The organism is Achromobacter sp. 1012554356, assembly GCF_059760815.1.
The window spans coordinates 56209-110813 of the sequence record NZ_JCBANC010000003.1; the positions used below are offsets into that span (position 1 = coordinate 56209).

The window sequence follows — 54605 nt, forward strand, 5'->3', positions numbered from 1 at the left end:
CTTCGTCATCCAGCTGGTGGGACAGATTGGTGGCGCCGCTCGGGTCAATCGGACTCTCTTCGACCGGGTTGAGACGATTCGCCTCGATTGCTTCCGCGTGAATGTCCCGATAGTCGATTTCAGAGCCGTCCGTGGTGTAAAGGTGGCCGGTATTGATCCATTTCTGGAAGCGCTCGGCCATCCGACGGTTATCGGTGTCGTTTGCAGTATCTTCCGGCACCCAGAACCGGGGCGCGACGCAGTAGTAGTGCCGCTTTCCGCCGATATCGCGATAGAACAGCCGCGCCATGCTGTTCATGTCCAGCTTGCGCGCCAGGTCGAACCCCAGAAAGGCACTTTGCCCCTCAAATTGCTCGAGGGTTAGTGTTTCGTCCTTGCAAGCTTCCCACTTCTGGATGTTGAAGTACCCGGCCTTGGCCGTCACCCAAAGGTTCAGGTGCTTGGTCTTGAACGTGTTGGTAAAGCGCGCCTGCTTTATCGCTCGCTGCTGCTGACTGATGAGGTAATCCGCATAGACGGACACGCCCATGTTCGGATTGGCCTTTGCCAACACCGCCGGGTCTGTCCAGTCATCACCTTCATCGATGGTCCAGATCCAGCCGAATAGCTCATCGTCCGGGACCAGCCCCTCCAGCATCTCAATGACCTCACGCCGCTTGTCGTAGCAAGGCCCTTCGATGTTCGCGCCGGCCGTCGTGATGATGAACATCAGGGGATGGCGACGCGCGCCCATGCCGGTAAGCATGGTTTCGTACAGAGCGGCCGAATCGTGCTCGTGGTACTCGTCGACAATTGAGCAGGACGGCGATGCGCCGTCGCCCGGATTGCCAATGATGGGCTCGAAGCGGCTCCCGTCCTCTGGGCGCGCGAGCGCTTGGGCGTTTACCTCGATGCCCATGTGTTCGACCAGCATGGGCGAGCGCTGAACCATGAGACGCGCGGGCCGGAACACCTCCCAAGCCTGCTTTTCCGTGGTCGCACCGGAATAGACTTCTGCGCCGAACTCGTCATCCGCCACAAACATAGAGATACCGACGCCCGCGGCGATGACGCTCTTACCGTTCTTGCGCGGAACCTCCCAATAGGATTCACGAAAGCGGCGCAAACCGCCTTTTTTCTTCACCCAGCCGAACGTGACGGCTAGGCCGAATTTTTGCCACGGCTCCAGCGTCACCAACTGCCGTTTAAACGCCCATTCCCCCTTCGTGTGGGGCATCAGCTCGATGAGCGTGAGCTTTTTCTCCGCTTCGGCGGCGTTGAATCGGTAGGGGTACTTCGCCGACTTGCTGGCGGCAAGGTCATCTAGGTGGCGCTGGCATGCCAGCACGACGTAGCGGCAGGCCGGCACCTTGCCTTTCACCACGTCTTTTGCAAATTTCAGCGCCTGCGCCACCCGTGGGTACTGGGGCGCCGCCATTCATCAGCCTCCGCCCAGCAGCGCGGCAAAAGGATTGCCTTTGCCGGGCTTCTTTGGCCCCTGCATGCGCTGGCGGCTGGACGGATCCAGGCCCAGGAATGAGCCGTAGGTCGCCATCTGCTTCAAAGCTTCGTTGGCGACGGTCGCCGCGGGATTTTTCAGAGGTCCGCCCTGCGACCCGGCCACCACGATTCCATGTTCCTGGATTTTCTCTTCGGCCAGGCGGAACCGGCCATAAGCGGCGCAGTAGGCTTCCAGGTTCTGAATATCAGTCGCCTGCAGGATCTTCTCCCGGCACAGCAGCGGCGCCAGGTGCTCCCACAAGTCGCGCCCGTGACCTTGCAGCCATTCCGGCGCAAAGACGTTGGTGATTTCGCCGTACGAAGGCGTGTCCTTGTTGATTGTGCGCTTCCCGGGATTGCCGGCGGCCAGCTTCTTTTCCGCTGGTTTCGGCTTGCGCCCGGAGCGCCCAGCTACTCCAGCCATAGCCTCTCCGTTGCTCAAAAACTGCGCAAAACGCGCTGATCGCTAAATTTCATTTTTCGCGGGCGTAAAAAAAAGACGGAACGGGCCGTCCTATGTGCATTTGGGCCAAGGATTGACCCACCCCCTCCCCTTCCCGGGGGGGTGCCGGGACCTCACGGGGGGTCAGGGGCGCGCCAAGGCGGCCGCCACCGGCCGACCACGAGCGCAGCGCGGGCATCTATGCCTTTGCCTTAGCGCGCGCCCTGGCGCTTTCCTTGGCGGTCTTCTTCCTATGACAATCGGAGTTGATCGCGGACAGGTTGGCCGGATCGTCGCTGCCGCCTTCCGCCTTCGAAATACGGTGATCGACCTCCGTCGCCGGAAGCACGCGGCCCGTGCGCCTGCACTCTTCGCACTGGCAAAGGTAGCGGTCGCGCTTCAGTATCAGCAGACGCAGCCGATCCCACTCCGTGCCGTAGCCGCGCTGGTGGCGGTTGCCGCGCTGGTGATCTCGCTTCCATCCAACAGCATCCCCGGCGTGCGCAGCGCAGTAGCCGGGGACGCGAATCAGCGCGGCACACCCTCGATGGCGGCACGGGAGTAAAGGTCGTCTTGCCATGCCATCCTCAAAAATCTTGCCGGGAGCTATCTACTGCACACCGCCCGGCGGCGATGACCGAATCCCCGCACGCCATGCCCAGCGTGCAGACCCTTGATAGCGAAAGGGCGGAGACAAACAAATGTTGTGTATTCTTGTGTAGTGTGTATAATTACACACATGAACAGCGCAGACCTAATCAAGCAACTGAGAACCGACGGCTGGTATCACGTTCATACCGTGGGCTCACACCACCAGTTCAAGCACCCCACCAAGCCCGGCAAGGTCACGGTGCCACACCCCAAGAAGGATCTACCGACACCGACAGTGCGCAGCATCCTTAAGCAAGCCGGCCTGCGCTAAGAAGGCCTTCAGAAAGGAGAAAGAATTGCTTTATCCCATCCACGTACACAAGGAGGAAGGCAGCGCCTATGGCGCGTCTTTCCCCGACTTTCCCGGTTGCTTTGCAGCTGCGGACGATCTGCAAGATCTTCCCCGTGCGGCACAAGAGGCAGTCGAAGCCCATTTCTATGGCGAGACTGATCGCATCCCGGATCCCACCGCGCCCGAATCATGGGCAGCCGAGGAGGACTTCCAGGGCGGCTACTGGATGATGGTCGATATCGACCTATCCAAGGTCAATGCGAAAGCCGTGAGGCTCAACATCAGCCTGCCCGAAAACCTCGTCCACCGCATTGATGAAGAGGCGAAGGCACGCCGCCTATCCCGCTCAGCGTTTCTGGCGATGGCCGCTGAACATGAAATGGCTGGAGCTTGATCCTACTCACTCGATAGCCTCGATGCGTCCGCCATGCGCTGTTTCGCAATTTCAGCGTACGCATGCTCTCGCTCGATACCGATAAACCGCCGGCCAGCCTGAATTGCTGCAACGCCAGTTGTCCCGCTTCCTGCGAACGGATCGACAATGAGGCCGCCAGGCAACACGGGGCGTAGCAACTCGCGCATAAGCCCCGTGGGTTTCCCAGTCATGTGGAACTTGTCGGCTTGCTTGACAGTAGATTGGTAGCAACCGTCAAACGGCCCATCATGCTCTAGCCGTATTGCTGGCCCCTTAGTGCCCCAGACGACGTATTCGCACTGATGCCTAAAATATCCTTTGTGAGGCGCTCTCGCTCCCCGACCTTTGTCCCATGCGATAAGTCCCCGCCAAACGATGCCGCCCGCTTGGACGGCGTCCGTCATTACGGGTAGCTGCCGCCAGTCCGTGAAGACCATGAAGTAGCCACCGGGTTTGAGAATTCGCACGCACTCGGCAATCCACAGAGAACACCACGCCAAGTAGCTGCGCTGGTCGCGAGAATCACCTGAAAACGTCGGATAGACGCGTTTCGTGCCTCCATTTACATACTTGTTCTCTGGCGCTTGAGCCTTGTCATCCCGACTGAAACCGCCAGATGAATAGGGAGGATCGGTAATGACGGCATCTACGCTATTTGGCTCCACTGAATAAAGGAGGGGCAAGCACTCGCCCTCGAGTACCTGCCAATCGGGCGCTTTACCGTGCATACCGTACGTGACAGCCGCATTCTCTTTCATCATGCTCCAAGGTCCCTGTTTCGGATGCTCGGCGGCATGCTGAATTGTGGCTCTCGGCGCTCGTGGCGCTCTGGGCCATCGAAAACGAGTTCACGGTTTTGCAGCGTGAACACTTGATGTTGAGCCGGACGTATCCGGTCGATTCTGCGAGCTTGCGCGCGCAATTGGTGCAGCGTAGTTCATCCATGAGCGCAGTTCATTGTGTGATACCGTAGGCCCCGCCTGTACAGGTGGGACGGCCTTGGGTCGATCACGGCTCACTCCGTGTTTCGGCTGTCAACGAGGGAACTCGCGATTCCCTCGTTGTCGCCGTCTTCTATAGCTGAAATGCAAAAGCCCCGACCGGAGATTCCGTATCGGGGCTTTCGTTTGTCTGGAGCGGACTGCGGGGCTCGAACCCGCGTAAGCGGCTTGGAATGCCACGACCTGACCACTCGGCCAAGCCCGCAGAAATGCAAAAAGCCCGCTGCTTTTGCTGGCGGGCTTTCTTCGTACGCACTTATTCAAAGTGACTAAACATGGCGAACTTTAGCAGAGAAAATTCAACCTTGCAAGAGTCAGTCGCAGAGCCCTTTTGCAGACAACAGATCGGCGGCGTACTCCATTGCAAGCGCTTCGACGCCCTTCTGCCCGGCGCCGCGCTCGCCCCCCTTCTGCTTCGTTGTCCGCGTGCCATACAGCCAGAGTTTGATCTTGCCGTTGTGATTGGTAGCCGTCGCCGCGCTGACGTTCGCGCGTTCCGCCGCCTCGGACAGTTTTACGTCCTTGCCGAAGTAGCGCGCCACGATAGCGTCCCGCAGGACTCGCGGCGTAGGGTGCGCGGACAACGCATCGCACGCCGCCGCGTCGGATATCTCGCGCACCGCAGCGAGCCAGTCATGCCGGTCTACGCTGCCCTGGCAGCACTTGCAGCGATCGGACCGGGGCGCGAAGCGCGCGACGAGAATTGCACGGTAGAGGCGGGGCAGCTTCTCCAGAGCACTGAAGATGTATGCCGCCTGTCCCGCACCGTCGGTGCCGCCCAACCCTTTACCCGACGCGCCCGCCAGCGTCTCGGCCATACGCGTCATCATGGGTTTGTCGTACACCTGGTCGGTATGGTTGTAGGCGAAGGTCAGCGCGGCATGCGCAGTTTTGAACAGCCGGCTCGACTGCTCTTCAACGATAGGCGTGGAAGGCACGCGGGACAGTGTCAAGGTAGTCATCAGATAATCCCCGGGGAATAAGTCACTTTCGGAATCAGGTAATCGAGAAGCACGGAGCGCGCCTCGTCAAAGCTTCGGCACACCTCGACGCGGTATCCCGCCCCCTGGAGGTAGTCGATCCAATCTTTCTGGTTCTTGCTGACCCTGCCGTCAGCGGTCTTCATTTCGATCCACAACCCCGGGCATCCGAAGCGCGGTACGGGCAAGCAAAGATCGGGCACGCCAGACTTGACGCCCTGCCCCTTCAGCTTGGCCGCCACCGCAGCGTGGCGCTGGCCACCGTTTGGCACATGGAACAGGCGCGACAGTTCGGGATAGACGCCAGCCTGAAGGGTTGCCCACCGGACAACCTGGGCCTGTATGGTGTCCTCGCTGAGACCGGCAAGAATCGCTGCGCCCCCGCCTGCGCGAGACGAACGCCTGGCGGGAGTATTGGGCCATCGCTTCATGCCTGCGCCCCGTGGTCCGTGCCCAGGCGCAGCGCATTGCGCGCCATGGCGACAATCCCGGGCGAGTAGCGTTTGCCCTTCGGGTTTTCGGTTTCTGCAATCACGCGCTTCCAGCCCCGCAGCGGATCGCGCCCCGACTGGTCCATGATTCTCGAAGCGCCAATCTTGCGCATTTGCTCTTCGGCCTGGCTGCGGCTTGCTGCCGTCACCGGCGGCGCGGGCAACGCCTTAACCACGGCGGGCACGGGCTTCCATTCTCCACGGGCCAGCACGTCATTCAATGCCCGCTCCCAACGCGCCTTCATCGTGGCGTATGAGCAATGCTGCAGGTCATGCGCCCCCGTCTCGACCGCCGCCCAAAAGATTGCCGGGTGCGGCCAGTTGCCCTGCTCGCCGTTGTGGCGTGCGGCCATACCCGCGACCGCCGTGTAAAACGCCACCTCCGGTTGCAACGCTGGACGGCAAGCGCGGATGAACTCACCCACAGCGGGCGGCCAGTCGGGATTCATGCGACGGCATGTCCGCAAGCCTTCGGCCACTTCCTGCGGAGTCACGCGTTCATCGTCCAGCGCCTCCGCCCACGCAGCTTTCCAGTTCTCGATGCTCTGCATGTCCGGAAAGTCCTTCAGCCAGCGCCCCCCGTACGTGCCAGAGAGGCGATTCCACAGGTGGTCGATCAGGGAAATGCCCTCCAGCTTCGCCAGCGGCACGGACCAGCCGCAGCGCTCATTCGTCGATTGTGCGACCGTCGTCATAGTCGGGGCCTCCATGGGTGCGATTGCGGTTTACGTAGTCGGTCGGGTTGAACTTGCCGGGACGCTGGGCGCCCCCGGATGCGGCAGCGTTGGGAGCAAACAGGCCCTGCCAGCTTTTGCCAATGGCGTTTTCGATGACAGCGGCCGGCGTGTGGCCCTGCTGGCGGAATGTCGCCAGGTCCTTGACCTGTTGCCGTGCGGCCTCCTCGGTCAGCGGCTTGCGAATCTGCACACGGTGGCGCACCCAGCGCCCCCACAGTTCCGCATCCAACCAGACAGGCAACTCCACGCGCATCGGATCGAACCCCGACGAGCGCTTGCGCGCGGGTGACGGTTCTTGATGGTTCTTCTTTTGGTTCTTGATGGTTATATGCGGGTGCAGCCTGTTGCACCCTTTCTCGTCGCCGCTTGCACCCTTTACGTCGCCAGTTGCACCCTTTGTGTCGCAATCTGCACCCTTTCCATCGCCTTCAAAGGGTGCAGGATTTGCGTCGTTCTTTTTGGGTGCAGAATCTGCGCCCTTTTCTTGCAGCTCGGCGTCGGATTTAAGGGATGCAAAATCTGCACCCTTAATCCACGCGGGCGAAATGCGGTACTCGGTGGCGCGGCTGCGACCACCGTTGCCCGCGTTGACCGTGATGAGCCAACCAGCCTCTTTCATGCTGGCGAGGTGGTTCTGCACCGACCGCACGGACTGGCGCGCCTTCTTCGCCAGCGTCTCGACGTACGGAAAGATGTGCGTCCCGTCGTCGTGTGCGTGGTCCGCGAGTGCCAAAGCAAGGGAGAACTCATTGCCCCCCGCCGGGTATCGGTCGAAGACCATGCCCGTCATCTTTGCGCTCATTGCGCACCTCCATACAAACTTTGGTACCCGATCTCTGCTTCCAGAGCCCAAAGGCCCAGGACGATTAGGGACAAGCGGGTTTCTTGAAATCCAGCCTCCCACAGCGCGACCTTCTGCTCGTAAGTCGCGCCCGTGGTGTTCTGGTCGATGTAGGCGTGGCAAGCCACGCAGCCCCACGCGGCGGCCCAGTCATGCGCCTTGAGCCAGCCGGCTTTACCGTGGCGAGATTGATTGGAGTGGCACGCCACCACCGTCCGCGGATCGCCACAGCACACGCCAGGCACGCGGATCTTGCACGGCATGCCCTTCGCAAGGGCTAGTAAGCCAGCATTGCGATACAGAGTTTTGGTGGCACGCGGCTTGGCGCGGTGGCTGGGCATACGGTTGCCGGCCGCTTTCAACGCCGAACGCTGCCGCAGGGGCGCGCCACGCTTCAGCGGGGTCTTTTGCTGGAGGGGGGTCTTGCGCTTCAACGACATTCCGCCCCCACCTGCTTCTTGACCCGATACCACGCAGGGAACTTCCACGCGTTCACGTGGCGCTCGACCAGACCGGCCTGCGCCGCGTCGAACACGAACGAATCAACCGCGCATGCTGCTGCCATGGCCTTAGATGTGCTGGACCAAGGATCGACGGCCTTCATGGCAGGCTGCACGATGGCCTGCAATGCACCGACGTCCACGCGCCCCCGCGTGTCAATGATGGCCTGCCGCACCTGCTCCACCGTCTCAGGCGGCACCTGGTAGCCCCGGAACATGTGCAGGCAGTCAGCCATAGATGCCGCTCCACTTCACGAAAGGCTTGCGCACCGCCTCATGGAACAGGGCCGCTGCTTTGGGGGCGTGGTCCAGCTGGGCGCGGCTGGTGATCCCGCATGCGTCCCGGACGAACTGCGCCGCCTGCTGACTAGCGCTCACGCCCTCGGGGGCGGCGCCCTCGCGGGAAGCAACCCACCGCTGGAACTTCGCGCCGTTGCACATCATTGCAGCCGCGCGCGACAGCGCCGCCCCCTTACGCTCCGTAGATGCCACACGCGCCCGCACGGGTAGGCCAGAAGTCCCCCGCGTCAGCATGTCGCCCTCGCCTTGTCCTGGGCGGCCCGGACCACATTGCGCTTGAGGCGCTGTGCCTTTTCAATGATCTTGTCGCACTCGACCATGATGTGAGAGGCGTCTTCTTCGCAGATATCGCCATCCGCAACCGCCTCGACGGCAACGGCGGACAGGCGGCCGTTCAGGGACGACATTTCCAGCACCTTGATGCGCACTGCCTCCAACTCGTCGGCATGCAGCGGCGCCGGGGGAAGAATGCTGGCCGCTACCCCGTAACGCACGTTCAGCGCCATCAGCCAGTCGCGGGCGTGCTGCGCCCCCTCGGCCTTCTCCATCATCCATTCAGTCGATAGCTCGATCAGGTCCAGGGACATAGACTGGCCTTTCACCCGGCGCATCTTTGCGCGCAAGGTCTCGGGATGGATCGACACGCCCCGGCGGCTTGCCAGGAACATCGCAAGTTCCTCGACGCCCCCGGGAGTCTTCGTCACGCCGATGTACAACGCATCGTGCGGGTCAATCGGGTTGTATTTGCAAGTCATACGGTCTTACCTTGAAATGCCGTGCGTATCAGGGTTTTGCTATTGCTTCGCTGCCCCTAGTATGTGCAGCATGGAAAGCGAACTTCAAACGTCCAAGGGTCCGATCTGGACCTTATCGGTGGGTTTGGTCGATGCGGGCTCCGGCGCTGCCGGGCTCGCTGATTCGTGTGGGTCGTTGAAGAACCAAGCGGCTTCCCCGGCCGTCAACCGGCGACTTGCCAAGCGCGCACCGAAGGTCGGTGGCGCAACGCTGCGCTTGAAATCAGGCATGATCCGGGCCCTCCATCTCAACGCCGCCCTCGCCCTCAGCGTCCGTTTCGTAGGGCTGCCCAATCAGCTCCGGCCAAATTTCGCGCCAGTCTTCGGGACGCAATTCCTGCCGTCGGACTTTCTTGCCAAGCGCCAGCTCGATCCGTGAGCAGTACAACTCCGGAATCTGCTTGTCCCGGCTCAACCAGTTCTTGATGCGCTGGGCGGATACGCCTATGAGCGAAGCGAGAGCGGCCTGAGAACCGGCAAAGCGGCAAGCACGTCGCAGGGCGGGACGGTGGTCAGATTTCTTTTGCATTGGGCTGTTGTGACCGACAAGGGAAAGCCCAAAGGTAAACGATTGTTGGATTTTGGTCAACGCTCGTTTATGGAAAAAATAAACAATAGTTGATAAGGTGCGGGCCATGGCAATGGGCAACAACATCCGATTCCTCCGCTTGGCGCGGGGGCTCTCCCACGACTCGCTCGGCGAACTCGCCGGCACGAGTGGTCAGACCATCGTTCAGCTGGAGAAGCGCGATAGCAAGAAGTCGGCTTACGGCGCCGCGATCGCGCGGGCGTTCAATCTCTCGCTCGAAGAGCTTCAAGACGTTGAAATCGATGGAATAGACGCTGCGAAGCGGCTGCTTGAGCAGGCAGATAGCCGCGCTCTTAATCCGTACTCCTATAGCCCTATTCCACCCAATTCCCCCCTGTCCGTTCAAGAACCGCAGCCTGAGTACATAGGTCGGCGCCCTCCAACCAGACTATTGCCTGTTGTTGGTACGGCGCGACTCGGCGAGAACGGTTATTACGAACAATTGGCTTACCCGGCCGGACATGGAGATGGATACGTGGAACACTCATCATCGGACCCTGACGCATACGTGCTTCAGGTGAGGGGCGACAGCATGGCCCCTGCGATCCGAAATCGTTGGTATGTGGCCGTCGAGCCCAACAGCGCAATCACTCCTGGCGAGTACGTCGCTGTGCAGCTGAAGGACGGCCGGAAGATGGTGAAGGAGTTGCTCCTACGCGATAAAGACGGTGGCGTCGAACTCATGTCCGTGAACGGCGGCGCCCGCCTGAGCTTCCACCGCGATCAGATTGAGTGCATTCAAGCAATCGGGGCCGTGATTCCGCCCAGCAAGCACCGCGAACACTAACAAGCCCGCGCACAAACCACCCCGCCCCGCCTGGCGGGTTTTTTTTCGTCTAAAGCAAACTTTTGATTGGAACGACAAACAACTGTTGACTCCCCGTGAACGCATGTTTACTATTCAAACCAACAAGTGTTTACTGTTCTTTAACAACCGAGGCCGCCCGCCCCCGCGAGGGAGACGGGCGAAACAGGACAACCAGGCGCCAGCGCGCCCCCGGACCCTGTGTGCTTGGGCCTCCGCGCCCAAGCAACGCCCAGCCGGGCGTGGCGACGATAACCCCGGCCTCCCCCCAACGGGGATCTTTCGCTGATTGAAAATTCCTTCGCGAGATTCGGGCTGTGCGCTACTCTTAGCCGAGATCTGTCTTCCCTGCGTCATCCCTCTCGATCACACACGTGAAAGGAGCAAGTCCGCTATGAAGCAGTTGTACCCCGAAGCTATTGCCCGTACCGTCGAGAAGCATCGCACGATTAGAAGGCCTCGCACCGCAACATTCCACGGCCTTGTTCCTCTAGCTCTGACGAGCCTGGCTATTTCGATCTCTGCCGGAGCGTGGGCGGCGAATACCCCCAAGCCTGCAGAGCAGGCAACTAAGGACGCCAACGCGGCGCTGCAGAAGGAACTGCCCTTCTCCGACAAAACGTCATTCGACCTTGCGCACAAGGGCTTCATTGCTCCACTGCCTGCGGGCATGATCAAGGGTGCCCAGGGCAACCTGGTCTGGGACCCAACCAAGTACGACTTCATCAAGAAAGGCGCGCCGGCGCCGGACACCGTCAATCCCAGCCTGTGGCGGCAGTCCCAATTGCTGAACATCTCAGGGCTTTTCCAGGTCATGGACGGCATCTACCAGGTCCGCAACTATGACCTATCCAACATGACCATCGTCGAGGGCAAGGAAGGCCTGACGATCATGGATCCGCTGATTTCGACCGAGACGGCCAAGGCCGCGCTGGATTTGTACTATCAGCACCGCCCCAAAAAACCCGTGGTGGCGGTGATCTATACGCACAGCCATGTCGATCACTACGGCGGCGTGCGGGGGGTGGTGGACGAAGCTGACGTCAAGGCAGGCAAGGTCAAGATCTATGCGCCGTTGGGCTTCCTGGAGCACGCCGTGGCGGAAAACGTCATGGCAGGCACCGCGATGAGCCGCCGCGCCAGCTACATGTACGGCAACCTGCTGCCCCCCAGCGCTACGGGGCAGGTCGGCGCGGGTCTGGGCACCACGACCTCGGCCGGCACAGTCACCCTGATTCCGCCCACCGACATCATCGAGAAGACCGGCGAAAAGCGAACCATCGATGGGCTGACGTATGAATTCCTGTACGCCCCGGGCAGCGAGGCGCCCGCCGAGATGCTGTACTACATCAAGGAAAAGAAGGCGCTGAACACCGCCGAGGACTCCACCCATACGCTGCACAACACCTACTCGCTGCGGGGCGCCAAGATCCGGGATCCGCTGGCCTGGTCGAAGTACCTGAACGAGGCGCTGGCACTGTGGGGCGACGACGTCGAAGTGATGTACGCCATGCACCACTGGCCCGTGTGGGGCAAGAAAGAGGTCCAGGAACAATTGAGCCTGCAGCGGGACATGTACCGCTACATCAACGACGAAACCTTGCGCCTGGCCAACATGGGCTACAACAAGGAAGAAATCGCCGAACAGGTCACGCTGCCCGAGGCCATCGCCACCAAGTTCTCCAACCGCGGCTACTACGGCTCGCTGAACCACAACGTCCGGGCGACCTACGTGCTGTACCTGGGCTGGTTCAACGGCAACCCGGCCACGCTGCACACGCTGCCGATCCAGGAGGCGTCCAAGCGCTACGTGGATATGATGGGCGGTGTCCCCGCCATCCTTGAAAAGGCGCGCGAATACTACAAGAAGGGAGACTACCGCTGGGTGGCTGAAGTGGTGAACTACGCGGTCTTCGCGGATCCTGGAAACCAGGAGGCCAAAAACCTGCAGGCCGACGCGCTGGAGCAGATGGGCTACCAGGCCGAAAGCGGGCCGTGGCGCAACTTCTACCTGACCGGGGCCAAGGAACTGCGAGAAGGCGTGCAAAAGCTGCCCGTCCCGGACACCGCCAGCCCCGACACCGTGCGGGCGATGACGCTCGACATGCTGTTCGACTATTTCGCGGTGCGCCTGAACCGCGAGAAGTCCGCGGGCAAGCACGTGGTGCTGAACCTGGATTTCACCGACACCAACCAGAAGTACACCCTGGAAATGGTCAACAGCGTGCTTAACCACACCGAGGGCAAGCAGGCCAAGGAGCCCACGGCCAGCATGGCGCTCAGCCGCGAGACGCTCAACCGCATGATGCTCAAGGAAATGACGCTGAAGGACGCTCTTGCCAAGGGCGAGGTGAAGGTCAGCGGCGATCCGCAGAAGATCACGGACATGTTCGCCTCGCTGGACAACTTCGAGTTCTGGTTCAACATCGTTACTCCGTAGAACAGTTCCACGACGGGCAGTCCTTGCCTGTAGGCTTTACCAGGGGAGCGTCCTGCTCTCCTGGCCGTCCCCCCTTTCAACATACCAACGGACGGCTGCTTCTAAGCAGCAAGCACCGCGTATGGGCTCGCCCTTTTTATACCTGTCTAAACATCCTTAGGAGATAGCTGTGCTCGAAGCACTCGTACGCTTCATCGAAGAACTGATTGACGTCTTCAATTTCGGCAACACCATCAACAAGTAGTGTCATCGGGAAGGACGGGCCTCACTTCGAGTGAGCCACGGAATTCTCGCCGCCGCCTGTCCCTTTCCCACCTTTTTGGCCATCTCCGAACTGAATCACGCTGAACTCGCCTGTTGACTCAATGTAAGCCCGCTTGACGCATGCTATGCGGTCTATTCCTTTTAAGCGCAACTGCTCCAATAGCTCTCCGCGGGTGATGTGTTCTCGCCGCAGGCCGGATACAACTAACCGACCGTTTCGAACTAGGCAAACGCGTTGGGGCTCTAGAACGCGTCGCAAGGCTGGCACATGATAGCTAACGCGGTCCAGGAAATAGCTCCAGCCGACGATTGTCACCACCACGATTATCCCGTCGCCGAGAGAATAAGAATCGCCGGACATGGCGTTGCCCGCCGCGTCGGCCACCAATACCAAGACCAGCATGTCGGCAACGCCCAGGGAACCAAGATCACGCCGACCGGAGATTCGTAGCAACACATAGAGAACCCAGTACATCGTGGATCCACGTATGAACATCTCCGCGAATCCTGCCTGGAGCTCGAAAATATTCGAGATGTCGACCATGTCTGTCATCTCCCCTCACGCAGCCCCGCACTCCATTCGCCATATAACGCAATCAACCTAGATAACGCATGCTCCGCGCTCGCAAGGCGAATGGCGTTGCGCCCTCCCGCGAATTGGATCGTCTCCGAATAGACGGCCGGCGATGCGTCCGCGTCTCCCCTTTTAAACACCCACGCAAAACATTGGGTTCCTGCGGGGATTTCGGAGTCGGTGCTGTCAGCAACACCGGTGTTGGAAATAGCGACGTTCGCACGGCTTAGCCGTGCAGCACCGAGCGCCATCTCCTTAGCCACAGCTTCGCTCGTCAAGTTGTGGCGTTGAAGGGTACGGGCAGAAACTCCCAAACACTTCATTTTTGCCTGGGGAGAATAGACGACAAAAGCGCAATCCAGTAAGGCGCCCGCGCCCGGCACATCGGCCAATGTGGCAGCTATGAGCCCTGCCGTGCACGATTCAGCAGTGACCAGCGTCAGCGAATATTTATGCATAAAGAGCGCGGTCCGCTCGACTGCATTCATTCCCGTCCCCCGGGTGCCAATGGTGGGATGCAGTCAGCAAGTTTTATGCCGCACACTCCAACTCCCATGTGGCGATAGTTACACCCGCCACACCGCGCATCTGGCCTACCCCATGTCCTTGACAATCTCTGCCATCTGGTGGGACTTCGCTCTGCTCGCCCTTGGGGCAGTAGTGCTGGCCCCCATTGGCGAATACCTCACCCGCCGCTATGTTGCGGCCGATCCCTGGAAGCCGACATGAACACCATCAGCGCAAGCGCGCCCCCGGTGCGCCACCGTCCCCCCATCACGATCAAGCGGGCAGCCCGCAAGCTGGGCGCCCTGATCGCTCCCCGCGACCACGCCGGCAAGGGCCACTGGAGCGACGACGCGGAAATTCCGCTGTGGGCCTGGCCCGCCAGCGTGGCGTTGGCCATGTTCTTCCTCTTCGGCCCACAGTTCCTCGGCTGGCTACTCGGATACCGCTCCTAGACGCCACGCGGACCACGCCTCTTCACCTACTGACGTTTTGTTGGCGGCATCGCCAGTGACTCAACCAGTTCCCCGTCTGCATCACAGCCAAGTCCCAAAAGAAACGTGTGGACATCCACACCTTGGCGGGCGGCTTCATCTTGTGCAACTCGCCAGCACTCCACAAGGCGCGCCTCCTCAACACCAACTTTCATTTCGTGAATCGGCTGAGTGGGCCGATCCGCAGCGGTTTCCCCGCACAACCGGCTTTCATAGCAGAACCGCTCCAATCCCCTGCGGATAGCCGCGCCAAACCGGCTATTCGAGTCTTCCATTCTGACCTCCGTCCCAACGGAAGAATCTTAGCTCAATCACAAAGTGGCCAAACCATGAACGCTCCCCCCGCATCGTTCAAGACGATGATCAAGGACGGCACGATCAAACGCGCCGACGCAATGAAAGTCCGCTATTCCGATATCCGCGTGAAAGAGGGTTTCAACCTTCGTGACCTGGACGACGAATACGAAACCGGTATTGAAGCCCTGGCCTCCTATATTCTGGCTGGCGGCACGTTTCCCGCGCTCGAGGTCATCGCCCTGCCGGACGGCTCCGGCGTAGAAGTGGTGGACGGCCATCGTCGCTATGACGCCATTGGGCGGGCAATCCAGCGCGGCGCCCCTATCGAGTGGGTTGCCGTGGTTGGGTTCCAGGGCAATGAAATAGAGCGCCGTGCGCGCATCTACACCAGCAACGAAGGCGTCAAGCTACGGCCACTTGAAGCGGCACGCGGCTTCAAGCGGTTTCGCGGCATGGGCCTCGCCACGGAGGAAATCGCGTCCCTCGTCCATCGCAGCCGGCCGCACATTGAGAACTATCTGGTCCTGGCGGATGCCGAGCCCGATGTGCAAGCGTTGGTGCGAGCCGGGGCGGTCTCCGCCGAGGTTGCGATAGACGCAGTTCGCCAGCACGGCGCCCAGGCCGGCGAGTTTCTAAGCGGCAAGGTGATCCAGGCGAAGGCCGCGGGCAAGGCCAAGGTCACGGCCAGCACCATCCACGGCCGCGCACTGCCCCGCAAGGTCGTCTCCCCGCTCATCAGCGGCGTCGACACGTTTATGCAGGGCCTGGACGCCAATCAGCGCGCGACCCTCTTGGACATTCAAGAAGGCCGCGTTGCCGCCGAAACCATCACCATCCCCGCCGCCGCCCTGCTCGACCTATTCCAGGCGCATGGAGCGGTCGAAACCGTCCGCGCCAAGCAGGCGGAGAAGCAACGCCGCCAAGCCGAGGCCGCGGCAACGGCCAGCCAGGCCGAAATCCCCACCGCAGAGGGTGCCCCCGCATGAACGCCCCCCAAAACCTCGACGAGCTGGACGACGTTGACCTGGCCGCGCTGTCCACCCGCGTGCTGCACGACATGGTCGCAAAGATGACCCCGGAAGAGCGCCAGCGCTATCGCGAGGCCCTCGACGCCGCAGACGCGCCCCTCCGCGGTTTCCTGGGCGCCGCGCTCGGTACGCCCGAAACGTCGCCCTCCGCCCCCGGCCAGAGGTGCGCGACGTGCCGCGGCGCATTCTCCGGCATGTCCTGGGACACGCTCTGCCCTTCGTGCTGGGAAGAACAACTCAGGAAGGATTCGGCCGAGCGCCGTACCCGCGCCACCGCCGGCGGCGTGGCGCAGAAGCCAGATTTTGCGCGCGCAGAGGAAATCGCCAGCGAGTACGTGCAGGGCTACGAGTGGCGCGGCGAAGACGTGGCTGGCCGCGACACCTGCTACACGCCGAACAAGCGCGAGCGCGCAATGATTACCGATGCAATCCTGGGTCTGCTGGCGTAGCCGGAATTCGTCGCCGCCCTCGCCGCCCAGGTCCCGCAGCAGGGAGAGGCGTGATGGAACTCAAACTTGAAGAGTCCTACGCGTTGGACGACTCGTGCCAGCTCAAATACTGGGCGCGCGGTCATTGGGATTGGGGCGAATTCGTCACCGCAGTGCAGGACCGCATACGCGCCGACGAGCGCGATATTCCGAACTGGGTAGTGATCCAAGCTCCCGTAAAAACACTGTACCAGCGCACCGTGCCGTACCGGAATTCCATTGTCGGGGACACGCAGCTTGTGCTCTCGGACAAGCCTGGACGCGGTGCCACCGCAGTGACCGTCATGGATTTCTGGTTCCCCCTGCACGCCTACCTGCCGCTTAAGTCGCAGCCCACCACCAAGGAAAGGACATGACCGAGAACAACTCCGCCCAGGCAGCAGAGCAAGACCCGCTGAGCGACCAATTCGTCAACGCAGTGATTCGCCAGCACGGCTACGACAGCCCCGAGGCGGTGATCGCCAGGCTGTGGCAATGGATCGGCCTGAACGGCAGCGAAAACGGCGTCACCCTGCTCATGTACGAAGCGCACAAGGTGCTGTCCAAGCTGCGCGCCACTGTAGCCGATGAGCGGGCGGCGCTGTCGCAATACGATTATCAAGCCCTGTTCGACGCCATCGGGAAGGCCGTCAAGGTTCATCCGAATCTGGCCATCGAAATTTCGGTACAAGCGTTCCGCGCCGCCCTGGCAAGCGCCCCTGCCGACCCGGAGGCTGCGGAGGTGGACTTTCTGGTCCGCGTCCTGGAGAACCTGGACACATGGCGCGCCGAGGAGTGGAGCGAGTTGCTTGAGCGCCGCCCCACCATCCTCGCAATGCTCCGGCCTATGGTTCTGGCAAGCGCCCCTGTAGCCGGGGAGGCGTTCATGTACGGGGTGATGGGGCCAGACGGCAAGGCCTATCTGGATGAATTCTGCGTGTCCACCGATCGGGCCGAACTGGAGCAAGAAGTAGTCACGCCGATGAACGAAGACCACGGCGAAGGGAAATATGCCGTGGTCGCACTGTTTCGCCATGCCGCGCCCCAGGCCAGCGAGGCGGTGCGCGATGTCGAAGACGCCGAACGGTGGCGATGGGCTACAGCCTCCGATGGCAATGCCGACAAGCTTTGCTCCATTGTCCTGTGTCATGGCGGCTATCAGGACAAGATCAACGAGCGCGCCGACTTCTACCGCGCCGCCCTGTCCGCGCAACCGGGAGCGCAGAGAACGGGAGGCAGCGAATGAACGTCGCCGTGTTGTTCGCCCGCCAGGACAGCACCTACAAGGCGCTGCCCGATGTGGATGTGTACGACATCGACCGGGACGCCAGAACCTTCCAGGGCGGAATGCCGGTGGTAGCGCACCCGCCGTGCCGCGCATGGGGTCGGCTCCGAGCCTTCGCTAACCCTCGCCCAGACGAAATGAACCTTGCCCGCCTGGCCGTGGCCTTGGTGCGGGAATTCGGCGGCGTTTTGGAACACCCGGCCGGCAGCACGCTATGGGCTGCCCAGATGCTGCCCCGGCCTGGTGGCGCCCGAGATCAGTGGGGAGGCTGGACGTTCGCCGCGCCTCAGATGTGGTGGGGCCACAAAGCCGAGAAAGCGACATGGTTCTACATCGTCGGCGTGGCGCCAGCGGATATGCCGCCCATTCCCTTGGTGCTGGGCGAAGCAACTCATGTCGTTCAGTCCCGCAAGCGCCAGGATTACCGCCCACACATCACCAAGGCGGAGCGTGAGCATACCCCTCCTGAGCTGGCCGCTTGGCTGGTCGAAGTGGCGCGGCGCTGCCGCATTGAGAAAAGGATTGCAGCATGACCCACCCCAAGCAGCACAACGACGGAGGCGCGGTGTATGGCTGACCTGATCGAACGCCTGGCCGCCCAGCTGCGCGAGTGCGCCGAAACCCTCGGGGCTGACCAGATCGACGAGCAGCGCGCCATGCGGGCCTATGCCGATGCAGTGAGGCTGCTTGAGGACATGCCTCAAATATCGCGCATTGAGCTCGGCGATGCGTCACTAAAGGAGCAATGATGACCGATCGACAACCGCCAGACACGTTCCTGTCGCCTGCCGAGGTGGCTGATATGACCGGAATCCGTCGCGGCACCAAAGGCAGGCCCTATCCGGTCCTGCAAGTGGAATGGCTGCTGGCCCATGGTTACCCTGCGCACGTCAACCGCGCGGGCCGGGCTATAGTCGCGCGCAGCGCGGTCGAGCGCCGCCCCGCACGAGCCACCGAGCCGGCCAATACTGAATGGACGCCTGACGCCTGGAGGGCATGAGCATGGGGCGCAAGCCAACCCGCAATCGCCTGCCACCCGGCATGCGCGCGCGCCACCGCGGCGCCAAGACCTACTACTACTTCGACCTCGGCGGCAAGCCGCGCAAGGAAGAACCCCTAGGATCGGACTTCGTTGAAGCCATGCGCCGCTGGGGGCAGCTCACGCAGCAGGCCGTCGGCGCCGCCGGCCAGGTCACTTTCCGCCAGGCAGCCAATCGGTACTTCGCCGATATCGTGCCGACCAAGGCATCCCGAACCCAGGACGGCAACAAGATCGAGCTGGACTTCCTGTGCGAAATTTTTGACAAGCCGCCCGTGCTGATGGAGCAAATCAAACCCGTGCACGTCACGCGCTACATCCGCTGGCGCATGGCGAAGTCGGCGGACTGGTTTCGAGAAAAGGGCCGGCCGGTTCCGCCGGACGCCGGGCACGTCCGCGCCAACCGCGAGATCGCGCTCTTCAGCGCCATCTTCAACTATGCCCGGGAGATCGGCCTGACCGATGCCCCGAATCCGGCGCAGGGCGTGCGCAAGAACAAGGAGCGCGGGCGCGACACCTATGTAGAGGATGACGTTTACGCGCGGGTGCACGGCGCGGCCGATGAGCCGCTGCGGGATGCTATGGACCTGGCCTATCTGGCCGGCCAGCGCCCGGCGGATACGCTACGGTTTCTGGAAACCGACATGCGCGACGGTTTCCTGCATGTGCGCCAGGGCAAGACGGCCCACAAACTGCGGATCGAGATCTCGGGCGAGCTCGCGCAGGTCATCGAACGGATCAAGGCGAGAAAGGCCCGCTACCGCGTCGAGAACAAGGTGGTGAGCATCTACTTGGTGGTCAACGAGTCTGGCTCGCCGCTGACCGCTGGCGCGCTGCGTGACAGGTTCGACAAAGCCCGCGAGGCCGCCGGCGTGCCCAAGGCTGCATTTCAATTCCGCGACCTGCGCGCCAAGGCAGGCACCGACAAGACCGAAGCCGCCGGCGATATCCGGCAGGCGCAAAAGCAGCTTGGCCATGGGTCGGTCACGACCACGGAGAAGTATGTCCGGCGCCGTAAAGGCGACAAGGCGGCGCCCACTCGGTAACGAGAATTGCGGAAAAGCCTGCCGATTGCGGAAAAGAAAACGGGCCTCGGATTGCTCCGAGACCCGCGTATTTCTTGGTAGGCCCCCCGAGAGTCGAACTCGGCACCAACGGATTATGAGTCCGCTGCTCTAACCAGGCATGAGCTAGAGGCCCAGGAAATTTACTGCCCTTCCAGGAAGCTCTTCAGCTTGTCGGCCCGGCTGGGGTGACGCAGCTTGCGCAGCGCTTTAGCCTCTATTTGGCGGATGCGCTCACGCGTGACGTCGAACTGCTTGCCCACTTCTTCCAGGGTCTGGTCCGTGCTCATTTCGATGCCGAAACGCATGCGCAGAACCTTGGCTTCACGCGGGGTCAGAGAGTCTAGCACTTCCTTGACCACATCACGCATGGAACCGTGCAGCGCCGCGTCGGAAGGCGCCAGCGTGGACGTGTCTTCGATGAAATCGCCCAGGTGCGAATCGTCGTCGTCACCGATGGGCGTTTCCATGGAGATCGGTTCCTTGGCGATCTTCAGGATCTTGCGGATCTTGTCCTCGGGCATGTCCATCTTCTGCGCCAAGGTCGCGGGATCCGGCTCAGCGCCGGTTTCCTGCAGGATCTGGCGGCTGATGCGGTTCATCTTGTTGATCGTTTCGATCATGTGAACCGGGATACGGATGGTACGCGCCTGGTCGGCGATGGAACGCGTAATGGCCTGACGGATCCACCACGTTGCGTAGGTCGAGAACTTGTAGCCGCGACGGTATTCGAACTTGTCCACGGCCTTCATCAGACCGATGTTGCCTTCCTGGATCAGGTCCAGGAACTGCAGGCCACGGTTCGTGTACTTTTTGGCGATCGAGATCACCAGACGCAAGTTGGCCTCGGTCATTTCGCGCTTGGCCTTGCGGGCCTTGGCTTCGCCGGTGGCCATGCGCTTGTTGACGTCCTTCAGGTCCTTCAGCGGCAGCACGACGCGCGTTTGCAGGTCGATCAGCTTTTGCTGCAGTTCCTGCACGGCCGGGATTTGGCGCTCCAGCGTTTCGGCGTACGGATGGCCAGCGGCCACTTCGTCGACGACCCACTGCAGGTTCGTTTCGTTGCCGGGGAACACCTTGATGAAGTGCAGGCGCGGCATGCCGGCACGGTCCACACACGTGTGCAGGACAGCGCGCTCGAGCTGACGGACTTCTTCGACCTGGTTGCGCAGTGTGTCGGCCAGCTTTTCCACCATCTTGGCGGTGAAGCGGATGCCCATCAGTTCGTTCTGGATGGATTCCTGGGCGCGCACGTAGATGTCCGACTTGTAGCCGTCCTTCTCGTACGACAGGCGCATCTTGTCGAACTGCTTGTTCACTTCGTCGAACTTGGCCAGCGCCTTGACGCGCAGGTCTTCCAGCTGCTTGCTGGACATGCCGCCAGCGGGGCCGTCGTCGCTTTCGTCTTCGTCCGCGGTGACACCGGCGCCGGCGTACTCTTCGCCGTCTTCCGGATCGACCAGGCCGTCGACGACTTCGTCGATCTGCGCCTGCCCTTCACGCACACGTGTGATATGGGCCAGGATTTCGTTGATGGTGGTCGGGCAGGCCGAGATGGCCATGACCATGTGCTTCAGGCCGTCTTCGATGCGCTTGGCGATTTCGATTTCGCCTTCGCGGGTCAGCAGCTCGACCGAGCCCATTTCGCGCATGTACATGCGGACGGGGTCGGTGGTGCGGCCGAAATCGGAGTCCACGGTGGTGAGCGCGGCTTCGGCTTCGTCTTCGACGTCGTCGTCGTTGGACGCAACCGGCGCGTTCTCGCTCATCAGCAGCGTTTCGGCGTCGGGGGCCTGGTCATAGACCGCGATACCCATGTCGCTGAAGGTGCTGATGATGCCGTCGATGGCTTCCGCGTCGACCAGGTCGTCAGGCAGATGGTCGTTGATTTCGCCGTACGTCAGGTAGCCGCGGTCCTTGCCCAGCTTGATGAGCTGCTTCAGGCGATTGCGGCGCGCTTCGTATTCTTCCGGCGTGACGGGACCGCGGGCGATCAGATCCTTGGGATCGGCCTTGCCGCGCTTGCCGCCGCGCTTCGGCGGCTTCAGGTCGGGCAGGACTTCGCCTTCGCCGTCCATCGTATCGTCGAAACCGTCGGAGTCGTTGTTGGCGTTCTTGGCGGGGCGGCCCGGACGGCGACCGCTGGGCACGGGGCGCGCGCTGCCGACCAGGTCGGCAAGCTTGTCTTCGGCCTTCTTGGCGCGGGCCTTCGTCACCTTTTCAGGCTTGTCCGCGGCGACAGCCGTCTTGGCTGCCTTTTTGGCGGCCGTCTTGGCAGCGGGCTTGGCGACCTTCACCGCCGTCTTGGCGGGCGCTTTTTCAGCGGCCATGCTGACGGCGCGCTTGGCCGCCACAGCCTGAGTTTCGGCCGCATCAAGTGCAGAGGAGGATTTGCCGGTGGATTTGGTCATAGTCGCTTCCGTGGTCGTCGCAACCCGTTTGGGCATGTTGCACCGCATAACGCCGCGCCGGATACGGACCCGGTGCGGCATGGAATACGGGTAAATCTGGTGGATCGGCAGAGTTCACGCGGCTGCGTTGTTCGCAGCACCGGCCCTTGCGAGCCCTTCTGACGCCGTACTTGGTGCGTAACCGTTCTGGCGCAAGACGTGCATGACTCATTCATCGGCGGGTTCCGGACGTTGGGGGGGCTGCCTGCCTATAAATAGGCTTTGCTCGCTTATCGGGCCATTGCCCCAAGCAGCTAGGTATACACAGCACCCGAACCACTAACGCCACGCGGAATGACCGCCGCTGAACTGCTTTTGATCCACCGCTCAGCTATATTAATTAACTATGTAACAATCTTGACGCACGCGTCCCGGTTTTTTGAATCTCAATTACCGGGTGCCCGAGCAGCAAGCCGCTCTCGTCAATTTGGCACAATATTTATTAGATTCCGGCATCCGAAATAGATTCCGATGCCAAAACTACATTTCACTTTCCTGCTACTGCGGCATCACTGCTGCATTGCCTCTGTTTCGGTACGGCTAACAATCAACCCCATACCGAACTCGAATCTTTGTCGATCATGCAACAGTCGGGGTACAACTGGCAATGGCGGCAAGCCATTAGTGCTGCCTGCCAAGCCATTAGTGCCGCCTGCCAAGCCACTAGTGCTGCCTGTGCTCGGGCTCCACTAGCCGCGAAGGTACCGTATACGGCACCTCGCATACGCGGAAAACCTTTGATTTTAGCGTATTTAGCGCAACCCAGCACCTTTCAAGACCGTCATCCGGCTAGACAGCTCAAGATAGCGTTTGCGCGCCTCTTCCGAGGCAAGTCCCGCAGCCGCAAGCTTGGCCATTTCTGTTCTCGCCGAGTCGAACTCTATTCTCCGCAGGGCATCGTCCCATTCCGTCTGGGGATCGGGCAGGTCTTCCTGCGCGAGCATGTCTGCCCGCAGCCCTTTCAAGACAGTGGCAAGGTCAGAGTCCGGCTCTGCCGCCTCCAGCAAGGCGCCAACGTGGCGCGCACCGCTGGATTGCGCAAGCATGATCAGGTCCCTTACCAATCCTAGATGGGGGCCATGGTCGATGACTTCAAGCTGCTGGTCGCCCATGGAATCAACCAGCTCGGGATGGGCGAGCAGCAGGCTCAACAGACGCTTGGCCAGGGAGGGCATGGTGCGGCGCCCCTCGAAGCCGCCGACGTCATTGTCGCGCCGGCCCTTCCAGTTGCCCTTGCCACCTTTCCAGTCGCCCTTGCCCTTCCAGTCGCCCTTTCCTTTCCAGTCGCTTTTGCCTTTCCATTCCTGCTTGCCGCCGCTGGATTGCCAACCGGCCGCGCCCCCACCAGGCTCGTCGCCGAGCGAGGCATACTGGCCGTAATCGGAGACGTCTGACTCGTCTGCGGGAATGTCGCTGAAATCGTGGTTGCCGTAGTCGTAGCCCATGTCGGGCGGACCGCCGTCATGACCCGGCTCTCCGCCTGAAGCGATTCCCGCTTCGCCCGCGCTAGACGCCGGCCGCGGACCCGGCGCGAACGGTTTGGCGGGTTGCTGCGCCAGGACCTGCGCCATTTCCTCGGGCGTCAGTTGAACCAGCTTGGCCATTTCCCGTTCGATCTGCACGCGCAGCGCACATTCGGGAATCGCCGCCAGCAGCGGCTTGGCCTCGTGAAGGCAACTGGCGCGGCCCTCGGCTTCGTTCATGTTGTGATGCGACGCCAGCTCGTCCAGGAGAAACCGGGACAGCGCCACGGCGTCGCCCAGGCACGCGCGGAACGCTTCGGCGCCCAACTCGCGCACGTACGAATCGGGATCATGCTCGGCCGGAAGGAACAGGAAGCGAATCGCGATATCGTCCCTGAGCACCGGCAGACAGGCCTGCAGCGCGCGCCAGGCAGCACGCCGCCCCGCCTTGTCGCCATCGAAACTGAAGATGACCTTGTCGCTGGACCGCAGCAGCTTCTTGACGTGATCCGGGGTGGTGGCGGTGCCCAGCGTGGCGACGGCATTGGCGATGCCCTGCTGCGCCAGCCCGACGACGTCCATGTAGCCTTCGACGACGATGACCTGGCCTTCCTGGCGGATGGCCAGGCGCGCCTCCCACAGACCGTAGAGCTCCTGCCCTTTTGAAAACAGGGGCGTCTCGGGCGAATTCAGGTACTTGGGTTCGCCTTTGCCGATGATCCGGCCGCCAAACCCGATGAGGCTGCCGCGCGCGTTGCGGATCGGGAACATCACCCGTTCGCGGAAACGATCGTAGCGGCGTCCGTCTTCGGATTCGATGACGAGTCCAGACTCCACCAGCGTGGGGTCTTCGTAGTTGGGAAATACCTGGGACAGGCCATGGCGGTCCGTGCCGGACCAGCCCAAACCAAAATGTGCGGCAATTTCGCCCGTCAGGCCGCGCTGCTTCAAATAGCGGACGGCGGCGGGCGATGCGCGCAACTGTTTCAGGTAGTGGGCTTGGGCCGCGTCGAGCACCTGCGTGTGCCGGGACTCCTCGGCCTTGCGGCGCGCGGATTCCTGCTGCTGGCGGGGACTGCGGTTTTCTTCGGGGACCGTCATTCCCACCGACGCCGCGAGCGTGCGCACGGCGTCGGGGAAACTGGCGCCCGTGTGTTCCATCAGGAAGGTGATGGCGCTGCCGTGTGCACCACATCCGAAGCAGTGATAGAACTGCTTGGTGGGGCTGACAGTAAACGACGGGCTTTTTTCGTTATGAAAGGGGCACAGGCCAAGCAAGTTGGCCCCACCCTTTCGCAACTGCACATATCGCCCGACAACGTCGACGACGTCGACTCGGGCGAGCAAATCCTGGATGAATGATTCTGGAATCAATAGATTCGGGAATCAGAAATCAATACAGGCGCGGGGGCAGTTGTTGGCTACGGATGCGCTTGTAGTGGCGCTTCACGGCGGCAGCATGCTTGCGCTTGCGCTCGGCGGTGGGCTTCTCGTAGAACTCGCGCGAGCGCAGTTCGGTGAGCAAACCGGTCTTTTCGATGGTGCGCTTGAAGCGGCGCAGAGCGGCTTCAAACGGTTCGTTTTCCTTCAGTCGAACGATAGGCATAAAGTAATTGGCCTGCTTGTAGGGTAACAAAGTTGATGACAAACCTGGCTTGCTTTTCCAGCAACGCTGCGCGGCCCAGGTACGCGAAGACGGCCTTTGGCGATAAGACCTGCAAACCACCAATAGGCAAGTACCGCGAACTGTGAACCTTGAAAGCGCAACCCGGGCATGCGTTCACCCGGGTTTGAGCTGGCTGTTTCCGTTACCCAAAGACTACCCAGAGAGTAACAAGCCAAGTTCGGTTTAGCGATAACCAGCGATTCTAGCATGGTCAAGGACGGTTTGACTACTGCCAGAGCCCGACTGCGCCCAGCACCCCGCCCCTGCCCCGACTGCGATCAGCTCTGGGAACCCTTGCGGATCCAGGCTTCCAACTGATGGGGACGCAAGCTGTCGTAGTCTTCGAACGGCTGGTGAATCCAGGGATTCGTGGGCAGCTTCTCGACGTAGTAGTCGGGCGTCGCCTGCGAATGCCCCTTCCACCACAGCACGGCACTGCGCAATTCGGTGATGTCGGCGAACTGGCTCTTCAGGTGATCGAAGACCTTGTTGAACGTCTTGCCGGTATCAACCATGTCGTCCACCAGCAACACCCGGCCGGACAGCGTGCCGCGGGTGATGGTGATGAACTGGGCGATGTCCATGTCGCCTTGCTTGGTGCCGGCCGCCTCGCGATAGCTGCTGGTGGCAAGAATGCCCAGCGGCACGTCAAAAATACGCGACATGACGTCGCCCACACGCATGCCGCCGCGTGCCAGGCACAGAATCTTGTCAAATTTCCAGCCCGACTGGTGCACCTGCAAGGTAAGGCGCTCGATCAAGCGGTTGTAATCGTCCCACGTTACCCACAGGTGGCTATCGTCACTGGTCGGCGTGCTCATAGGCAAGCATCTCCTGCACAAAAATACGAAAAGGCCACCGCCCGGATGACCGGCGGCGGCCTTGGGAATAATAACCCGATGTCAGCCCTTCAGGGGATGACGCAAAACAATGGTCTCGTTGCGGTCCGGACCGGTAGACACCAGGTCGATCGGCACACCGCAGACTTCCGCCACGCGCTCAAGATAGCGGCGCGCTGCGGCGGGCAGCTTGGCGTATTCGGTGATGCCGACGGTGGACTCGCTCCAGCCGGGCAGCTCTTCCAGGACGGGTTGCGCCTGGGCCACGGCGTGCGCGCCATAGGGCAGCACGTCGCGGAATTCACCGTTGACGCGGTAACCGACGCCCAACTGGATGGTTTCCAGGCCGTCCAGCACGTCCAGCTTGGTGATGCACAGGCCGGAAATGCCGTTCAGGCGGACCGAGCGCTTCAGCGCGGCGCCGTCGAACCAGCCGCAGCGGCGCGGACGGCCCGTGACCGAACCGAATTCCTTGCCGATGGTCGCCAGGCGCGTGCCGATCTCGTCGACCAGTTCCGTCGGGAACGGGCCCGAGCCAACGCGCGTGGTGTACGCCTTGGTGATGCCCAGGACGTAATCCAGCTGCTGGGGACCGACGCCGGCGCCAGCCGAGGCCGCGCCCGCCACGCAGTTGCTGCTGGTGACGAACGGGTACGTGCCGTGATCGACGTCCAGCAGCGCGCCTTGCGCACCTTCGAACAGGAGGCGCTTGCCTTCCTGCTGCATGGCGTACAGGTTGCTGGAGACATCCTTGACCATCGGGGCGATGGCCGGCGCGAGCGCCATGGCTTGATCGCGCACTTCGTTGGCCGAGACGGCTTCAGCGCCCAGGTACTTGGTCAGCACGAAGTTATGGTAATCCAGCACTTCGGCGAGCTTTTCGTCGAACAGCGCAGGATTGAAGAGGTCTTGCACGCGCAGAGCGCGGCGGGCGACCTTGTCTTCGTAGGCCGGGCCGATGCCGCGGCCGGTCGTGCCGATCTTGCCTTCGCCCTTGCGCGCTTCGCGCGCCTTGTCGATGGCAACGTGATAAGGGAGGATCAGCGGGCAGATCTCGGAGATCTGCAGGCGCGAGCGCACGTCCAGGCCGGCGGCTTCCAGCTCTTCGATTTCCTTGAGCAGGGCCTCCGGGGACAGCACGACGCCATTGCCGATGAAGCAGGTGACACCGGGGTGCATGATGCCCGACGGGATCAGGCGAAGAATCGTCTTCTTGCCATTGATCCACAGCGTATGGCCGGCATTGTGACCGCCTTGGAAGCGGACCACACCCTGGACGGATTCCGCCAGCCAATCGACGATCTTGCCCTTGCCCTCGTCACCCCATTGAGTGCCGATTACGACTACGTTCTTGCTCATGATACGAATCAATTTCGAGTTTCTCGGGAAATCCGGAAATCTCCCCGCGGCCCTCTCGTTTCCGAGAGGGAGTTAGTCACAGCGTTTTGACCGTCCAGACGCCATCCTGCAGCGCCAGCTCGCGATCGCAAACGAATTCGTCCTGATCCTGCTCGTGACCGGGCAATACCTGAACGACGATTTCCCCTGACCGGCGCAAGCGGCGAACCGCCTCGGTCAGAGCGGGGGCCTGCCCCCAGGGCGCGCGAACCGCTCGCGCCCTTTCCGCCGGCGGCAATCCCGCCGCCAGCTTGCGTAAATCAAGACTGAAGCCCGTCGCCGGACGCGACCGCCCGAATGCGTGGCTGACGTCGTCGTAGCGACCACCGCTGACCAATGCATCGTGCCAGCCCTCGGCGTACAGCGCGAACTTGACACCCGAGTGGTAAGCGTAACCACCGACATCGGCCAGGTCCACACTGAACGACACGTTGGGCATGGCGTCGACCACCGCCTGCAGGGCGTCGAGCGCCTGGGCGATGCCCGGCAACGCCGGCAGGTCGCGTCGGGCGATCTTCAGCACATCCGGGCCGCCGTACAACGTGGGCAGCAACTGCAGCGCCTTCAGCGTTTCCGGACGAATGCCGGGCGCGCGCGCCGCCAGTTCGCCCAGCCCGGGTACATCTTTGTCGCGCATCAGCCGGATGGCGTCCTGCGCCAGCTCAGCCGCCGCCGGGTCCGATTTCAGGATGGCGCGCAGCACGCCGGGGTGACAGAGATCCAGACGCGGATTGCGAACGCCAGCGATTGCCACCGTTTCCAGCACGAGCTGAATGATTTCGAGGTCGGCTTCGAATCCGGCATGGCCGTAGATTTCAGCGCCGATCTGCAGCAGTTCGCGGCTGGACAGCAAGTCCGAAGGACGCGCATGCAGCACATTGCCGCAGTAACACAGGCGAGTAACGCCCGCGCGGTTCAGCAAGTGCGCGTCGATACGCGTGACCTGGGGAGTCATGTCCGCGCGCACGCCCAGCGTGCGGCCCGAAAGCTGATCGATCAGCTTGCAGGTGCGCAGATCCAGATCGCTGCCGGTGCCCGACAGCAATGAATCGATGTACTCGACCAGGGGCGGCGCGACCAGCTCGAACCCGTATGTACGGTAGAGATCGAGAAGTTCGCGGCGCAGTTCCTCGATGCGCCGGGCCTCTGCCGGAAGTACGTCGGCAAGGCTTTCGGGCAGCAGCCAGTTACCCATGAATGTGTTTACCTGAATAACGCCAAGTGATGCGTGGGCGTCGCCCAAACGAAAAGCGGCTGAGGGGCGTAAGCCCGCTCAGCCGCTGCGGAATGTTTTCTAGCTTACGCGGTATTGTACATGGTTCAGCGGCGAGCGCCACCCGCGGCACAGGCGTGCCGGGCGGCTCGACCGCGTCCCCGATACCCGGCAGGAATCGTCCCGCCAGAAGCAGAAAAGCCCCTCGGGAACCCGAGAGGCTTTTCGTTCGTGCTAGCCGCGGTGGATCACTTGGCCGGCACGGTGACCGGCGCCAGGGCCGCGCCCGCCGGATCCTTCATGAACTGGAAGAAGCTGGAGCTGGGGTCCACGACCAGCACGTCGCCCGGCTTCGAGAACGAGGCACGATAGGCTTCCAGGCTCTTGTAGTACGTGTAGAAGTCCGGGTTCTTGCCATAGGCCTGGGCGTAGATGGCCGCCGCGGCAGCATCGCCCTCACCCATGACGCCCTGAGCCTTGGCATAAGCCTGAGCCACGATGACCTCGCGTTGGCGGTCGGCTTCGGCGCGGATCTTCTCGCCTTCGGCGGCGCCGATGGAGCGCAACTCGTTCGCGACGCGGGTACGCTCGGCTTCCATGCGGCGGTACACCGACTCGGAAATTTCCGGCGCGAACTCGATACGGCGCAGACGCACGTCAACGATCTGCACGCCCAAAGGCTCAGCCCGCTTGGCGACGTTGGTCAGGATTTCCGTCATGATCTTGTCGCGTTCGGTGGAGACCACGTCGCGCACCGTACGCACGTTGACCGATGCGTTCAGGGCGTCGCGGATCTGAGCTTGCAGGCGTTCTTGCGCCGCGCGCTCGTTGCCGCCGAACGTCACGTAGAACAGGCGGGGATCCGCAATGCGCCACTTGACGTAGGAGTCGATCAGCAGGTTCTTCTTTTCGGAAGTCTGGATGCGCTCGGCTTCGTTGGTTTCGATGGTCAGAATGCGCTTGTCGAGCGTGACGACGTTCTGGAAAGGCGGCGGAACCTTGAAATACAGGCCCGGATCGCTGATGACGCGACGGACTTCACCCAGCGAGAACACCAAGGCATAGTCGCGCTCGCGCACCACGAAAACGCTGGAGGAAAGGAGGGCCAGCACGATGAGCAGGCCGACCAGGATGGGCATAAGACGATTCATGTTCAGGACTCCTCCGGATTAGCGCGACATACGGTCGCGGGGCAGCGTGTTGCTATTGCTGCTGCCGGAAGGCTGCGGCACCGGCGCGGCCGTACCGCGCGAGGGCTGCTGGACAGGCGGGTTGGTCACCGGCGAGCCGGAGCTGCCGATGTTCGACTTGCCTGCGTCCTGAGCCGCCAGATGCATGATCTTGTCCAGGGGCAAATACAACATGTTGTTGTTGCTCTTGGTGTCGACCATGACCTTGCTGGCGCGGGTGAAGATTTCCTGCATGCTGTCCAGGTACATGCGCTGGCGCATGACCTGCGGCGACTTCTCGTATTCGCCCAGGATGCTGGTAAAGCGCGAGGTATTACCTTGCGCATCGCCCACGACCTTGGCCTTGTAGCCTTCTGCCTGCTCCGTCATGCGCGATGCCTGACCGCTGGCCAGCGGCACGACCTGATTGGCGTAAGCCTGGCCTTCGTTGATCTGGCGCTCACGATCCTGACCGGCCTTGACGGCGTCGTCGAACGCGGCCTGCACCTGCTCGGGCGGCTGAACGTTCTGGATGGCGACGGTGCTGATCTGCACGCCCGTCAGGTAGCGATCGAGGATCTGCTGCATCAGCGCCTGGACTTGGGAAGCCACGGTCGTACGGCCTTCGTACAGCACGAAGTCCATCGACTGCTTGCCCACGACTTCGCGCATGGCGGTTTCAGATGCCTGGCGCACGGACTCGTCCGGGTCGCGCGTCTTGAAGAGATAGTCGGGCGCGCCGTCCGCCTTCAGGCGGTACTGGACGACGAACTGCATATCGACGATGTTCTCGTCCGTCGTGAGCATCAGCGCTTCAGGCAGGACCTTGTTGCGCGCGCCGCCACGGAAACCGACTTCGAACGTGCGCAGTTGCGACACGTTGACGATTTCATGGCTTTGGATGGGATAAGGCATGCGCCACTGGAAACCGGCCTGCGACGTGCTCTTGTACTTGCCAAACTGGGTCACGACCGCGACCTGGCCTTCCTGCACGATGTAGAAGCCGCTGGCCAGCCAGATGCCCGCCGCGACCAGGGCGATGACGCCCAGGCCGATGCGTGTGCCACGCGGGGATGGCGGCGTCATGCCGCCACGGTTGCCGGGACGGTTGTTGCCGCCACCGCCCTTGCGCCCGAACAGGTTCCCGATGCGATTATTGAAATCGCGCCAGACCTCGTCCAGGTCAGGAGGGCCGTCTCCATTGCCTTGGGGCCGCTTAGGCGGCGGCTCGGAGCCGTTGTTGTTTCCACGACCCCAGCCGGGGTCATTCAGATTGAAGAGTTTGATAATTCGCGGCATTGTTTCCCACAATCTGTCCGGTCTCCGCAATTGCCCCGCGCAACGCATCCAAACCGGCGCGCTCGGTGGCGCTTACAAATACTCGCGCAATCGTACCATGTGCGTCGCGCTCCACCCGCGGTTCCAGGCCCGCCCGGTCGATCTTGTTGTATACCAGAATGGTGGGAATCGCGGCAGCGCCTATTTCGGCGAGGACCCTGTTCACTTCGAAAATCTGCTCATCCCGCTGCGGGCTGGCCGAGTCCACCACATGCAGGAGCAGATCGGCATGCACGGTTTCTTCGAGCGTGGCCCGGAAGGCGGCGATCAGGTTGTGAGGCAGGTCGCGGATGAAGCCCACAGTGTCTGACACCACCACCGATCCGGCGCCTTCGATCCAGATGCGGCGCGTCGTCGTATCCAGCGTGGCGAAGAGCTGGTCGGCGGCGTAGGCATCGGCCCGCGTCAAGGCATTGAACAGCGTCGACTTGCCGGCGTTGGTATAGCCCACCAGGGAAACCGACAGCGCGCCGCCCCGCGCGCGGGCACGACGCTGAGTAATGCGCTGGCGTTCGACCTTGTCGAGCCGCTCGCGCAGCGTCTTGACCTTCACGCCGATCATCCGGCGGTCCATTTCGAGCTGGGATTCGCCCGGGCCGCGCATCCCGATACCGCCACGCTGGCGCTCCAAGTGGCTCCACATGCGCGTGAGGCGTGTGGCCAGATGCTGGAGCTGAGCCAGCTCGACCTGCAGCTTGCCTTCGTGGCTCTTTGCGCGCAGCGCAAAGATGTCCAGGATGAGCGCAACGCGATCGACGACGCGCAGGTTGAAGGCGCGTTCGAGGTTGCGCTGCTGGGCCGGCGACAGGGGCTGGTCGAAAAGGATGATATCGGCAAGCAACGCTTGCGCCATCGCGACGCCTTCGTCGGCCTTTCCGGAGCCGATGAAGAATTTGGCGTCGGGCCGATCGCGGCGGGCCGTCAGGGTGCCGACGATTTCGGCGCCCGCGCCCTTGGCCAGCATGGCGAATTCCTCGGCATGTGCCGTGAAGTCCGGATCACCGAGATCCACACTGATGATCAGAGCACGCATACATGCACCATATTCGAGCCAAAGCGAAAATGCCCGCCGACGGGAACCGTCTGGCGGGCAATAAAAGGTAAAGCTGGAGCGAGATTACTCAGCAGGGACTTCCACTTGAAAATTGACGGCACGCGCGGGAACGACAGTCGAGATGGCGTGCTTGTAGACCATCTGGGTGACCGTATTGCGCAGCAGCACCACGTATTGGTCGAAGGATTCGATTTGCCCTTGAAGCTTGATGCCGTTCACCAGGTAGATCGACACGGGCACATGATCCTTGCGCAGCGTGTTGAGGAACGGATCTTGCAGAGTTTGCCCTTTATTGCTCATTGGCCAGGCTCCATTTGTTTGTTATTGAATGATGACGCGCTTTTTGTACTGGTGGAGCACGCCGAAACACGTACTCTACAGGGTTTTCCCGGCCCGTGCTACTTGGCCAGGAAGCAAAAATGAGACCAGAGTTTTCCAGCTGAAAAGCCTCTGAAATCAAGCCTGCAGGATCTTCTCGAGCGCTTGCAGAAGCTGATCGCATTGGCCTTCGGTACCCACCGTAATGCGCAGGAACTGGTCGATCCGCGCATGCCGGAAATGGCGCACGATGATGCTGCGCTCGCGCAAGGCGGTGGCGAGCATCGCGGCGTCTTTCGCCTGATGGCGCGCGAACACGAAGTTCGCCGCCGACGGGAGCACCTCGAAGCCTAGCGCCTCCAACCCTGCCGTCATGCGCGACCGGGTTTCGATCACGGCATTGCGGGTCTGCTCAAAATACTCCGTATCCTCAAGGGCCGCCACTGCGCCGACGGATGCCAGCCGGTCGATGGGGTAGGAGTTGAAACTGTTCTTTACCCGCTCGAGTCCGTCGATGAGCGCGGCGCTGCCTACAGCGAAGCCCACCCGCAAACCGGCCAGCGATCGCGACTTGGAAAGCGTCTGCACCACCAGCAGGTTGTCGTACCGCGAGACCAGGGGGATTACCGACTCAGCGCCGAAATCCACGTATGCCTCATCCACGACGACGACCGTGTCCGGATTGCCGGCCACGATGCGTTCGACCTCGGCGGCGCTGAGCGCGCGGCCGGTGGGCGCATTGGGGTTCGGGAAGATGATGGCGCCTGCCTGGCCGTGACGCGCCGGCAGGTAGTCTTCGACGTCGATGCGGAAATCCGCGGTGAGCGGCATCGTTTCGAACGCGATGCCGTACAGGCCGCAATACACCGGATAGAAGCTGTACGTGATGTCCGGAAAACGCAGCGGACGGTCATGCTTGAGCAGCGCAAGGAACGCATGCGCCAGGACCTCGTCGGAGCCATTGCCGACAAAGACCTGCTGCGGCTGCGCGCCGACTGCTGCGGCGATGGCCTCGCGCAAGCGGTCCGAGGACGGGTCCGGATAAAGCTTGAGCGTGTCGTCGCAGGCCGCGCGGATCGCATCGAGCACCTTGGGCGACGGCCCGTAAGGATGCTCGTTGGTGTTCAGCTTGACCAGGTTCTGAAGCTTGGGCTGCTCGCCCGGCACATACGGACTAAGCGTCCCGACAACGGGACTCCAGAAACGGCTCATGGATCAGCTTTCCTGCGTGTAGGGGTTGTGCGAGGACTTGAATTCGATACGCAGCGGCGTGCCGGCCAGGTCGAACGCATTGCGGAAACGCGTTTCGAGATAACGGCGGTACGAATCGGGAATCGCGTCCAGCGCATTGCCGTGAATCACGACCAGCGGCGGGTTCTGTCCGCCCTGGTGCGCATAGCGCAGCTTGGGACGGAAGATGCCCTTGCGCGGAGGCTGCTGCTGCTCGACCGCGGCCTGCAACTCGCGCGTGAGCTTGGGCGTGGACAGCTTGGCAAACGCGGCGGCGTGTGCGGCGTTGATGGACTTGAGCACAGGCTTGATGCCCTGCCCTCGCAGCGCCGAGATGGTGTGGACGCGCGCGAACGACAGGAAACGCAGCTTGCGGTTGAATTCGCGCTCGATGCGTTCCTTTTCTTCGCCGTCCAGGCCGTCCCACTTGTTGATGGCCACGACCACGGCACGACCGGTTTCCAGCACGAACCCGGCGATGTGCGCGTCCTGCTCGGAGATTTCGGTCTGCGCGTCGAGCATCAGCAGCACGACGTTGCTGGCCTCGATGGCCTGCAACGTCTTGATGACGGAGAACTTTTCGACGGCCTCGAAGACCTTGCCGCGCTTGCGCAGCCCAGCCGTGTCGATCAGCGTGTAGCGGCGGCCATCGCGGTCGAAATCGATTTCGATGGCGTCGCGCGTCGTACCCGGCATGTCGAACGCGATCACGCGCTCTTCGCCCATGAACGTGTTGATGAGGGTGGACTTGCCCACGTTGGGGCGTCCCACGATCGCCAGCTTGATGCGGTGATCGTGCTCGCCTTCTTCGACCGGCTCTTCTTCGGCGGGCGGTTCGGCCAGATCCTTGAGCGCGAGCTCGATCAGGTCAACGATGCCGTCGCCGTGCGCCGCCGAAATGGGATAGGGCTGACCCAGGCCGAGTTCATGGAATTCGGCGATGGCGGGGCCCAGGCCCATGCCTTCAGCCTTGTTCACCGCCAGCAGCACACGCTGCTGACCGGATTTGCGCAGCAGCTGCGCAATTTCGTGGTCATGCGCGTTGATGCCCGCACGGGCATCCACCAGGAACACGACGACGTCCGCCTCGGCGATGGCCTGCCGGGTCTGGCGGGCCATTTCGAGCAGGATGCCGTCCTTGGCCACCGGCTCGAAACCGCCGGTATCGATGGCGATGAACGGAATATCGCCCACCCTGCCCTCGCCATAATGGCGATCGCGGGTCAGGCCGGAATAATCGGCCACCAGCGCGGCGCGCGATCGCGTCAGGCGATTGAAAAGGGTCGATTTCCCCACATTGGGGCGGCCGACCAGGGCAACGACAGGCTTGAAAGACACGGTAAAAGGCTTTGTTTTATAAGGTTCAGTTGGTGCCGATCAGGACGAGATTGCCATTGCCCGTCTGGACCAGCACGCCTTGGGGCGTCGTCTGCGGCGGTGACACGACCGCGCCGCCGCCCACCGACAGGCGCGCCATCAGGCTGCCGTCGCTGCGCGACAGGAAATGCACATATCCGTCCAGATCGCCGACAGCCAGCGCTCCCCCCAGCATAGCCGGAGCGGTGAGCTGGCGGTTCTTCAGGGCGGCCTGCTTCCAGAGATTACCGCCATTATCCAGCGCAAACGCGTTGACCACGCTGTTCTGGTCGGCAGAATAGGCGAAGCGGTCATCGAGCGACAGGCCGCTGACGCTGGAAAAGTCCTTCGTCCAGAGCGGACGGCCACCGGCAGTGACGTCAAAGCAGACGATGCGTCCCTGATAGGCGACCGCGCACAGCAGGTTGCCCGCAATGCGCGGCGCACCGACCACGTCGGTCAGGCGTTCGAGGTCGCTGGCGCCGCGCGGCGTTGCCACGGTGCCTTCCCATTGCACGTTGCCGCTGTTGGACGCGATGGCCATGAGCTTGCCACCGGGCAGGCCGGTGATGACCAAGCCTTCGGCCAAGACCATTTGCGAAACGCTGCGCAAGGCGAGCGACGGGCCGGGACGCTGCACGCTCCAGACGCGTTCGCCGCTGTTGGCATCGAATGCCTGGATGCGATAGTCGCCGCTGCGCACAACAACGATGCCGTAGCCGACCGCGGGCGGGATCGCGACGTCGCTGGTGGCGCGGACCTTCCACTTCACCTTGCCGGTGTCGTCGAAGGCGATGACATCGCCGTTGGGCGACGCCACGGCGGTGGTGGTGCCGTCGCTGCCGGCGCCGGCCGACAGCTTGGTGTCGGCCTTGGCCTTCCAGATGGCACGGCCGCTTTGCAGATCGAACTTGCCGACGGAGCCGTCAGGCGTCGCGGCATAGACGGCGTCGCCGAGCACGGTGGGCGCGAAGCCCAGGCCGGAGCCGCTGCCAATGGACGTGGACCAGACCTGGCGCACGGACATGCCGGCCTTGTATTCAGTCAGGGGTGCCGGATCGTAGCGGCCGTCGTCATGGGAAAACATACCGCAACCGCCCAGGGCAAGCAGGCTTGCCAGCAGGACGGCGCCGCGCCACGTACGGCCAGGTGCAAATTTACGCATTACAGTCACGCTCCGCTCAAGGCATCCAGTTTCAGTTGCACAACCTGGGTCAGGGGATTGGCCAGGCCCAGGCCATCGATGGCGCTCTGCCAGGCCGCGCGCGCTTCCTCGCGCTTGCCTTGCGCAGCCAGCACGTCCCCGCGGCGGTCAGCGAACAAGGCGGCAAAGGCAGCCGGCGGATTGTTCAGCTGCGCCAGCGCGGCGTCGTATTGCTTCTGGTCGAGCATCATGCCCGCCAGGCGCAGGCGCGCCACGGCTTGCATGGAGGGGTTGTTGCCTTGGGCAGCCAGCCATTCGAGCTGTTCGCGGGCGCCGGCATCATCCTTCTGCGCCTGCAGGGCCTGCGCGGCCACGAGGGCGCCACGCGCGGCGTAGCCGGTGTTGGGATATTTTTCGCGCAGGGTCGCGGCGGCGGTCTTGATGCGCACCGAGGAATCGGCGCCGCCCAGTCGAGCAGCATCTTCCAGCGCTTCGAAGTAACCCATGGCCTGGTTGGCCTGGTGCGATTCGTACGCCTTCCAGCCCCACCAGCCGCCCCAAGCCAGGAGCACCACCGTCGTCAGCGCCAGCAGCAGCGTCCCGTAGCGGGCCCACCACGCCTTGATCGCGTCGAGTTTTTCCTGTTCTTCAAGATCGTATGCCATGCCTTAACCCTTGTTGTTCAATGCGTCGGCCAGCTTTGCCAGCGGAACCTGTTGCTGCGCCGCATCGCCCTGCTCTTCTGCGCGCAGGAACTTGACGCTGGCGGTCTGCGACGCCACTTCGTCGGCGCCAAGGATAACCGCAACGCGGGCGCCGCTGGCGTCCGCGCGTTTGAATTGCGACTTGAACCCCGCCGATCCGGCATGCACGATGACCGAGAGGCCCGCGTCGCGCAGGTCTTCGCCGACCCGGGCGGCAAGGCGCTGCGCGTCTTCGCCTTGGTGCACGATGTAGACATCGCACTCGGCCGGCGCGGCGATTTCAACGCTTTGTTCCCACAGGTCGAGCAGGCGCTCCATGCCGATGGCAAAGCCCACGGCCGGCGCGGTCTTGCCGCCCAGCAGTTCGACCAGGCCGTCGTAGCGGCCGCCGCCGCAGACCGTGCCTTGGGATCCCAGGCGGTCCGTGACCCATTCGAAGACGGTCAGGTTGTAGTAGTCCAGGCCGCGAACCAGGCGCGGGTTCAGGCGGTATTCGATGCCGGCGTCGGTCAGGCGCTGGCACACGCCCTCGAAGTGCGCGCGGGATTCTTCGCCCAGGAAGTCGAACAGGCGCGGCGCGCTGTCGGCCATTTCCTGCATGGCGGGGTTTTTGGTGTCCAGCACGCGCAGCGGATTGGTGTACATGCGGCGCTGGCCGTCCTCGTCGAGGATGTCGCGGTGCTTTTCCAGATGCTGGATCAGAGCGGCGCGGTGGGCGGCGCGTTCAGCCGGCTGGCCCAGCGAATTCAGTTCCAGGCGCACGTCCTTCAGGCCCAGCAGCTTCCAGAGGCGGGCCAGCATGACGATGAGTTCCGCGTCCACATCGGGACCGGCAAAGCCGAGGGCTTCGACGTCGATCTGGTGGAACTGGCGATAGCGGCCGCGTTGCGGGCGCTCGTGGCGGAACACGGGACCGATGGAGTAGACGCGTTGCGGGCGGTCGTAGAGCAGGTTGTGCTCGATGGAGGCGCGCACGATGCCGGCGGTCATTTCGGGGCGCATGGTCAGCGACTCGCCGTTGAGCGCGTCGGTGAACGTGTACATCTCTTTTTCGACGATGTCGGTGACTTCGCCAATACCGCGCGCAAACAGGCGCGTATGCTCAAGCACCGGCGTGCGCACATTGCGATAGCCGTAGCCGCGCAGCCACCCGCGCACGATTTCCTCGAATTGCTCCCAGCGGGCGCTTGCCCCCGGCAGCAGGTCATTCATGCCGCGTATGGCGGCGACTTTCTGGAAAGCTTGAGTCATCTTGATCATGCCGCTGGCGCGCCCGAGAAGCGCGCCAGTGGCTACACCCTTACTTTAGTGAGAGGCGAGCGCGCCATAACGGCGCGCAACGTATTCTTCAACGATGGCCTGGAACTCTTCGGCGATATGGTCGCCCTTGAGCGTCACCGTGCGCTCGCCGTCGACGAACACCGGCGCGGCCGGCACTTCGCCGGTGCCCGGCAAGCTGATGCCGATATCGGCATGACGGCTTTCGCCCGGCCCATTGACCACACAGCCCATCACCGCGACGTTCATGGATTCGACGCCGGGATACTGCGCGCGCCACACCGGCATCTGCCGGCGCAGGAACGACTGGATGCTGTCGGCCAGTTCCTGGAAGAACGTGCTGCTGGTGCGGCCGCAGCCCGGGCAGGCGACGACCATGGGCGTGAAGGCGCGCAGGCCCATGGTTTGCAGGATTTCCTGCGCGACGATGGCTTCGCGGCTGCGATCGCCGCCCGGCTCAGGCGTGAGCGATATGCGGATGGTGTCGCCGATGCCTTGCTGCATCAGCACGGCAAGCGCGGCGGTCGAGGCCACGATGCCCTTGCTGCCCATGCCGGCCTCGGTCAGGCCCAGATGCAGGGGATAGTCGCAACGGGCGGACAGATCGCGGTAGACCGCGATGAGATCCTGAACATGGCTGACCTTGCACGACAGGATAATGGCGTCGCGGCGCAGGCCGAGTTCTTCGGCGCGCTGGGCATTGCTGATGGCCGAGACAACCAGCGCGTCGCGCATGACGGCCTGCGCTTCCCAGGGCTGGGCGCGCCGGCTGTTTTCGTCCATCTTGCGCGCCATGAGTTCGTGGTCCAGGCTGCCCCAGTTGACGCCGATGCGCACCGGCTTGTCGTAGCGGCAGGCGACTTCGATCATTTGCGCGAAGTTGTCGTCGCGGCGCTTGCCGCCCCCCATGTTGCCGGGGTTGATGCGGTACTTGGACAGCGCCTGCGCGCATTCCGGAAACTGCGTCAGCAGCTTGTGGCCGTTGTAGTGGAAGTCTCCCACCAGCGGCACGTTGACGCCCATGCGGTCGAGCTGTTCGCGGATGGCGACGACCTCGCGGGCGGCTTCCGGCGTGTTCACGGTGATGCGCACGAGCTCGGAGCCGGCCTGCGCCAGTTCCTTGACCTGGATCGCGGTGGCAATGGCGTCCGCGGTGTCGGTGTTGGTCATGGACTGGACCACGACCGGGGCGTCTCCGCCCACCGTCACGACGCGTTCGCCCCACTTGACCGCGACGGAACGCGTGGCGCGGCGCGCCGCGGCTCCCACCGAGGGAGGCGGCGCGTCCTGGCAAGGCAGAGAAGAATCTTGCATCGGGTGGAACCGGGTTACTTGGTCGGCTTCGGCAGCCAGTCGGCCGGCAGCCACTGCTGCGGCAGCCAACCTTGCCAGAAGGCATACGCCACGCCGGCGGCCAACACCAGCACAATGGCGATCAGCCAGCCCCAGGACGTCGTGGACGAGCGGTCGTCGTCGGCGCTGGATTGGGGGATGGAATGCGCCGAGTGCAGCGAACTGGGGCTAAGCTTGGCCGGCCCCGTGACGCGAGCCTTGGGGTCGAGCGAATCGACGATGGCCTCGGCGTCGGCGCCAAGCAGGCGCGCGTAGTTGCGGACGAGGCCGCGCAAGGAAACGCCGGTGGGCAGATGATCCCACTGTTCGTTTTCAAGGGCTTCGATCTGCTTGGTGGAAAACTTGATGCGGCTGGAGACTTCGTCGAGCGACCAGCCCTTGGACTGGCGCAAACCGCGCAAGGCGGCGCCCACGCTGCCCACCGAACCGGCGGACGAGTCGGAAACTGCAGAAGCGAAATCCTGCGTCATGCGTGCACCTGTTTAATTGGTATGGTCTGGCGCTGTGCGGCATTGCGCTCGGTGATCCGAGTGCGATCCCGCACCTCTCCGGCCAGTTGGCCGCAAGCCGCATCGATGTCGTCGCCCCGGGTCTTGCGGACCGTGGTGATGATGCCGGCGTCCATCAGACGCTGGGCAAACACCTTCACCCGCGCCGAGGCCGATCGCTTCAGGCCGGACGCGGGGAATGGGTTGAACGGAATGAGGTTCAGCTTGCAGCGCACCTGGCGTGCAATGTGGATCAGTTCCTTGGCGTGCTGGTCGGTGTCGTTGATGCCGTCCAGCATGCAGTATTCAAACGTGATGAAGTCGCGCGGCGCAAATGCGAGATAGCGTTCGCAGGCGGCCAGCAACTCCTTCAGCGGGTATTTCTTGTTCAGCGGCACGAGCTCGTCGCGCAGCGCGTCGTTGGGCGCGTGCAGCGAAACGGCAAGCGCCACGGGACAGTCTTGCGACAGGCGGTCCATCATGGGGACGACGCCAGAGGTGGACACCGTGACGCGGCGGCGCGACAGCCCGTAAGCGTTGTCGTCCAGCATCAGGCGCAGCGCAGGCAGGACCTGATCGTAATTGAGCAGGGGTTCGCCCATGCCCATCATGACGACGTTGCTGATGACGCGCGTGTCTTCGGTGGCGCGGGCGCTTTCAAGGCGGGCCGTGCCGATGTCGGCCTCTAGCACGCGCTTGGCCCACCACAACTGGCCGATGATTTCGCTGGTCTTCAGGTTGCGGTTGAAGCCCTGGTGCCCGGTCGAGCAGAAGCGGCAGTTCACCACGCAGCCAGCCTGACTGGAAATGCACAGCGTGCCGCGGTCGTCTTCGGGGATGAAGACGGTTTCGATGGCATTGCCCTGCCCCACATCAAACAGCCACTTGCGGGTGCCATCGGTCGAGCGCTGCTCGATGTTGACGGGCAATGCCTCGATGCGGCATTGCGACGCAAGCTGGCTGCGGAAATCGCGGGCCAGGTCGGTCATGGCGTCGAACGAATCGGCGCCGCGCTGGTGCATCCAGCGCTGCAACTGGCGGGCACGAAACGGCTTGCCGCCCCACTGCCCGACCAGTTCGGACAGGGCGGAGCCGTCCAGCCCCAGCAGATTGATTCGTTCGACGGATTCCATAACCAGGTAAAACTTAAAGCGCTTTCAACAACTTAAGCCAAAAATTAACGGCTGTGGATGTTGATTTCGGGGAAGAAGAAAGCCACTTCGACAGCGGCCGTTTCCGGAGCGTCGGAGCCGTGAACGGCATTGGCGTCGATGCTGTCGGCGAAGTCGGCGCGGATGGTGCCGGCGTCAGCCTTCTTGGGGTCCGTGGCGCCCATCAGGTCGCGGTTCTTCTGGATGGCTTCTTCGCCTTCCAGCACTTGCACGAACACGGGGCCCGAGATCATGAAGTCGACCAGGTCCTTGAAGAAGGGACGGGCGGCGTGCACGGCGTAGAAACGCTCGGCGTCGGCGCGCGACAGTTGGGTCAGGCGGGCGGCGATGACCTTCAGGCCGGCTTGCTCGAAACGGCCGACGATCTGGCCGATCACGTTCTTGGCGACGGCGTCGGGCTTGATGATCGAGAGGGTGCGTTGAATGGACATAAAGGACTCCGAAAACTGATTTCTGACGGGTTTCTAATTAATTGCCTGGCGGGGCTCTGTGCTTGCCGATGCCGCCCTTGGGTGCCACCCTTCGGTGCCACGTCAAGCGCCATCGCGCCGTTGGCACGCAGGAGGTCCGAAACGTATGGGTGTCTCGGGCCGTCCTGAACCACCGACCAAGACAGGATTCGACACTGCCGACCTGTCGGACGCATCCTGGAATGCCAGCGGGATTCCGGATGCAGGCGAATCCAATGATTCTGCGCGCATTTCCGAAGGAATCCTCAATGAATTCAGGGACTTCTAAAAGGTTTACAGTAACCCGGTATTCTAACACGCCGAGAAGACCGCATTACATCTTAAAATGAGCGGTTTGCTGCCCGCGTCCTACCCGGGCGCCCCTGTCTGCCGGAACTTAGTAATGACTCAAGCTGCTCCCCCGAACGCCGCACCCATCGCCGGCGAAACCCCGGAACTCTCCAAGAGCTTCGAACCCTCCGAACTGGAATCCCGCTGGTACGCCGAGTGGGACAAGCGCGGTTACTTCGCCGCCGGCCAGCACGTGAAAACGGGGACGGAAAGCCAGCCCTACGTCGTCCAGTTCCCGCCGCCCAACGTTACGGGCACCCTGCACATGGGCCACGCGTTCAACCAGACCATCATGGACGGGCTGGTGCGCTACCACCGGATGTCGGGCGACGACACGGTGTTCATTCCCGGCACCGACCACGCCGGCATCGCCACGCAGATCGTCGTTGAAAGACAGCTCGACGCGCAAAAGGTTTCGCGCCACGACCTGGGCCGCGAGAAATTCGTCGAGAAAGTGTGGGAATGGAAGGAAAAGTCTGGCAGCGCCATCACCGGGCAGGTGCGCCGCCTGGGTGCGTCGGCCGACTGGCCGCGCGAATACTTCACCATGGACGACCGCATGTCGCGCGGCGTGGTGGAGACCTTTGTCCGCCTGCATAAACAGGGACTGATCTATCGCGGCAAGCGGCTGGTCAACTGGGATCCCAAGCTGCTGACCGCCGTTTCCGACTTGGAAGTGCAGTCCGAAGAGACCGATGGCCACATGTGGCACATCCTCTATCCGTTCGTCGACGGCCCGCAAACCATCGTCGACAACGAGGGCCAGACTGTCACTCTGCGCGGCATGACCATCGCCACGACCCGCCCTGAAACCATGCTGGCCGACGGCGCGCTGTGCGTGCATCCCGATGACCCCCGCTACAAGCACCTGGTGGGCAAGCAGGTCGAGCTGCCGCTTTGCGACCGCAACATTCCCATCATCGCCGACGACTTCGTCGACCCCGCATTCGGCACGGGCTGCGTGAAGATCACGGGCGCCCACGACTTCAACGACTACGCCTGCGCGATGCGCCACGATCTGCCGCTGATCGTGATCTTCACGCTGGACGCGCACATCAACGAAAACGGTCCCCAGCAGTTCCAGGGCATGGAACGCTACGAGGCCCGCAAGGCCGTCGTCGCGCAGCTGGACGCCGAGGGTTATCTGGTCAAGGTCGAGCCGCACAAGATGATGCAGCCCAAGGGTGACCGCACCGGCGTCGTGCTCGAGCCCATGCTGACCGACCAGTGGTTCGTCGCGATGAGCAAGCCCGCGCCGGAAGGCACGCTGAACCCCGGCAAGAGCATCACCGAGGTCGCACTGGAAGTCGTGGCCGACGGCCGCATCCAGTTCTACCCGGACAACTGGACCACCATCTACAACCAGTGGCTGAACAACATCCAGGACTGGTGCATTTCGCGCCAGCTCTGGTGGGGCCACCAGATTCCGGCCTGGTACGCGGAAGACGGCCAGGTATTCGTCGCCCACGACGAAGCCGGCGCAATCGAACAGGCGCGCGCCGCCGGCGTCACGGGTCCGCTCACGCGCGATCCCGACGTGCTGGACACGTGGTTCTCGTCGGGCCTGGTGCCCTTCACGACGCTGGGCTGGCCGGAAAACACGCCGGATCTGCAGCGCTACCTGCCCTCCAGCGTCCTGGTCACGGGCTTTGACATCATCTTCTTCTGGGTGGCGCGCATGGTCATGCTGACCACGCACCTGACCGGCCAGATCCCGTTCAAGCACGTCTACGTGCACGGCCTCATCCGCGACGCCGACGGCCAGAAGATGAGCAAGTCCAAGGGCAACACGCTGGACCCGGTGGACCTGATCGACGGCATCGACCTGGACGGTCTGGTGGGCAAGCGCACCTACGGCCTGATGAATCCGAAGCAGGCCGGCGCGATCGAAAAGGCCACGCGCCGCCAGTACCCGGACGGCATCCCCGCCTACGGCACCGACGCGCTGCGCTTCACCATGGCAGCCTACGCCACGCTGGGCCGCAACATCAACTTCGACCTGAAGCGCTGCGAGGGCTACCGCAATTTCTGCAACAAGCTCTGGAACGCCACGCGCTTCGTGCTGATGAACACCGAAGGCCATGACCTGACGGTGGCTGATGCCGGCGAACTGTCCTTCGTGGACCGCTGGATCATCAGCCAGATGCAGACGCTGGAAGCCGACGTCGCGCGCGGTTTTGCCGACTACCGCTTCGACAACATCGCCAACGCGATCTACCGCTACGTGTGGGACGAATACTGCGATTGGTACCTGGAACTGGCCAAGGTGCAGATCCAGACCGGCACGCCGGCCCAGCAGCTTGGCACCCGCCGCACGCTGATCCGCGTCCTGGAATGCGTGCTGCGCCTGGCACACCCGATCATTCCGTTCATCACGGAAGAACTGTGGCAGAAGGTGTCTGTCGTGGCCGGCAAGCGCAAGGAAGGCGCCACCGACAGCGTCAGCGTGCAGCCCTACCCGAAGGCCAATCCGGATGCGGTGGACACCGCCGCCGAAGCCGACGTGGCCGAACTGAAGGCGCAGGTCGAGGCCGTGCGCGCGCTGCGCGGCGAGATGAGCCTGTCGCCCGCCCAGAAGGTGCCGCTGTGCGCCCAAGGCGACGCACCCATGCTGACGCGCAACGCGCCGTACCTGGCCGCGCTGGCCAAGCTGAGCCAGGTCGACGTGCTGGACGTCCTGCCCGATGCCGGGGCGCCGGTGCAGGTCGTCGGCGGCAGCCGCCTGATGCTGCACGTTGAAATCGACGTGGCCGCTGAGCGCGTGCGCCTGGACAAGGAAATCGCCCGCCTCGCCGGCGAGATCACCAAAGCGCAGGGCAAGCTGTCCAACGCGAGCTTCGTCGAACGCGCCCCCGCCGCGGTCGTCGAACAGGAAAAGGCCCGCATGGCGCAATTCGGCGAGACGCTGCAGAAGGTGCAGGAGCAACGCGCCAAGCTGGGCGACTGATCCCCGCGCTTTAAGTGCAATCCCAGAAACCCCGGACGCCGTTCCGGGTTTTTTGCTTTGGGAGTGACGACGGGAGTTGGGCGGTGGACCTGGCAGCCTTCAAACACCGCCGTCCGTCATCCGGTACCAGCTCACCACCGCGTTGACGTACAGCCGGCGCAGCGGATAAAGCGGAAACGGCACAATCGGCGACAGGGGCACGGGCAATGCGTTGGCATCGCCCGTGGCCACGTATTGCGCCATCGCGGCGCCCATGCACGTCTGCAGGCCGACGCCACGGCCCTGGCAGCCGATGTCCACCAGCAGTCCGGGCTGCGGCTCATGCAGATGCGGCAGATAGTCGCGCGTGACGGCGACCCGGCCGCACCAGCGGAATTCGAAGGGCGTGCCCGCCACCTGCGGGAACATCTTCACCATCACGCGTTCAAGGTGCGCCCAGTCGGACTCGCCCTTGGGCTCGCGGAAGGGGCCGCGGCCGCCCATCAGCAACCGCCCCTGATGATCCAGACGGAAGTACAGGAGCAGGTTGCGCGTGTCCGAGGTGACGTGGCCCTCGGGGAATATGCCCGCGCGGATGCGGTCCGGCAGCGGCACGGTCGCCACCTGGAACGTATTGGCGTCGATGATGGACGGCTTGAGTCCGGGCCACAGATCGCCGCCATAGGCATTGGTGCACATCACCACGCGATCGGCGCTGACCGAGGGGCCGCGTGCCGTGGACACCGTCCACTTGCCACCGTCACGCCTCAGTCCAGTGACGGGCGTGTCGGTGTGCAGCATCGCGCCCGCATTCAGCGCGGCGCGCGCCAGACCTCGCGCGTAGCTCAACGGCTGCACCGCCCCCGCCCGCCGGTCCACCCATCCGCCCAGGTACTTGTCGGCGCCGATCAGACGCGCGACCTGCGACCGGTCGAGCGGCTGGGCGTCCACGCCAAGGCGCGCCCACTGCGCCGCGCGGCCTTGCGCGATGCGCAGCGCCTGCGGCGTGTGCGCGCCCTGGATCCACCCGGCGCGCACGCGCGGCACGTCCATCGCATGGCGTTCGATCAAGTCAAAGACGACATCCGCCGTCGCGCCGGCGAATCGTGTCAGCCGCTCGCCGCGCTCGGGCCCGAACATCGAAATCAGATCATCCGGGTCGTACTTCAAGCCGGGAATGACCTGGCCGCCATTGCGGCCCGATCCGCCAAAGCCGATCTCGCGCGCTTCCAGCAGCACGACCTTGACGCCGCGCTCGGCCAAGTGCAAAGCGGTGGACAGGCCGGCGTAGCCGCCGCCGATCACGGCGACGTCTGCCTGCGCCGAAGCGTCGAGCGGCGCGGTGGGCGGCGGCGCCGCCGCGGTGGCCGCCCACAGTGACGGGGAAAGAGGAAACGGCGCTGGCTGCATGGGGCTTCCTTCCTTACATGGGATGCAACACGCGCCGCAGGAAGTCCTGCGTGCGCGGATGCTGCGGATGATTCAGGACTTCGCGGGCAGCGCCCTGCTCCACCATGACACCGCCATCGAAGAACATGACGCGGTCGGCGACCTCGCGTGCAAAGCTCATTTCGTGCGTGACGACGACCATCGTCATGCCGGCTTCGGCCAGCTTGCGCATGACGCCCAGCACGTCGCCGACCAGCTCCGGATCGAGCGCCGAGGTGGGCTCGTCAAACAGGATCGCCTTCGGTCTCATCGCCAACGCGCGCGCGATGGCCACGCGCTGCTGCTGGCCACCCGACAATTGGTTCGGATGCGCGTGCTCCTTGTCCGCCAGCCCCACGCTGGCCAGCAATTCGCGGCCGCGCTCCACCGCCTGAGCGCGCGGTTCCTTCTTGACGAAGATAGGACCTTCGATCACGTTTTCCAGCGCCGTGCGGTGCGGAAACAGGTTGAAGCGCTGGAACACCATCGCCACCTGCGTGCGAATCGACACGATGGAGGGCGCATCGCAATCCACGAGCTCGCCGTCCACGGTGATGCGGCCAGCGTTGTAGCGCTCCAGTCCGTTGATGCAGCGCAGGATGGTCGACTTGCCCGAGCCGGACGGGCCCACGACGCACACGACCTCACCCTGCTCGACCTCGGCGTCGATGCCCTTCAAGACCTCGAGCGGGCCAAAGCTCTTCCTCACGCCTTGCAGGCTGATCATTTGGTTGCGCTCCGTTTTTCCAGATGCCGCACCAGCAGGATGAGCGGCACGCACATCACCAGGTACATCAGCGCCACCAGCGTGAACACCGTGGCGTTCTTGAACGTGGATACGGCGATGAGCTTGCCCTGCAGAGCAAGCTCTGCGACGGTGATGGTCGAGGCCTGCGACGAGTCCTTCAGCATCATGATCATGATGTTGCCGTACGGCGGAAGAACGATCTTCACGGCCTGCGGCAGCACCACGCGCCGCATCGTCAGGCCCCAGCCCATGCCCATGGCCATCGCGGCCTCGATCTGCCCGCGATCAATCGCCTGGATGCCGGCGCGGAAGTTCTCTGCCTGATAGGCCGAATACGCGATGCCCAGGCCGATGATGGCCGCGTGCACCGCACTCAGCGACACGCCCATGTCCGGCATCACGAAGTAGATGTAGAAGAGCAGCACGATGATCGGAATGCCGCGCAGCAGATTGACCAGACCCGCGCTGAACCCCGACAAGTACTTGTTGCCCGACACCCGCATCAACGCCCACACCAGGCCCAGCACCGTCGACAGCGCGAGCGAGCCCAGCGTCACCAGGATGGTGAGCTTGGCGCCCTCCAGCAGGATCGGCATGAATTCTGCCGCGTCTTTCAAGAATTCCGTCATGAGTCCACCTACCTCGAGAAGACCGCCCGCGATGACAGCTTGGGATACAGCCCGAGAAGCGCTGCGGATGGGCTGCGTCCGCCGGCGCGCGTGAAGGCGCCAGCGGGATGTCGCCAATGCTTGAGCTCAGATTGCCCGGCTGGCATCAGGCGCCGCCCAGGCCCCACTTCTTCAGGATCGCGTCGATGGCGCCATCGGCCTTCAGCTTGGCCAGCGCCTTGTTGATGCGGTCAAGCAGCTCGGTGTCGTCCTTGCGCGTGGCCAGCCCAAGGCTGCCCATGATCGTCGGCTGATATGACTGCGCCATTTTCAGGTTGGGATAGTTGCCCTGCGACAGGACATACGCGGCGATGGGATAGTCCATGAAGCCGCCCTGGATCCGGCCTGCGTTGGCGTCGCGCATCATGTCGGGCGGGTTGTCGTAAAGCTTCACTTCCTTGAAGACACCGCTCTTCTGGATCGGCTCGACAAAGGCGGTGCCGACTTGCACGCCGACGGTCATGCCCTTCATGTCGGCGAACGACTTATATTCCTTGTTGTCGGTCTTGAGCACCATCAGGCCCTCGCCGTAGCGATAGACGGGCTCGGAAAAGCTCACCACCTGCTGGCGCTGGGGCGTGATGAACATCGCCGCCGACACGATGTCGATGCGCTTGGACGTCAGCGAGCCGATCAGCGCGGAAAACGCCATGGGCTCGATCTGCACCGAGAATCCGGCCTCCTTGCCCACCGCTTTCACGATGTCTACCATCACGCCCTCGATGCTGTTGGTTTTGGTATCGAGAAACGTGAACGGGCTGCCGGTGGGCGTGGACCCCACCTTCAACACCGTCTGGGCTTGGGCGCCCGCCGCCATGGACAATGCTGCGAATACAGAGACAACAAGAGTCTTGAATTTCATGACATATCCTCATCGTGGCAAAGAAGGCCGGGCCGCGCGTGGCGCGCCCGGTGGCGGCACGCTCCCCGCGCGTTCCGCCGCTTGGGTGCTGCGCGCTCAGGGCGCTTGTGGCGTGTCGTCCTCCGCGGCGTGAGTGATGTTGGATATGGCCCAGATGACTTCGGTCGTCTGGGTCCCCGGATTGCACCAGCGGCGCGGCGTGCTGCTGGCGTAGCAAAAGCTGTCGCCAGCTTGCAGGCGGATGACGCGGTCGCCCACCCAAAGCTCGAGCACGCCCTTGAGCACCAGGCCGATCTGCTCGCCCTGCCCCGTTACGAACAGTTCGTTGCCGGTCGATCCGCCGGGCGCAATGGACGCGCGGCACAGGTCCATGCTGCGGCATGCCGCGGGCGTGAACATCTCTTTGCTGATGCCTTTTTCCTTCAGGTCGATGTGGCGGTGCGTGCCTGCGCGGGCCACGCGCCCGTCTTCCTCGCCGCCGGTATGCTCGGCGTTGCGCAACAGCGAATTGACCGACACGCGAAACTCGCGCGCCAGGAGATGAAGGACTTTGATGGACGCCGAACTCAGCCCTCTTTCGATCTGGCTTAGCAGCCCCAGCGACATGCCGCAGGCCCGCGCGACGTCAGCGAGCGACCGGCCCTGCTGCTTGCGCAACTGACGCAACTGCTGACCCAGCCAAAGATCGACGGCCGACTCCGGTCGTTCCGCATGAGCGGGGGACGCGGGCGCTGCACGGGCACGGCGAACGGCGGCGGAGCGGGTCATATGAAAATTTCATGTGCATGTAATTTTCAATACTAAGGAGCCGCAAAAACGCCCACAATCCAGGGACTTCCCTAGCGTAGTGGGCGTTTACGGGCGTTTCGGGCCGGCGCGTCGGTCAGGAAGCGTCGGACGGATCGCGGTTGGGATCGGGTTTGGGATTGGGCTGGGTCTGCCCCGTGGGCGCGGCATCGACGGCGGGTTTGCGCGGCCGGCGGCGTCTCGCACCCTGCTCCGCAGGCAACGGCGTGCCGGCCAACTCGGCCAGATAGCGTTCATCCAGCTTGCTCAGCCAGCCTTTTGCGCGCGCCGATTCGATGAGCTCGGGCCGGCGTGCGGCGGTCAACGCGAGCGAACGTTCGCGCCGCCAGCGGGCGATATTGGCGTGATGCCCGCTCAGCAGGGGCGCCGGCACCGCTTCGCCGTCATAGACTTCCGGGCGTGTGTAGTGCGGGCTGTCCAGCAGGCCGGACAACGTGTCATTGAAGGAATCCTGCAGGGCGGAATCCCCGTCGTTGAGCACGCCGGGCAATAAACGCACGGCGGCATCGATCACGGCCAGCGCCGCGATTTCACCTCCGGAGAGCACGAAGTCGCCCAGCGAGATTTCTTGCGTGACGCAGCGATCAATGAAGCGCTGGTCCACGCCTTCGTAACGGCCGCAAATGAGGATGAGGCCATCGCTGGCGGCCAACGCTTCGGCGCCGGCCTGGTCATAGCGCCGGCCGACCGGCGCAAGCAGCGCCACCGGGGCAGGACCCAGGCCCTGTCCGGCGCGCGCCTGCTGGGCGGCATTTACGGCGGCTTCCAAGGGACCCGGCATCATCACCATGCCGGGGCCGCCGCCATAGGGGCGGTCGTCCACGGTACGGTGTACGTCATGCGTGAAATCGCGCGGATTCCAGGCATGAAGCTGCCACCGGCCCTGGGCATGGGCCCGGCCGGTGACGCCGAGGTCGCGCACCACCCCGAACATTTCGGGAAATAGCGTAACGACGTCGATACGCATCAAAAATCCGCGGGCCAATCGCTGTCGATGCGGCGGGCAGCCAGATCAACGGCGTGGATGTGCGCGCGTACGAACGGAACAAGCATTTCGGCGGGTCGGCCCTTGGCGTCCAGGACGGGCTCGGGGCTTTCGCCCTCGCCCTTCTGCAGCAGGACCTTCAACACGGCGTGAGCACCGTTATCAAGGACCTCGCTGACCACGCCAATTCGCGCGGATTCGCCGTTGGCGCTGGAATACAGCGCGCAACCAATGAGATCGACCCAGTAGTATTCGTCTTCCTCGGGCGCGGGGAATGATCCACGCGGCGCTTGCACGGTATGTCCGCGCAACGCTTCGGCCTGATCGCGATCCGTAATGCCCTGCAGTTGCGCCACCACGGTGGCTCCCTGCGAACGGGATTGCAAGATCTTGAATGCGACAGGCGCAGACGCGACAGCGCCCCGCGCCAATTCAGGCACAGGGCGAGTCAACCACCATTGAGACGCTGAGAGCAGCACTTCGGCGTTGGCCGAATGCGGCTGCACTTTAACCCAGCCTTTCACACCGTAGGCTGCAGTAATGCGGCCCAGCTCGACCAAATCCGTAGGCGCCGCGTTGGAGGTTGCGGCATCAGGCATTTATCGTGCTCTTTATCAGGCTTGGAAGCGATGAAGCAGCTAGGAATGTCCGCTTTCAAGCGCGAGGCTTTCAACGTCGAAAAACCAGCTGCTTCAGAATTCAACTAAGGATGTGCGTCGCGGGCAATTAGGCCGCGGCGGAAACCTTGGCCGAGTATTCCTTGACCAGACGCTCGACGGCGGGCGACAGTTGCGCGCCGGTGCCGGTCCAGTACTGCACGCGATCCAGCGCAATGCGCAGGTTTTCCGTGCCTTCGCTAGCCACGGGGTTGTAAAAACCCACGCGCTCGATAAAACGGCCGTCGCGACGGTTACGCGAATCGGTGGCCACCAGGTTGTAGAACGGACGCTTCTTGGACCCACCGCGGGCCAGGCGAATCACCACCATAGGTAATCCCTTGAATTAGTTGTGAAAAACGGGAAATTCTAGCACTGAAAGGAGCCTGCTGGCAAATGCGAGTGCCGAAGAATCTGTGATGCGGTGCGATTTGTATCCCAAAACACCACATCCGGGTATTCTACAAGCACGAGCCCAGCCCTGCTGCGGCTCGATCTGCAGGAGGCCCGGACGTCGTGTTGTCGTCCCCCTGTCCGTCGTCAGGCGGGTGCGGGTGCAAGTGACCTGGCCTGCAGCCTGCCCCGTTGTCATGCGTTTGAGCAGTTGGTGCGTCTGAAGAGCAATCTGATTGGAGAGATCGGATTTCATGTCGACCCGCGCAAAACTCTACGCCCTGGCCTTGCTGGCCGCTTGGAAGCGACAGCCTTTCCCTGATACCCCGCCTTTGCCGCGAGCGCCCCGAAGATCCGGGCGGCGTTGCCACGCCCCTGCCTGACTCCGCTTTTTCCCCACAAAAAGTCCTTTAACTGGAGTGTGCACACCATGAAGAACCAAAAATCAGTCTTCGCACCCGTTGCGCGCCTGGCTGTAGCTGGATTGCTAACGGGCGCGCTGGCCTTGCCCACGGACGCGCCCGCGCGGGTCATTGGCGCGGCGCTGACAACGGCCTCCGGGCAGGTGGCAGCGGTTGATCAGGCCAACCGGACCATCACACTGCGCGGCGCCGACGGCAATACCGTGGAGATCGTGGCCGGACCGGACATCCGCAATTTCAATCAGATCAAGCCCGGCGACACGTTGACGCTGGACTACTACGAGTCGGTGGCGGTGGACGTGCGCCCCGCAGGCTCCGGCGCGCCTGAAGTCGTCACCGAGACCGCCGCGACCCGGTCGGCCAAGGGTGCGATGCCGGGCGGCGCGGTTGGCCGCCAGACCACGATCACGGCCGAGATCTGGCACATCAACCGGAGCGCGAACCTGGTGATCCTCAAGGGTCCCCAGGGCGGCAGGCGCACCATCCAGGTCAGGGATCCGGCCCTGCGCCAGAAGCTTCAACAATTGAAGGAAGGCGATCTGGTGGACTTCACGATCACGCAGGCCGTCGCCGCGGCCATCCACCGTTAGGCGCAACGGCACGCCAAGAAAAAGGCCCGCTGCATGAGCGGGCCTTTTGAGCGATCCATTGAGCGGACTTATTCGCCTATTCAGCGGGCTCGTTGAGCGGGCCTACTGCATGGGGCGATTGCCGGGCGGGCTAGCGCCGGCGCAGAAAATGCACGCAGCGTCCGTCGGCCTCTTGCTGCGCGACGAGCGCATTGCCGGTCTGGCGCGCAAACGCCTGAAAATCGCGGATCGCATTGCGGTCGGTGGTGATGACACGCACCACCTGCCCGCTTTCCATCTGCGCAAGCGCCTTCTTGGCCCGCAGGATGGGCAAAGGACACGTCAGGCCGCTGGCATCGACGTCTTGGTCGAACACCGGCGCCTCGGCGCCGGCATCAAGACGGGAATCGGCATCGCTCATCAGAGGCGCTCGTCCACCCACTTCTGCACGCCTGCAATGGCCGCGGGCAACGCGGCGATATCCGTGCCGCCGCCCATGGCCATATCAGGACGGCCACCGCCCTTGCCGCCCACCTGACTGGCGACAAAGCCCACCAGATCGCCGGCCTTGATGCGGTCGGTCAGGTCGGCGGTGACGCCACCGACCACGCTGATCTTGCCATCGGCGGAGCCGGTAGCCAGCAGCACGACGGCAGGCTTCAGGCGGTCCTTCAGGTTGTCGACCATGCCGCGCAGCGCCTTGGGATCAACGTCGCCAATGCTGGCCGCAAGAACCTTGATGCCCTTGACGTCGACCGCGGCGCTGGAAGCCAGGTCATTGCCGGCGCTGGCCGCAAGCTTGTTGCGCGACTGCTCAAGTTCCTTTTCGAGCGCCTTGACCTGGTCCTGCACCTGCGCGATGCGCGCCGGCAGATCGGCGGGCGTGCTGCGCAGCATGCCGGCGACCTGGGTCAGCAAGGCGTTCTGGTTCTGCACCCAGGCCAGCGCGTTGTCGCCAGTGATGGCTTCAATGCGGCGCACGCCTGCGGCCACGCCGCTTTCGGACACGATCTTGAACAGACCGATGTCGCCGGTGCGGGTGACGTGCGTGCCGCCGCAGAGTTCGCGCGAGAAACCGATGTCGAGCACGCGCACGGTATCGCCGTATTTTTCGCCGAACAGCGCCATGGCGCCGCCCTTGACCGCATCGTCGTAGCCCATGACCTGGGCGACGGTGGGATGGTTGGCCAGGACTTCGGCGTTGACGATGGCTTCTACGCGGGCGATCTGCTCTGCCGTCAGCGGCGCATCCTGCGCGAAGTCGAAACGGGTCTTGTCGGGATCAACCAGCGAGCCGCGCTGCTGAACGTGCGCGCCCAGCACTTGGCGCAGCGCCTTGTGCATCAGGTGGGTGGCCGAGTGGTTGCGCACCGTGCGGGCGCGGCGGACGGCGTCCACGCGGGCCAGCAGCGTGTCGCCGACGGCCAGCGAGCCGGATTCCAGCGTGCCGTGATGGCCGAACACGCCGGACTGGATCTTGAGGGTGTCAGCGACGGCGAAACGCACGCCATCGGCTTCGAGCAGGCCGGTGTCGCCCACCTGACCGCCCGACTCCGCATAGAACGGGGTGGCGTCCAGCACGACGACGGCGCTCTGGCCGGCTTTGACTTCCTGCACTTGCGTGCCGTCCACGTACAGGGCCGTGACCTTGACGTTGTCCAGCTCAAGCTTTTCGTAGCCTTCGAAGCGCGTTTCGGCGCCTTCGTAGCTCAGGCCTTCGGCCATCTTGAACTTGCCGGCGCCGCGGGCCTGGTCGCGTTGGCGCTCCATGGCGACGTCGTAGCCGGCCATGTCGACTTCGACTTCGCGTTCGCGGCAGATGTCGGCCGTGAGGTCGACCGGGAAGCCGTAGGTGTCGTACAGGGTGAACAGCGTGGTGCCGTCCAGCACGCCGCCCTTGGGCACATTGGCCAAGGCGGTGTCCAGAATACGCAT

General features: G+C 63.1%; 60 protein-coding genes and 2 tRNA genes (2 of these 62 only partly in view). 15 read left to right on the forward strand and 47 right to left on the reverse strand.

Translation table 11 applies throughout. The features are described 5' to 3' along the window. The 3 genes from AC6LJW_RS02105 to AC6LJW_RS02115 form a co-directional block, all read right to left on the reverse strand. Window positions 1-1417 carry the 5' portion of a terminase large subunit gene (locus tag AC6LJW_RS02105; RefSeq protein ID WP_498086373.1) on the reverse strand. It extends 308 nt beyond the left edge of the window, so the window shows 1417 of its 1725 coding nt (coding positions 1-1417); the start codon lies at window positions 1415-1417; its stop codon lies beyond the left edge, outside the window. 3 nt (window positions 1418-1420) lie between these two features. Then, a complete protein-coding gene (locus AC6LJW_RS02110) occupies window positions 1421-1903 on the reverse strand; it encodes a phage terminase small subunit P27 family (RefSeq protein ID WP_498086374.1) in 483 nt (160 codons plus the stop codon). 217 nt (window positions 1904-2120) lie between these two features. Then, entirely contained in the window at window positions 2121-2501 is a 381-nt protein-coding gene (locus AC6LJW_RS02115) for an HNH endonuclease (RefSeq protein ID WP_498086375.1), read from the reverse strand. 159 nt (window positions 2502-2660) lie between these two features. Between AC6LJW_RS02115 and AC6LJW_RS02120 the strand changes: the two genes are divergently transcribed. Next, window positions 2661-2843, forward strand: a complete 183-nt coding sequence (locus tag AC6LJW_RS02120) for a type II toxin-antitoxin system HicA family toxin (protein ID WP_498086376.1) — start codon at window positions 2661-2663, stop codon at window positions 2841-2843. A 25-nt stretch (window positions 2844-2868) separates the two neighbouring features. After that, window positions 2869-3258, forward strand: a complete 390-nt coding sequence (locus AC6LJW_RS02125) for a type II toxin-antitoxin system HicB family antitoxin (protein ID WP_498086377.1) — start codon at window positions 2869-2871, stop codon at window positions 3256-3258. A gap of 2 nt (window positions 3259-3260) precedes the next feature. On the opposite strand, the gene AC6LJW_RS02130 is transcribed toward AC6LJW_RS02125, so the two are convergent. The 11 genes from AC6LJW_RS02130 to AC6LJW_RS02180 all read right to left on the reverse strand — a co-directional run bounded on the left by AC6LJW_RS02130 (window position 3261) and on the right by AC6LJW_RS02180 (window position 9578). After that, entirely contained in the window at window positions 3261-4040 is a 780-nt protein-coding gene (locus tag AC6LJW_RS02130; protein ID WP_498086378.1) for a DNA-methyltransferase, read from the reverse strand. Next, the gene (locus tag AC6LJW_RS02135; protein WP_498086380.1) at window positions 3997-4224 is read right to left on the reverse strand and encodes a Com family DNA-binding transcriptional regulator; all 228 of its coding nucleotides are present in this window, start codon (window positions 4222-4224) and stop codon (window positions 3997-3999) included. The genes AC6LJW_RS02130 and AC6LJW_RS02135 overlap by 44 nt, the downstream gene beginning before the upstream one ends. 187 nt (window positions 4225-4411) lie before the next feature. After that, window positions 4412-4485 (reverse strand) — tRNA-Gly (locus AC6LJW_RS02140). 109 nt (window positions 4486-4594) lie between these two features. Further along, window positions 4595-5242, reverse strand: coding sequence for a hypothetical protein (locus tag AC6LJW_RS02145; RefSeq protein WP_498086381.1), 648 nt, complete (start codon window positions 5240-5242; stop codon window positions 4595-4597). After that, window positions 5242-5691, reverse strand: coding sequence for a VRR-NUC domain-containing protein (locus AC6LJW_RS02150; protein ID WP_498086382.1), 450 nt, complete (start codon window positions 5689-5691; stop codon window positions 5242-5244). The genes AC6LJW_RS02145 and AC6LJW_RS02150 overlap by 1 nt, the downstream gene beginning before the upstream one ends. Further along, window positions 5688-6446, reverse strand: a complete 759-nt coding sequence (locus AC6LJW_RS02155) for a replication protein P (RefSeq protein WP_498086383.1) — start codon at window positions 6444-6446, stop codon at window positions 5688-5690. Before AC6LJW_RS02155 ends, AC6LJW_RS02150 begins: the two co-directional genes overlap by 4 nt. After that, on the reverse strand, window positions 6418-7290 hold the full coding sequence (locus tag AC6LJW_RS02160; protein WP_498086384.1) for a phage replication initiator YdaU family protein: 873 nt from the start codon (window positions 7288-7290) through the stop codon (window positions 6418-6420). The genes AC6LJW_RS02155 and AC6LJW_RS02160 overlap by 29 nt, the downstream gene beginning before the upstream one ends. Further along, the gene (locus AC6LJW_RS02165; protein WP_498086386.1) at window positions 7287-7769 is read right to left on the reverse strand and encodes a nuclease domain-containing protein; all 483 of its coding nucleotides are present in this window, start codon (window positions 7767-7769) and stop codon (window positions 7287-7289) included. Before AC6LJW_RS02165 ends, AC6LJW_RS02160 begins: the two co-directional genes overlap by 4 nt. Next, window positions 7760-8065: a hypothetical protein gene (locus AC6LJW_RS02170; RefSeq protein ID WP_498086388.1), complete on the reverse strand. Its 306-nt coding sequence runs from the start codon at window positions 8063-8065 to the stop codon at window positions 7760-7762. Before AC6LJW_RS02170 ends, AC6LJW_RS02165 begins: the two co-directional genes overlap by 10 nt. 291 nt (window positions 8066-8356) lie before the next feature. Beyond that, on the reverse strand, window positions 8357-8884 hold the full coding sequence (locus AC6LJW_RS02175; protein ID WP_498086389.1) for a hypothetical protein: 528 nt from the start codon (window positions 8882-8884) through the stop codon (window positions 8357-8359). Window positions 8885-9146: 262 nt separating this feature from the next. Then, window positions 9147-9578, reverse strand: a complete 432-nt coding sequence (locus AC6LJW_RS02180) for a transcriptional regulator (protein ID WP_498086390.1) — start codon at window positions 9576-9578, stop codon at window positions 9147-9149. Here AC6LJW_RS02180 and AC6LJW_RS02185 point away from each other — a divergent pair. Both AC6LJW_RS02185 and AC6LJW_RS02190 read left to right on the forward strand, forming a co-directional pair. Further along, on the forward strand, window positions 9559-10299 hold the full coding sequence (locus tag AC6LJW_RS02185) for a S24 family peptidase (RefSeq protein WP_498086392.1): 741 nt from the start codon (window positions 9559-9561) through the stop codon (window positions 10297-10299). The two genes, AC6LJW_RS02180 and AC6LJW_RS02185, sit on opposite strands and share 20 nt — an antisense overlap. A gap of 688 nt (window positions 10300-10987) precedes the next feature. Further along, complete coding sequence (locus tag AC6LJW_RS02190) at window positions 10988-12757, forward strand: alkyl/aryl-sulfatase (protein ID WP_498086393.1); 1770 nt, start codon at window positions 10988-10990, stop codon at window positions 12755-12757. Window positions 12758-13022: 265 nt separating this feature from the next. Here the strand turns inward: AC6LJW_RS02190 and AC6LJW_RS02195 are convergent, their stop codons facing one another. Both AC6LJW_RS02195 and AC6LJW_RS02200 read right to left on the reverse strand, forming a co-directional pair. After that, window positions 13023-13565, reverse strand: coding sequence for a DUF421 domain-containing protein (locus AC6LJW_RS02195; protein ID WP_498086394.1), 543 nt, complete (start codon window positions 13563-13565; stop codon window positions 13023-13025). Between the two features lie 5 nt (window positions 13566-13570). Then, window positions 13571-14083 (reverse strand): CinA family protein, encoded by a 513-nt coding sequence (locus AC6LJW_RS02200; protein ID WP_498086395.1) that lies wholly within the window; start codon window positions 14081-14083, stop codon window positions 13571-13573. Between the two features lie 237 nt (window positions 14084-14320). On the opposite strand from AC6LJW_RS02200, the gene AC6LJW_RS02205 reads away from it, so the two are divergent. Continuing rightward, complete coding sequence (locus AC6LJW_RS02205; protein ID WP_498086396.1) at window positions 14321-14554, forward strand: hypothetical protein; 234 nt, start codon at window positions 14321-14323, stop codon at window positions 14552-14554. 26 nt (window positions 14555-14580) lie between these two features. Here AC6LJW_RS02205 and AC6LJW_RS02210 read toward each other — a convergent pair whose 3' ends face one another. Next, window positions 14581-14868: a hypothetical protein gene (locus AC6LJW_RS02210; protein ID WP_498086398.1), complete on the reverse strand. Its 288-nt coding sequence runs from the start codon at window positions 14866-14868 to the stop codon at window positions 14581-14583. 54 nt (window positions 14869-14922) lie between these two features. Here AC6LJW_RS02210 and AC6LJW_RS02215 point away from each other — a divergent pair, with 54 nt between their 5' ends. The 8 genes from AC6LJW_RS02215 to AC6LJW_RS02250 are packed head-to-tail and all read left to right on the forward strand — an operon-like array spanning window position 14923 to window position 19755. Then, a complete protein-coding gene (locus tag AC6LJW_RS02215; RefSeq protein WP_498086400.1) occupies window positions 14923-15876 on the forward strand; it encodes a ParB/RepB/Spo0J family partition protein in 954 nt (317 codons plus the stop codon). Beyond that, a complete protein-coding gene (locus AC6LJW_RS02220) occupies window positions 15873-16367 on the forward strand; it encodes a hypothetical protein (protein ID WP_498086402.1) in 495 nt (164 codons plus the stop codon). The genes AC6LJW_RS02215 and AC6LJW_RS02220 overlap by 4 nt, the downstream gene beginning before the upstream one ends. A 53-nt stretch (window positions 16368-16420) precedes the next feature. Continuing rightward, the gene (locus tag AC6LJW_RS02225; protein ID WP_498086404.1) at window positions 16421-16762 is read left to right on the forward strand and encodes a hypothetical protein; all 342 of its coding nucleotides are present in this window, start codon (window positions 16421-16423) and stop codon (window positions 16760-16762) included. Next, entirely contained in the window at window positions 16759-17631 is an 873-nt protein-coding gene (locus AC6LJW_RS02230; RefSeq protein WP_498086406.1) for a hypothetical protein, read from the forward strand. The genes AC6LJW_RS02225 and AC6LJW_RS02230 overlap by 4 nt, the downstream gene beginning before the upstream one ends. Beyond that, the gene (locus AC6LJW_RS02235; RefSeq protein ID WP_498086408.1) at window positions 17628-18203 is read left to right on the forward strand and encodes a hypothetical protein; all 576 of its coding nucleotides are present in this window, start codon (window positions 17628-17630) and stop codon (window positions 18201-18203) included. Before AC6LJW_RS02230 ends, AC6LJW_RS02235 begins: the two co-directional genes overlap by 4 nt. Before the next feature lie 36 nt (window positions 18204-18239). Beyond that, entirely contained in the window at window positions 18240-18419 is a 180-nt protein-coding gene (locus AC6LJW_RS02240) for a hypothetical protein (protein ID WP_498086410.1), read from the forward strand. Then, a complete protein-coding gene (locus tag AC6LJW_RS02245) occupies window positions 18416-18670 on the forward strand; it encodes a DUF4224 domain-containing protein (protein ID WP_279214094.1) in 255 nt (84 codons plus the stop codon). The genes AC6LJW_RS02240 and AC6LJW_RS02245 overlap by 4 nt, the downstream gene beginning before the upstream one ends. Next, the gene (locus tag AC6LJW_RS02250) at window positions 18667-19755 is read left to right on the forward strand and encodes a tyrosine-type recombinase/integrase (RefSeq protein ID WP_233462091.1); all 1089 of its coding nucleotides are present in this window, start codon (window positions 18667-18669) and stop codon (window positions 19753-19755) included. The genes AC6LJW_RS02245 and AC6LJW_RS02250 overlap by 4 nt, the downstream gene beginning before the upstream one ends. Window positions 19756-19830: 75 nt before the next feature. Here the strand turns inward: AC6LJW_RS02250 and AC6LJW_RS02255 are convergent. From AC6LJW_RS02255 to ndk, 20 genes are all read right to left on the reverse strand, one after another. Then, window positions 19831-19909: transfer RNA gene (locus AC6LJW_RS02255), tRNA-Ile, on the reverse strand. 7 nt (window positions 19910-19916) lie between these two features. Continuing rightward, entirely contained in the window at window positions 19917-22184 is a 2268-nt protein-coding gene (rpoD, locus tag AC6LJW_RS02260) for an RNA polymerase sigma factor RpoD (RefSeq protein WP_056571399.1), read from the reverse strand. A gap of 791 nt (window positions 22185-22975) precedes the next feature. After that, complete coding sequence (dnaG, locus tag AC6LJW_RS02265; protein WP_498086412.1) at window positions 22976-25060, reverse strand: DNA primase; 2085 nt, start codon at window positions 25058-25060, stop codon at window positions 22976-22978. 19 nt (window positions 25061-25079) lie between these two features. Then, window positions 25080-25292, reverse strand: coding sequence for a 30S ribosomal protein S21 (gene rpsU / locus AC6LJW_RS02270; protein WP_006218592.1), 213 nt, complete (start codon window positions 25290-25292; stop codon window positions 25080-25082). Window positions 25293-25630: 338 nt separating this feature from the next. Further along, entirely contained in the window at window positions 25631-26173 is a 543-nt protein-coding gene (locus tag AC6LJW_RS02275) for a phosphoribosyltransferase (protein ID WP_056571405.1), read from the reverse strand. Window positions 26174-26254: 81 nt separating this feature from the next. Continuing rightward, window positions 26255-27550, reverse strand: a complete 1296-nt coding sequence (locus AC6LJW_RS02280; RefSeq protein WP_056571408.1) for an adenylosuccinate synthase — start codon at window positions 27548-27550, stop codon at window positions 26255-26257. A gap of 76 nt (window positions 27551-27626) precedes the next feature. Further along, window positions 27627-28784 (reverse strand): ATP phosphoribosyltransferase regulatory subunit, encoded by a 1158-nt coding sequence (locus AC6LJW_RS02285; RefSeq protein ID WP_498086447.1) that lies wholly within the window; start codon window positions 28782-28784, stop codon window positions 27627-27629. 266 nt (window positions 28785-29050) lie between these two features. Further along, window positions 29051-29953, reverse strand: coding sequence for a protease modulator HflC (hflC, locus tag AC6LJW_RS02290; RefSeq protein ID WP_056571414.1), 903 nt, complete (start codon window positions 29951-29953; stop codon window positions 29051-29053). 18 nt (window positions 29954-29971) lie between these two features. Further along, window positions 29972-31270, reverse strand: coding sequence for an FtsH protease activity modulator HflK (hflK, locus tag AC6LJW_RS02295; RefSeq protein WP_056571417.1), 1299 nt, complete (start codon window positions 31268-31270; stop codon window positions 29972-29974). Next, entirely contained in the window at window positions 31236-32342 is a 1107-nt protein-coding gene (gene hflX, locus AC6LJW_RS02300) for a GTPase HflX (protein WP_498086414.1), read from the reverse strand. Before hflX ends, hflK begins: the two co-directional genes overlap by 35 nt. 84 nt (window positions 32343-32426) lie before the next feature. Then, a complete protein-coding gene (gene hfq / locus AC6LJW_RS02305) occupies window positions 32427-32663 on the reverse strand; it encodes an RNA chaperone Hfq (RefSeq protein WP_006218585.1) in 237 nt (78 codons plus the stop codon). 156 nt (window positions 32664-32819) lie between these two features. Next, on the reverse strand, window positions 32820-33893 hold the full coding sequence (hisC, locus tag AC6LJW_RS02310; protein WP_427985420.1) for a histidinol-phosphate transaminase: 1074 nt from the start codon (window positions 33891-33893) through the stop codon (window positions 32820-32822). A gap of 3 nt (window positions 33894-33896) precedes the next feature. Then, window positions 33897-35249, reverse strand: a complete 1353-nt coding sequence (der, locus tag AC6LJW_RS02315) for a ribosome biogenesis GTPase Der (RefSeq protein ID WP_056571428.1) — start codon at window positions 35247-35249, stop codon at window positions 33897-33899. 25 nt (window positions 35250-35274) lie between these two features. Further along, the gene (gene bamB / locus AC6LJW_RS02320) at window positions 35275-36432 is read right to left on the reverse strand and encodes an outer membrane protein assembly factor BamB (RefSeq protein WP_498086416.1); all 1158 of its coding nucleotides are present in this window, start codon (window positions 36430-36432) and stop codon (window positions 35275-35277) included. A 5-nt stretch (window positions 36433-36437) separates the two neighbouring features. Then, a complete protein-coding gene (locus tag AC6LJW_RS02325) occupies window positions 36438-37076 on the reverse strand; it encodes a YfgM family protein (protein WP_498086418.1) in 639 nt (212 codons plus the stop codon). Between the two features lie 3 nt (window positions 37077-37079). Then, window positions 37080-38366, reverse strand: coding sequence for a histidine--tRNA ligase (hisS, locus tag AC6LJW_RS02330; RefSeq protein WP_156395324.1), 1287 nt, complete (start codon window positions 38364-38366; stop codon window positions 37080-37082). 54 nt (window positions 38367-38420) lie between these two features. After that, entirely contained in the window at window positions 38421-39707 is a 1287-nt protein-coding gene (gene ispG, locus AC6LJW_RS02335; RefSeq protein WP_056571439.1) for a flavodoxin-dependent (E)-4-hydroxy-3-methylbut-2-enyl-diphosphate synthase, read from the reverse strand. 14 nt (window positions 39708-39721) lie between these two features. Next, window positions 39722-40216: a helix-turn-helix domain-containing protein gene (locus AC6LJW_RS02340; RefSeq protein ID WP_056571441.1), complete on the reverse strand. Its 495-nt coding sequence runs from the start codon at window positions 40214-40216 to the stop codon at window positions 39722-39724. After that, entirely contained in the window at window positions 40213-41367 is a 1155-nt protein-coding gene (gene rlmN / locus AC6LJW_RS02345) for a dual-specificity RNA methyltransferase RlmN (protein WP_056571444.1), read from the reverse strand. Before rlmN ends, AC6LJW_RS02340 begins: the two co-directional genes overlap by 4 nt. Before the next feature lie 44 nt (window positions 41368-41411). Beyond that, window positions 41412-41837 (reverse strand): nucleoside-diphosphate kinase, encoded by a 426-nt coding sequence (ndk, locus tag AC6LJW_RS02350; RefSeq protein WP_056571446.1) that lies wholly within the window; start codon window positions 41835-41837, stop codon window positions 41412-41414. A 421-nt stretch (window positions 41838-42258) separates the two neighbouring features. Between ndk and AC6LJW_RS02355 the strand changes: the two genes are divergently transcribed. Further along, a complete protein-coding gene (locus AC6LJW_RS02355) occupies window positions 42259-45153 on the forward strand; it encodes a valine--tRNA ligase (protein ID WP_056571448.1) in 2895 nt (964 codons plus the stop codon). Between the two features lie 99 nt (window positions 45154-45252). Here the strand turns inward: AC6LJW_RS02355 and AC6LJW_RS02360 are convergent, their stop codons facing one another. The 8 genes from AC6LJW_RS02360 to rpsP form a co-directional block, all read right to left on the reverse strand. Next, a complete protein-coding gene (locus AC6LJW_RS02360) occupies window positions 45253-46542 on the reverse strand; it encodes an NAD(P)/FAD-dependent oxidoreductase (RefSeq protein ID WP_056571450.1) in 1290 nt (429 codons plus the stop codon). Window positions 46543-46555: 13 nt separating this feature from the next. Further along, window positions 46556-47287: an amino acid ABC transporter ATP-binding protein gene (locus AC6LJW_RS02365; RefSeq protein ID WP_056571452.1), complete on the reverse strand. Its 732-nt coding sequence runs from the start codon at window positions 47285-47287 to the stop codon at window positions 46556-46558. Then, the gene (locus AC6LJW_RS02370) at window positions 47284-47937 is read right to left on the reverse strand and encodes an amino acid ABC transporter permease (RefSeq protein WP_056571453.1); all 654 of its coding nucleotides are present in this window, start codon (window positions 47935-47937) and stop codon (window positions 47284-47286) included. Before AC6LJW_RS02370 ends, AC6LJW_RS02365 begins: the two co-directional genes overlap by 4 nt. A gap of 145 nt (window positions 47938-48082) precedes the next feature. Then, entirely contained in the window at window positions 48083-48838 is a 756-nt protein-coding gene (locus AC6LJW_RS02375) for an ABC transporter substrate-binding protein (protein ID WP_056571455.1), read from the reverse strand. A gap of 96 nt (window positions 48839-48934) precedes the next feature. Beyond that, window positions 48935-49606 carry a helix-turn-helix domain-containing protein gene (locus AC6LJW_RS02380; protein ID WP_056571457.1) on the reverse strand — a complete coding sequence of 224 codons (672 nt, stop codon included), beginning with the start codon at window positions 49604-49606 and terminating at the stop codon, window positions 48935-48937. A gap of 115 nt (window positions 49607-49721) precedes the next feature. Further along, entirely contained in the window at window positions 49722-50612 is an 891-nt protein-coding gene (gene trmD / locus AC6LJW_RS02385; RefSeq protein WP_427985426.1) for a tRNA (guanosine(37)-N1)-methyltransferase TrmD, read from the reverse strand. Further along, window positions 50612-51229 carry a ribosome maturation factor RimM gene (gene rimM, locus AC6LJW_RS02390; RefSeq protein WP_056571461.1) on the reverse strand — a complete coding sequence of 206 codons (618 nt, stop codon included), beginning with the start codon at window positions 51227-51229 and terminating at the stop codon, window positions 50612-50614. The genes trmD and rimM overlap by 1 nt, the downstream gene beginning before the upstream one ends. Window positions 51230-51356: 127 nt before the next feature. Then, window positions 51357-51617: a 30S ribosomal protein S16 gene (gene rpsP, locus AC6LJW_RS02395; RefSeq protein WP_008165084.1), complete on the reverse strand. Its 261-nt coding sequence runs from the start codon at window positions 51615-51617 to the stop codon at window positions 51357-51359. A 492-nt stretch (window positions 51618-52109) separates the two neighbouring features. On the opposite strand from rpsP, the gene AC6LJW_RS02400 reads away from it, so the two are divergent. Next, a complete protein-coding gene (locus tag AC6LJW_RS02400; protein ID WP_498086419.1) occupies window positions 52110-52691 on the forward strand; it encodes a hypothetical protein in 582 nt (193 codons plus the stop codon). A 130-nt stretch (window positions 52692-52821) separates the two neighbouring features. On the opposite strand, the gene AC6LJW_RS02405 is transcribed toward AC6LJW_RS02400, so the two are convergent. Beyond that, complete coding sequence (locus tag AC6LJW_RS02405; protein ID WP_056571465.1) at window positions 52822-53091, reverse strand: sulfurtransferase TusA family protein; 270 nt, start codon at window positions 53089-53091, stop codon at window positions 52822-52824. Continuing rightward, a protein-coding gene (gene alaS / locus AC6LJW_RS02410) for an alanine--tRNA ligase (RefSeq protein WP_498086420.1) crosses the window boundary here: on the reverse strand, window positions 53091-54605 show its 3' portion. 1110 nt of this gene lie beyond the right edge of the window; the window shows 1515 of its 2625 coding nt (coding positions 1111-2625); its start codon lies off the right edge, out of view; the stop codon is at window positions 53091-53093. Before alaS ends, AC6LJW_RS02405 begins: the two co-directional genes overlap by 1 nt.

Bases quoted from the DNA above. Each gene is read 5' to 3' on its own strand.
- AC6LJW_RS02110 (WP_498086374.1), bottom strand. From the start codon at position 1,903: ATGGCTGGAGTAGCTGGGCGCTCCGGGCGCAAGCCGAAACCAGCGGAA.
- AC6LJW_RS02115 (WP_498086375.1), bottom strand. From the start codon at position 2,501: ATGGCAAGACGACCTTTACTCCCGTGCCGCCATCGAGGGTGTGCCGCG.
- AC6LJW_RS02120 (WP_498086376.1), top strand. From the start codon at position 2,661: ATGAACAGCGCAGACCTAATCAAGCAACTGAGAACCGACGGCTGGTAT.
- AC6LJW_RS02130 (WP_498086378.1), bottom strand. From the start codon at position 4,040: ATGATGAAAGAGAATGCGGCTGTCACGTACGGTATGCACGGTAAAGCG.
- AC6LJW_RS02135 (WP_498086380.1), bottom strand. From the start codon at position 4,224: ATGGATGAACTACGCTGCACCAATTGCGCGCGCAAGCTCGCAGAATCG.
- AC6LJW_RS02145 (WP_498086381.1), bottom strand. From the start codon at position 5,242: ATGACTACCTTGACACTGTCCCGCGTGCCTTCCACGCCTATCGTTGAA.
- AC6LJW_RS02150 (WP_498086382.1), bottom strand. From the start codon at position 5,691: ATGAAGCGATGGCCCAATACTCCCGCCAGGCGTTCGTCTCGCGCAGGC.
- AC6LJW_RS02155 (WP_498086383.1), bottom strand. From the start codon at position 6,446: ATGACGACGGTCGCACAATCGACGAATGAGCGCTGCGGCTGGTCCGTG.
- AC6LJW_RS02160 (WP_498086384.1), bottom strand. From the start codon at position 7,290: ATGAGCGCAAAGATGACGGGCATGGTCTTCGACCGATACCCGGCGGGG.
- AC6LJW_RS02165 (WP_498086386.1), bottom strand. From the start codon at position 7,769: ATGTCGTTGAAGCGCAAGACCCCCCTCCAGCAAAAGACCCCGCTGAAG.
- AC6LJW_RS02170 (WP_498086388.1), bottom strand. From the start codon at position 8,065: ATGGCTGACTGCCTGCACATGTTCCGGGGCTACCAGGTGCCGCCTGAG.
- AC6LJW_RS02175 (WP_498086389.1), bottom strand. From the start codon at position 8,884: ATGACTTGCAAATACAACCCGATTGACCCGCACGATGCGTTGTACATC.
- AC6LJW_RS02185 (WP_498086392.1), top strand. From the start codon at position 9,559: ATGGCAATGGGCAACAACATCCGATTCCTCCGCTTGGCGCGGGGGCTC.
- AC6LJW_RS02180 (WP_498086390.1), bottom strand. From the start codon at position 9,578: ATGTTGTTGCCCATTGCCATGGCCCGCACCTTATCAACTATTGTTTAT.
- AC6LJW_RS02190 (WP_498086393.1), top strand. From the start codon at position 10,988: ATGATCAAGGGTGCCCAGGGCAACCTGGTCTGGGACCCAACCAAGTAC.
- AC6LJW_RS02195 (WP_498086394.1), bottom strand. From the start codon at position 13,565: ATGGTCGACATCTCGAATATTTTCGAGCTCCAGGCAGGATTCGCGGAG.
- AC6LJW_RS02200 (WP_498086395.1), bottom strand. From the start codon at position 14,083: ATGAATGCAGTCGAGCGGACCGCGCTCTTTATGCATAAATATTCGCTG.
- AC6LJW_RS02205 (WP_498086396.1), top strand. From the start codon at position 14,321: ATGAACACCATCAGCGCAAGCGCGCCCCCGGTGCGCCACCGTCCCCCC.
- AC6LJW_RS02210 (WP_498086398.1), bottom strand. From the start codon at position 14,868: ATGGAAGACTCGAATAGCCGGTTTGGCGCGGCTATCCGCAGGGGATTG.
- AC6LJW_RS02215 (WP_498086400.1), top strand. From the start codon at position 14,923: ATGAACGCTCCCCCCGCATCGTTCAAGACGATGATCAAGGACGGCACG.
- AC6LJW_RS02220 (WP_498086402.1), top strand. From the start codon at position 15,873: ATGAACGCCCCCCAAAACCTCGACGAGCTGGACGACGTTGACCTGGCC.
- AC6LJW_RS02225 (WP_498086404.1), top strand. From the start codon at position 16,421: ATGGAACTCAAACTTGAAGAGTCCTACGCGTTGGACGACTCGTGCCAG.
- AC6LJW_RS02230 (WP_498086406.1), top strand. From the start codon at position 16,759: ATGACCGAGAACAACTCCGCCCAGGCAGCAGAGCAAGACCCGCTGAGC.
- AC6LJW_RS02235 (WP_498086408.1), top strand. From the start codon at position 17,628: ATGAACGTCGCCGTGTTGTTCGCCCGCCAGGACAGCACCTACAAGGCG.
- AC6LJW_RS02240 (WP_498086410.1), top strand. From the start codon at position 18,240: ATGGCTGACCTGATCGAACGCCTGGCCGCCCAGCTGCGCGAGTGCGCC.
- AC6LJW_RS02245 (WP_279214094.1), top strand. From the start codon at position 18,416: ATGATGACCGATCGACAACCGCCAGACACGTTCCTGTCGCCTGCCGAG.
- AC6LJW_RS02250 (WP_233462091.1), top strand. From the start codon at position 18,667: ATGAGCATGGGGCGCAAGCCAACCCGCAATCGCCTGCCACCCGGCATG.
- rpoD (WP_056571399.1), bottom strand. From the start codon at position 22,184: ATGACCAAATCCACCGGCAAATCCTCCTCTGCACTTGATGCGGCCGAA.
- rpsU (WP_006218592.1), bottom strand. From the start codon at position 25,292: ATGCCTATCGTTCGACTGAAGGAAAACGAACCGTTTGAAGCCGCTCTG.
- AC6LJW_RS02275 (WP_056571405.1), bottom strand. From the start codon at position 26,173: ATGAGCACGCCGACCAGTGACGATAGCCACCTGTGGGTAACGTGGGAC.
- AC6LJW_RS02280 (WP_056571408.1), bottom strand. From the start codon at position 27,550: ATGAGCAAGAACGTAGTCGTAATCGGCACTCAATGGGGTGACGAGGGC.
- AC6LJW_RS02285 (WP_498086447.1), bottom strand. From the start codon at position 28,784: ATGGGTAACTGGCTGCTGCCCGAAAGCCTTGCCGACGTACTTCCGGCA.
- hflC (WP_056571414.1), bottom strand. From the start codon at position 29,953: ATGAATCGTCTTATGCCCATCCTGGTCGGCCTGCTCATCGTGCTGGCC.
- hflK (WP_056571417.1), bottom strand. From the start codon at position 31,270: ATGCCGCGAATTATCAAACTCTTCAATCTGAATGACCCCGGCTGGGGT.
- hflX (WP_498086414.1), bottom strand. From the start codon at position 32,342: ATGCGTGCTCTGATCATCAGTGTGGATCTCGGTGATCCGGACTTCACG.
- hfq (WP_006218585.1), bottom strand. From the start codon at position 32,663: ATGAGCAATAAAGGGCAAACTCTGCAAGATCCGTTCCTCAACACGCTG.
- hisC (WP_427985420.1), bottom strand. From the start codon at position 33,893: ATGAGCCGTTTCTGGAGTCCCGTTGTCGGGACGCTTAGTCCGTATGTG.
- bamB (WP_498086416.1), bottom strand. From the start codon at position 36,432: ATGCGTAAATTTGCACCTGGCCGTACGTGGCGCGGCGCCGTCCTGCTG.
- AC6LJW_RS02325 (WP_498086418.1), bottom strand. From the start codon at position 37,076: ATGGCATACGATCTTGAAGAACAGGAAAAACTCGACGCGATCAAGGCG.
- hisS (WP_156395324.1), bottom strand. From the start codon at position 38,366: ATGACTCAAGCTTTCCAGAAAGTCGCCGCCATACGCGGCATGAATGAC.
- ispG (WP_056571439.1), bottom strand. From the start codon at position 39,707: ATGCAAGATTCTTCTCTGCCTTGCCAGGACGCGCCGCCTCCCTCGGTG.
- AC6LJW_RS02340 (WP_056571441.1), bottom strand. From the start codon at position 40,216: ATGACGCAGGATTTCGCTTCTGCAGTTTCCGACTCGTCCGCCGGTTCG.
- rlmN (WP_056571444.1), bottom strand. From the start codon at position 41,367: ATGGAATCCGTCGAACGAATCAATCTGCTGGGGCTGGACGGCTCCGCC.
- ndk (WP_056571446.1), bottom strand. From the start codon at position 41,837: ATGTCCATTCAACGCACCCTCTCGATCATCAAGCCCGACGCCGTCGCC.
- AC6LJW_RS02355 (WP_056571448.1), top strand. From the start codon at position 42,259: ATGACTCAAGCTGCTCCCCCGAACGCCGCACCCATCGCCGGCGAAACC.
- AC6LJW_RS02360 (WP_056571450.1), bottom strand. From the start codon at position 46,542: ATGCAGCCAGCGCCGTTTCCTCTTTCCCCGTCACTGTGGGCGGCCACC.
- AC6LJW_RS02365 (WP_056571452.1), bottom strand. From the start codon at position 47,287: ATGATCAGCCTGCAAGGCGTGAGGAAGAGCTTTGGCCCGCTCGAGGTC.
- AC6LJW_RS02370 (WP_056571453.1), bottom strand. From the start codon at position 47,937: ATGACGGAATTCTTGAAAGACGCGGCAGAATTCATGCCGATCCTGCTG.
- AC6LJW_RS02375 (WP_056571455.1), bottom strand. From the start codon at position 48,838: ATGAAATTCAAGACTCTTGTTGTCTCTGTATTCGCAGCATTGTCCATG.
- AC6LJW_RS02380 (WP_056571457.1), bottom strand. From the start codon at position 49,606: ATGACCCGCTCCGCCGCCGTTCGCCGTGCCCGTGCAGCGCCCGCGTCC.
- trmD (WP_427985426.1), bottom strand. From the start codon at position 50,612: ATGCGTATCGACGTCGTTACGCTATTTCCCGAAATGTTCGGGGTGGTG.
- rimM (WP_056571461.1), bottom strand. From the start codon at position 51,229: ATGCCTGATGCCGCAACCTCCAACGCGGCGCCTACGGATTTGGTCGAG.
- rpsP (WP_008165084.1), bottom strand. From the start codon at position 51,617: ATGGTGGTGATTCGCCTGGCCCGCGGTGGGTCCAAGAAGCGTCCGTTC.
- AC6LJW_RS02400 (WP_498086419.1), top strand. From the start codon at position 52,110: ATGAAGAACCAAAAATCAGTCTTCGCACCCGTTGCGCGCCTGGCTGTA.
- AC6LJW_RS02405 (WP_056571465.1), bottom strand. From the start codon at position 53,091: ATGAGCGATGCCGATTCCCGTCTTGATGCCGGCGCCGAGGCGCCGGTG.